The organism is Pseudomonas pseudonitroreducens (assembly GCF_021603645.1).
Classification (GTDB): domain Bacteria; phylum Pseudomonadota; class Gammaproteobacteria; order Pseudomonadales; family Pseudomonadaceae; genus Pseudomonas; species Pseudomonas pseudonitroreducens.
The window spans coordinates 114,255-169,929 of record NZ_BQHJ01000006.1 but is presented as its reverse complement, the minus strand read 5'-3'; the positions used below and the strand labels follow the sequence as shown (position 1 = coordinate 169,929).

The window sequence follows — 55,675 nt, the reverse complement described above, 5'->3', positions numbered from 1 at the left end:
GGTATCGTGCGCAACGCAGTGTGGGATGCCCTGCATGGCTACGGCGAGCCCTCGCCACTCAGTGATATCGACGTGCTGCACTTCGCGGCCGACAGCCTGGAGCCCGAGGCGGATTACGCCTGGGAGCGCTGGCTGCTGGACATCTGCCCGGACGTGCCGTGGTCCGTGCGCAATCAGGCACGGATGCACTTGCGCAATGGCGATTCAGCCTACCGTGATTGCGCTGACGCCATGCGCCACTGGCCGGAAGTCTGCACGGCAGTTGCCGTACGCCTGCGTGGTGAAGCCCTGGAGTTGCTGGCGCCATTGGGCACCGACGACCTCTGGGAACTGCGCGTCCGGCCGACCGAACATTTCCGCGGCAAGCCGCACCTCTACCGCGAACGAATCGCCGCCAAACACTGGCTGGCGCGCTGGCCGAAACTGCGCATCGAACCACTCTGAAATCCTTCTCGCCGACCCCTCGGCGTAGGATGGGTGGAGCGCAGCGATACCCATGCTGTCGTTCGCCGGACTCGATGGGTATCGCTGCGCTCCACGCCATCCTACAAACAGTTCCCACTGTGGCTTGGGCGTGGGCTATCTGGGTTCCCGCCCGGTCATGTGAAAAAACTGTAAGCCCGCAACTGTATCCATACATTTCAGGCGTGGACTGGTAATTTTTCCCTATCCCACCCCGAGCGCTCTGCCATGCCCCTCCGCCACATTCTCCTCGCCCTGCTGGTCACGCTGATCTGGGGCGTCAACTTCGTCGTGATCAAGGTCGGTCTGCACGACTTTCCGCCGCTGCTGTTCTGCGCCTTGCGCTTCGCCCTGGCGGCGCTGCCACTGATCTTCCTGCGCGGCCCGCTGCCGGCGCCGTTCTGGCGTATCGTACAGATCGGCGTGCTGCTGGGGGTGGTCAAGTTCGGCCTGCTGTTTGTCGGCATGCACATCGGCATGCCTGCCGGCCTGTCGTCTCTGGTGCTGCAGAGCCAGGTGTTCTTCACCGTGCTGATCGCCGCTGCCTTCCTCGGCGAGCGTCCCAGCGCTCGCGCCCTGCTGGGGCTGGCGCTGGCTGCCGGCGGGCTGCTGCTGATCGGCCTGGAGCGTCCCATGGGCGACAGCCTGGTGGCCTTCCTGCTGGTGATCGCCGCAGCACTGGCCTGGGCCTTCTCCAACATCGCCACCAAGCGCTCCGGTGCCAGCGACATGCTGCGCCTGATCAGTTGGGTCAGCCTGATCCCGCCATTGCCGCTGCTGGTGCTGTCGTGGATCTTCGAAGGTCCGGAAGCCATCGAGCACGCCGTGCTCAATATCAACTGGACCGGCGCTGGCGCGCTGCTCTACATCGCCTTCCTCGCCACCACCGTGGGCTTCGGTCTGTGGAGCTTCCTGCTGCGCCGTTACCCGGCCAGCCAGGTAACGCCCTTCGCGCTGGCCGTGCCGGTGTCCGGGTTGCTGTCGGGCTGGTTGTTCCTGGGTGAAGACCTCACCACCCAGGACTGGATGGCCTGCGTGCTGGTCTTCGTCGGGCTCGCCGTGACCGTACTGCCGGCGTCGATCTGGCGCCGCCGTGCGGTGTCGACCGCCTAGGGATCATGCCTTACCTGTAGGAGCGAGCTTGCTCGCGAACACTGGTCGACATCGGGAACCGACCTGTTCGCGAGCAAGCTCGCTCCTACGAAAAGCCAGTGCGTAGGGTGGATAATGCGGAACGCGTACGGTTGGGTTGTCAGACTGCCTCGCCGAGACGGTCGACTACCCACTGATTGATGCTCTGGTTGCTCAATTCAGCCTTGATCGCCACCTGCGCGTGCAGTTGTGGGTCCAGGCGCAGGCTGAGCTTGCCGGAGAACGGCCGCTGCGGTTCGCGGCCGAGTTTGTCGCAGGTCGCCAGATAGTCATCTATCGCTTCTTCGAACGCTTCGCGCAATTCGCTGACCGATTCACCATGGAATCCGATCACGTCGCGGATCCCGGCAACATGACCAATGAACAGCCCGTCATCGTCGCTGTATTCGATGCGCGCCGCGTAGCCTTGGTACTTCATGGGAGTCATGGATGGATTCCTGCCTGTTCGAGCAAGGTGCGTGTATCACGGACCTGATAGGGCTTGGCTTCCTTGGCTGGATGCGGGCGATGGAAGGTGGCGACTATGCCGTTCAGTTCGAAACGCACCCGTGCGCCATTGCCCTCGATCATCTGGGCGCCGAGCGCGATCAGCAGCGACTCGATGCGCAGCCATTCCAGTGATGCCGGGACGGGGAGGGAGTAGATCAGCTCCAGTGTCCTGCGTTGCCGGGCATTCATCCCGTGCTCCGTCAATTGGTATCAGATTATGCTACCAATTAACGTCGTGAGCCAGATGTCGGACAGATCGCCGAGCGCCGCCTGAATTGTCCTCAGTGACAGCACGTCCCCGACTCCAGATCCTTGAGGATCGGGCAGTCCGGGCGGTGGTCGCCCTGGCAGTGGTCGCTCAACTCCTGCAGGGTGTCGCGCAGGCTGCTGAGCTCGGCGATCTTGCGGTTCAGTTCGTCGATGTGCCGGGCGGCCAGGGCCTTGACGTCGGCGCTGGCGCGCTGGCGGTCCTGCCAGAGGGCGAGCAGTTGGCCGACTTCTTCCAGTGAGAAGCCGAAATCCCGCGAGCGGCGGATGAAGGCCAGGGTGTGCAGGTCCTGCTCGCTGTAGTGGCGGTAGCCGCTGGCGCTGCGGCCGGCGGGGGCGAGCAGGCCGGTGGATTCGTAGTAGCGGATCATCTTCGCGGTCAGGCCGCTCTTCTTCGCCGCTTCGCCGATGTTCATGCCGATTTCTCCTGAGCGAACGCCCCTGCCTTGAGCGCGAGGGCGCGTGTCTTATTGGTGATCCTGCGGCTTCCAGCGCTTGAGCAGCAGGGCGTTGCTCACCACGCTGACGCTGGAGGCGGCCATTGCCGCGCCAGCGACCATGGGATTGAGCAGGCCGAAGGCAGCCAGCGGGATGCCCACCAGGTTGTAGATGAAGGCCCAGAACAGGTTCTGGCGAATTTTCGCGTAGGTGCGCCGCGAGATATCCAGCGCTGCGGGGACCAGGCGCGGGTCGCCGCGCATCAGGGTGATGCCGGCGGCATGCATGGCCACGTCGGTGCCGCCGCCCATGGCGATGCCGACGTCCGCCGCGGCCAGCGCCGGGGCATCGTTGATGCCGTCGCCGACCATTGCCACGACTTTGCCTTCCTGGCGCAGCGCGCCGACCACGGCGGCCTTGTCGCCGGGCAGTACCTCGGCGTGGACGTCGTCCAGACCCAGCGCGTCGGCCACGACCTTGGCGCTGCCGCGGTTGTCGCCGGTGATCAGGTGGCTGCCGATACCGCGCTCGCGCAGGGCGTCGATGGCGGTCTTCGCGCCTTCCTTGAGGCTGTCGCCGAAGGCGAACAGGGCGATCACGCGGGCCTGCGGCTCGCGTTCGATGAGCCAGGACAAGGTGCGGCCCTCTGCTTCCCATTGCGCGGCGGAGTCGGCCAGCGCGCCGGGTGGCAACTGCGCTTCGTCGAGCATCCGCCGGTTGCCCAGGGCAAACAGGCGGTCACCGACGCGGCCTTGGATACCTCGTCCGGTAAGTGCTTGGGTAGCCTCGGCGGCGGTCGGGTTGAACCCGCGTTCGGCGCATTCATCCAGCACGGCTTTAGCCAATGGATGCTCGCTGCCGCGTTGCAGTGCTCCGGCCAGTGCCAGTGCCTGCGCTTCGTCTTCGGTGGCCGCGAGGTTGGTGATGCGCGGCTGACCGGAGGTGAGAGTGCCGGTCTTGTCGAAGGCCACTGCAGTCACAGCGTGGGCGATTTCCAGGGCCTCGGCATCCTTGATCAGGATGCCGTGCTTGGCCGCCACGCCGGTGCCGGCCATGATTGCGGTCGGTGTGGCAAGGCCGAGGGCGCAGGGGCAGGCGATGACCAGCACGGCCACTGCGTTGATCAGCGCCTGTTCCCAGCCGGCGCCAGCGATCAGCCAGCCGACCAGGGTGACCAGCGCAATGCCGATCACCACCGGGACGAAGACATTGCTGACCTTGTCCACCAGCTTCTGGATCGGCGCCTTGGCGGCCTGGGCGTCTTCCACCAGGCGGATGATCCGTGCCAGCACGGTTTCGCCGCCGAGCGCGGTGGTTTTCACGCGCAGCACGCCTTCGCCGTTGATGGCGCCGCCGGTGACCGGGTCGCCAATGTCCTTGGGCACCGGCAGGCTCTCGCCAGTGATCAGTGCCTCGTCGGCGTGGCTCTGCCCGGAAAGGACTTCGCCGTCCACCGGGAAGCGCTCGCCGGGGCGCACCAGCACTTCGTCGCCCAGGCGCAGTTCGGCGATGGCGACGTTTTCTTCCACGCCATCGCGCACGCGGGTGGCGCGCTCGGGGCGCAGGGCTTCCAGCGCCCGGATGGCGGCGGCGGTCTGGCGCTTGGCGCGGCTTTCCAGGTACTTGCCGAGCAGGATCAGGGTGATGACCACGGCGCTGGCTTCGAAGTACAGGTGCGGCATCTGCCCCGGCAGGGCGGCGTACCAGAGGTACAGGCTCAGGCCGTAGCCGGCGCTGGTGCCGAGGGCGACCAGCAGGTCCATATTGCCACTGCGGGCGCGCACGGCCTTGTAGGCCGACACGTAGAAGCGCGCGCCGATGATGAACTGCACGGGCGTGGCGAGGAGGAATTGCGCCCAGGCCGGCAGCATCCAGTGCTGACCGAACCAGTCACCGACCATCGGCAGCACCAGCGGCAGCGACAGCAGGATGGCAGCGGCCAGCCACCAGCGCTCGCGCGCCAGGCGCGCCACCGCCGGGTCCACGGCGGGCTGGTCGGGTTCGATCGGGCGGGCCTTGTAGCCGGCCTTGTCGATTGCGGCGATCAGCGTGGCGGCATCCACCGCGCCGAGCAGTTCGACGTGGGCGCGCTCGCTGGCCAGGTTGACGCTGGCCGAGCGCACGCCGGGAACCTTGTGCAAGGCGCGCTCGACGCGGCCGACGCAGCTGGCACAGGTCATGCCCTCGATGGCCAGTTCCAGACTGTGGGCCGGCACCTGGTAACCGGCCTGCTCGACGGCGGCGACCAGTGCCGGCAGGGTCTCGCCGGTAGAGGGTGCGGCGAGCTGTACGCGAGCCTGTTCGCTGGCGAGGTTGACGCTGGCATCCTGCACACCGGGCACTTTGCGCAGGGCGCGCTCGACCCGGCCGGCGCAGCTGGCGCAGGTCATCCCGGAGACGGGCAGGTCGAGTTCAATGGGGTTGGCGCTGCTCATGGGGCTTTCTCCCTGAAGTTCCCCGATAGCATCAACCTTGACACGAGGGTAAGGTCAACCCTCGTCTGTTGCCATCTTGTCGCAGGTCAAACCGCTGGGCAGAGGGACCGTCAGCTGCCGCTCGAAACAGGCATCAGGTAGAGGCCGCTTTCGCTGTTGGCGATGCGGAACTTGCGTACTTCACCCGCGTGCAACTGCACGGACTGGGCGCGCAGCGGCTGCATGCCGCTGCGGCAGAGGCCGGAATTGGCGGCCTGCAGGCGCAGGGAGACTTCGCCCGGTGGCAGGTTGAGGGCGATTTCACCTTCGGGTTGCAGGCGCGAGACCTTCTGGTCCTGCACGTAGAGGTCGATGTCGCAGGCGGTGCCGGTATCCACGCGTTCGCGGCTGACGATCAGCACGGCGTAGGTCACCGGCTGCGCGTCGGGCACCGGCCAGGAACCGGGCGTGCTCGGGGGCGGAGCCGCTGGCATGCTGGGCGCCGGCGGCGCCGAGGGTTCTTCGGGCATGCCGTCGGCCCAGGCATGGAAGGGCAGGGCGGCGGCGAGGCTGGCGGCGAGCAGAAGGGAACGGCGCATGGGCCTTCTCCGATGAGTCAGCTGTTTCCGCAGCTTGGCTGAGAGGCTGACGTAGGACAAGTGCAAGGCGATGGCAACGCGAGAAGCTTGACCTTGCCATGGTGGCAAGGTCGAGACTGCACCCAGTGTTTCAACCCATCAGAGGAGACATTCCATGCATACCTTCACTGTCAAAGGCATGAGCTGCGGCCACTGCGTGCGGGCCATCACCCAGGCGGTACAGGCGCTGGACGCCGCGGCGGACGTGCAGGTCGACCTGGGCGCCGGCGAAGTCCGCGTCGCCAGCCGGTTGGACGATTCAGCGATCCTCGCGGCGATTCGCGAGGAAGGCTACGAGGCCGAGGCGGCCTGACGCTTCATCCCTTGCGGGCCGGCGCCCTGCCGGCCCTCATGCCTGCGCGGGGTGCCAGTCGCGCACCAGGCCGCGGAACACCGCATCGAACAGCTCGCGGGTTTCCTGCAGCGGATCGAACAGGGCCGGGTCGCGCAGCCAGTCGCTGAGCAGGCCGAAAATCATTGCATGCACGGCGCGCGAGGCCACCTTGGGCGTCACGCCTGGCATGAGCCGCGTGAGGCAATCCGCGCGGTTGAACAGCTGCTCGCAAAGTTCGATGAACTGCCGGACGAACTGGTTGTGGCGCTCCTCGGCGTCGCGCAGTTCATCGGTGAATTCGCAGCGTTGCAGGAGGATGGTGAGGATGCGCCGCCGCTGCTCGTCGCGGGCGAGGTTCTCGACCACTTCCACGCTGAGCTGGAACAGCGATTCGATCGGATCGTGGCCGTCGCAGCCAGACAAGCGCTGCGCCAGTTGCTCGGGTGGCAGGCGAACCTGGTTGAGCATGTCGTTGAACAGATGGGCCTTGTTCTGGAAGTGCCAGTAGACCGCTCCACGGGTGACGCCGGCCGCGCGGGCGATCTCTTCCAGGCTGGTATTGGAGACGCCTTTGGCAAAAAAAAGGCCTTCAGCCGAGTCAAGAATCGTCTGACGTGTACGTTCCGAATCTTCTTTAGTTCTTCGCATGGCGCTTGTTGGTATACAGGCTAGGATCACTGAGTGACAGGCAGTTTACTGATTTTATTGCGCTAACAGTGCTTTACAGACACTGGCGTAGGTAAAAGTCGCACTGTCTTCGTCCCTCGGGTTTCGCCGTCAGTCATTTCCATGGAGAGGTTACATGCCGTTTGCCCGTCGTTTGCCCGTCGCGCTTGCTGTCGTTGGGTTGCCAGCCCTGTTCGTTGCCTGGGCCCAGGCCGAGGACAAAGCAGCGGCGCCAGCGCCTCCGCCCCCGGCGGTGACGGTCGAAGTGGCCAGGAGCGCCCCGGTGCCGCTGACCTTCGAGTACGCCGCGCGTACTGCCGGCTACCGCGAAGTGGAAGTGCGCGCCCAGGTCAGCGGTATCCTCCAGCGTCGCACCTATGAGGAAGGCCGGCCGGTGAAGGAGGGCCAGGTGCTGTTCCGTATCGACCCGCGCCCGTACCAGGCTGCACTGGGCCAGGCCAAGGGTTCGCTGGCGCAGACCCAGGCGCGCTATCGCCAGACCGAGCGTGACCTCAAGCGGATTCGTGAACTCCAGGCCAAGGGCTTCGCCAGCGAAAGCGAACTGGACCGCTACACCTCCGATTTCGAACAGGCCAAGGCCGACGTCGAGGCCGCCCGCGCCAACGTCCAGGCCAAGCAGATCGACCTCAACTACACCACGGTGACCGCGCCGATCTCCGGCATGGCGAGCAAGGAAGTGCGCTCCGAGGGTAGCCTGGTAGTGGCCAGCGACCCCAACTCCAGCCTGTTGACCAAGCTCACCCAGCTCGACCCGGTGTACGTCAACTTCGCCTACCCGGATACCCAGGCCGCGCAGATGAACGACGGGGTGAAGAGTGGTCGCTATATCCTGCCCAAGGACGGCAAGCTGACCGCCGAGTTGCGCTTCGGCGACGGCAGCAAGTACCCGATCGAAGGCGTCGTCGACTTCACTGACAGCTTCGTCAATACCGGCACCGGCACCGTGAATGCCCGTGCGGTGGTGCCCAATCCGCACAACCAGCTGATCCCCGGCCAGTTCGTGCGCATCCTGATCACCGGCATTACCCAGAACAATGCGGTCACCCTGCCCGAGCGTGCGCTGGCCCAGGGGCCGCGTGGCACCTTCGTCTATGTGGTGGACAAGGATGGCTTCGCCCGCGTGCGCCAGGTCACCACGTCCAAGACCGTGGACGGTCGCTGGATCATCGATGCCGGCGTAGACGATGGCGACCACGTCATCGTCGAGGGCATTCCCAAGGTAAGGCCGGACCAGCCGGTCAAGGCCAGCGAGGCACCACCGCAGACCCCCGCGACGCAACCCGCCCAGGCCAAGTCCTAAGGAGCGCCCATCGTGATCTCGCGCTTCTTCATCGAACGTCCCGTGTTCGCGATGGTGATATCCATCGTGATTCTGCTCGCCGGCCTCGTCGCCATGCGCGCACTGCCCATCGCCCAGTACCCCGAGATCGTGCCGCCGCAGGTGTCGGTGTCGGCCTCCTATCCCGGCGCCAGCTCGCAGGTGATCGCCGAAACCGTGGCGGCGCCTCTTGAACAGGAAATCAACGGCGTAGAGGGCATGATCTACCAGCTGTCGAACTCCGACAGCAGCGGTGCCATGAGCCTGACCGTGTACTTCGAGGTAGGCACCGACCCGGACCAGGCCACCATCGACGTCAACAACAAGGTGCAGGCTGCGCTCGCCAAGCTGCCTGAAGAAGTTCGTCGGCAGGGGGTGCAGGTGGAGAAGAAATCCTCCGACATCCTGCAGGTGGTGACCCTGTTCTCGCCGGACAACTCCCGCGACCCGATCTTCATCAGCAACTACGCGCTGATCAACGTGATCGACGACCTCAAGCGGATTCCCGGGGTGGGTGACGTCAGCCAGTTCGGCTCCAAGGATTACTCCATGCGCATCTGGCTGCGGCCGGACAAGCTGGCGCAATACAACATGACTCCCTCGGACGTCGCCAGCGCGATCCGCGAGCAGAACTCGCAGTTCGCCGCCGGCAGCTTCGGTCAGCAGCCCATGAAGGAGCCGCAGGACTTCACCTACATGGCGACCGCCCAGGGGCGGTTCACCGATCCCAAGGAGTTCGAGAGCATCATCCTGCGCAGCGATCCAACAGGTGCCAGCCTGTTGCTCAAGGATGTGGCGCGAGTCGAACTGGGGGCCCAGGACTACTCCCTGGTGACCTCGCTCAACGGTCAGCAGAACGCCGCCTTCGGTATCTACCTGCAGCCGGGCGCCAACGCACTGGATACCGCCCAGGCCGTGCGCGACCACATGGACGCCATGGCGAAGCGCTTCCCCGAGGGCATCACCTACAAGATTCCCTACGACACTACCATCTTCGTGCAGGTCTCCATCGAGGAGGTGATCCATACCTTCATCGAGGCGCTGATCCTGGTGATGATCGTGGTCTTCGTGTTCCTGCAGAGCATCCGTGCCACGCTGATCCCGGTCCTGGCGATTCCCGTCTCGCTGGTCGGCACCTTCGCCGGCATGTACCTGATGGGGTTCTCCATCAACCTGCTGTCGTTGTTCGGCATGGTGCTGGCAATCGGCATCGTGGTGGACGACGCCATCGTGGTGCTGGAAAACGTCGAGCGGGTGATGCGCACCGAGAAGCTCGGGCCCAAGGAAGCGGCGATCAAGGCCATGGAGGAGGTGACCGGGCCGATCGTTGCCATCGTGCTGGTGCTGTGCGCGGTGTTCATCCCTGTCGGTTTCCTCGGTGGCCTGGCCGGGCAGATGTACAAGCAGTTCGCGATCACCATCGCGGTGTCGGTGGTGATCTCCGGCATCGTCGCGCTGACATTGTCACCGGCACTCTGCGCACTGATTCTCAAGCCCGAACACAAGGAGCCGGCGGCACCGTTCCGCTGGTTCAACCGCATGTTCGAGAAGGCCACCAATGGCTACGGCGCCGGCGTGCAGTTCTTCCTCAAGCGCGCTGCGCTCGGCCTGCTGCTGTTCGGCGGGATGATCGCCTTGCTGGTCATCCTCTTCGGCCGGGTACCGGGCTCGCTGGTGCCGGACGAGGACCAGGGCTACGTACTCAACGCCTACTTCCTGCCGCCGGCGGCGTCGCTGACGCGGACCGAGAAGCTCACCAGCGACGTCACCCATCAGTTGATGAAGCACCCCGCGGTGCAGGACGTGGTGACCTTCGCCGGCTTCGACATTCTCACCTTCGGCACCCGCAGCAACGCCGGGGTGTCCTTCGTGCCGCTGAAGGACTGGAAGGAGCGCACCACGCCCGAACTGGACGCGCGCAACCTGACCCATGAATTCATGAAGATGGGCGCGGGCCAGGAAGATGGCGTGGTGATGTCCTTCAACCCCCCACCGATCACCGGCATGAGTACCACCGGCGGCTTCGAGGCGTATATCCAGGACCGTAGCGGCGGCACCTCCGAGCAGTTGGAAGAGGTGACCATGAAGTTTCTCGCCGCCGCGGCCAAGCGCCCGGAACTGGCGGGGGTCAACACCACCTTCAACGCCAACGTGCCGCAGTACTACATCGACCTGGACCGTACCAAGGCGCGCTCGCTGGGAGTGGCGATCAACGACGTGTTCACCGCCATGCAGTCGACCTTTGGCAGCTACTACGTCAACGACTTCACCCTCTATGGCCGGACCTGGCAGGTCACCCTGGAATCGGAGCCGGAGTTCCGCCGCAAACCGGATGACCTGAGCCAGGTCTTCGTGCGCTCATCCACCGGTGATCTGGTGCCGCTTTCCACGCTGATCTCGGTCAAGCGCATCCTTGGCCCCGACTCCTATGCACGCTTCAACGTCTTCCCGGCGGCCAAGCTGCTCGGTGGCCCGGCGCCGGGCTACAGCTCCGGGCAGTCGCTGGCGGCGATGCAGGAAGTGGCCAACCAGGTGCTGGGGGAGAACTACACCCTGGCCTGGATCGGCTCGGCGTACCAGGAACTGGCGACCCAGGGTTCGGGCAGCACCGCATTCATCTTCGGCCTGATCCTGGTGTTCCTCATCCTCGCTGCGCAGTACGAGCGCTGGACCTTGCCGCTGGCGGTGGTTACCGCCGTGCCGTTCGCGGTTTTCGGCGCGATCCTGGCGATCTGGCTGCGCGGGCTGGATAACGACGTGTACTTCCAGGTCGGCCTGGTAACCCTGATCGGCCTGGCGGCAAAGAACGCCATCCTGATCATCGAATTCGCCGTGCTGTGCCGCGAAGAGCAGGGCATGGGGCCGGTGGAAGCGGCACTCGAGGCGGCCAAGCTGCGTTTCCGCCCCATCGTGATGACCTCGCTGGCCTTCATCCTGGGTTGCGTGCCCTTGGCCATCAGCACCGGCGCCGGCTCCGCCAGCCGGCACTCGATCGGTACCGGCGTGATCGGCGGCATGCTCGCCGCGACCCTGCTGGCAACCTTCCTCATCCCGATGTTCTACATGCTGGTGGAGTCGGCGGCCGACAAGCTCAGCGGGCGCAAGAACAAGGCCAAGCCCGCTGCAGAAGGGACGCACGAGGTCTGATATTGCGACAGGTCCGGCCTGCGCGGCCGGACCTGACTCTCCCACTATTTTGGGAGTTGCCTCGGGAAGTGCTTAGGGAGCTTGCTAATTTTTCGGGCCAAGCCACAATGCATGGCTTCGCCGCGCCACCCGTGCGGGCCAACAAGATATCCACATCTGCCTGCCCGCGGTCCCCACCGCTTTTTGGCGGTCGCGTGTGACCAGGTGATCCATGAACCTCCGCATCCTGCTGATCCTCGGCGCCCTCAGCGCCTTCGGGCCCATGGCCATCGATTTCTACCTGCCCAGCTTCCCGGCGCTGGCGCTGGCGTTCGGCACCGATGTCGAACATGTGCAGTTGAGTCTCTCGGCCTACTTCGCCGGCCTCGCCATTGGCCAGTTGCTCTATGGCCCGCTGGCCGATCGAATCGGGCGGCGTATTCCGTTGCTGCTGGGTGTGAGTATCTTCACCGCGGCATCCCTGGCCTGTGCCTCTGCGCCGAGCCTGGAATGGCTGATCGGTGCGCGTTTCGTGCAGGCGCTCGGGGGCTGTGCGGGGATGGTGATTTCGCGGGCAGTGGTGCGTGACCTGTGCGATCCCATCGCAGCCGCCAAGGCTTTCTCGCAACTGATGCTGGTGATGGGGCTGGCGCCGATCCTCGCTCCGCTGGGGGGCGGGTTGCTGCTCAGCCTGTCCGGCTGGCAATCGATCTTCTATTGCCTGACGCTGTTCAGCGCACTGGCGGGCGGGGCCATCGCGCTGTGGTTGCCGGAGACCATTCCGGCTGGGCCGCGCGCGCCACTGCGAGGGGCGCTGAAGCAGTACCGTGCGCTGTTCCGCGACCGCTCCTTCATCACCTATGCACTCACCGGTGGGGTCGCCATTGCCGGGATGTTCTCCTACATCGCCGGCTCGCCCTTCGTGTTCATCGAACTCTACGGCGTGCCGGCGGAGCACTACGGCTGGATCTTCGGCAGCAACGCGGCAGGCTTCATCCTGATGGCGCAGGTCAACGCGCGGCTGCTGCGCTATCGCGGGCCCGGGTTCTGGCTGCGCCGGGCGGTATGGGTGTACTTCGGCTGCGGCGTGGCGCTGCTGGTCATCACCCTGGCCAAGCCCGAGCACCTGTGGCCGCTGCTGGTACCGCTGTTCGGAGCCATCGCCAGCCTTGGCTTCCTGATGCCCAACTCATCGGCTTGCGCGATGGCCAGCCAAGGCCGGCACGCCGGGAGCGCGTCGGCGCTGATGGGCAGCCTGCAGTTCACCGTCGCGGCCGGTGCTTCTGCGCTGGTCGGTGCCTTGCACGACGGCTCGGCGCTGCCGATGGCCGTGGTCATTACTGTCTGCGGCCTGGTGGCCGCGGTGCTCGGCTGGCTGAGCGGGCAGATCAGCGAGCGCGCGGCCTGATCAACTGGCGGCGCGTTGCACCAGCTCTGGCAGTCGGTGCGGCGCTTTCAGGCGGGCTTCGAGGGTAGCGACGAAACTGCGCGCCTCCCGCTCGCTGCGGAAGCGCACGGCCTGCTGATCGAGGCAGACTTCCCACGGCTGGTCTTTGCGGAGGCTGGACGGACGGACGAGGATGTTCACGGTGCGCACCCCTGTGCTGTCAGGTGAAAAGGGACTCTCAGTGTAGTCCCGCCAGATGGCGGTTGCGGGTGCGACCCGTGGTCGCCGACATGCGGTGGCGGCTCCGCTGGAAAGCCCTCCAACCTCCGTTCCAGAGCGCTGCGTCGATTGTCGCGCCGCTTCGCTGAAAAATCCTGCAAAGCAATAGTGCCCGGCCGCCTGCGCATCGTGCGGGAGGACTACGACCAAAGGTTGATGGTGGGGTGGCGATCCCCGTCCATACTCGTTGTTCGACCTCGATAACAACAATAAGAGGCAGTGACGATGAGTTACCGGCAGTCCCATGAGCGCTCCATCGCCGAGCCTTCCGCCTTCTGGGCCGAGCAGGCCGGCCGCGTGGCCTGGTACCGCGCCCCGCAGGACACCTTGCAAGCCTTGCCTGATGGCAGTCATCGCTGGTTCGCCGATGGCCGCCTGAACACTTGCTACCTTGCCCTCGACCGGCAGATCGAGCTCGGCCGTGGCAACCAGGCCGCACTGATCTACGACTCCCCCGTGACCAACACCCAGCAGCGCTTCAGCTACCTGGAACTGCGCGATGAAGTGGCGCGCCTGGCTGGCGCCCTGCGCGCGCTGGGTGTGGAGAAGGGCGACGGGGTGATCATCTACATGCCGATGGTGCCCCAGGCGGCCATGGCCATGCTGGCCTGCGCGCGCCTTGGCGCCGTGCACTCGGTGGTCTTCGGCGGCTTCGCGCCCCACGAGCTGGCGCTGCGCATCGACGATGCCAAGCCCAAGCTGGTGCTCACCGCCTCCTGCGGCCTGGAGTTCGAGCGGGTGATCGAATACAAGCCGCTGGTGGACAAGGCCCTGGAGCTGGCCAGCCACCAGCCGGCCCACGTACTGCTGCTGCAACGCCCGCAGGCGATGGCTGAGCTGTGTGCCGGCCGCGACCTGGACTGGCGTGAAACCCTGGCCCACGCGCAACCGGTCGACCCGGTGGAAGTCGCCAGCGGCGACCCGCTGTACATCATGTATACCTCCGGCACGACCGGGAAACCCAAGGGCATCGTGCGTGACAACGGTGGCCATGCGGTGGCGCTGAGTTACGCGTTGCCGAGCATCTTCGGTCTGCAGCCGGGAGACGTCTGGTGGGGAGTTTCCGACGTTGGCTGGGTGGTCGGTCACTCGCTGATCGTCTACGGCCCGTTGATGCACGGCTGCACCACGGTGTTCTACGAGGGCAAGCCGGTGCGTACACCGGATGCCGGCAGCTACTGGCGGGTGATCGAGGAGCACCGGGTCAACAGCCTGTTCTGTGCGCCCACGGCGATCCGCGCTATTCGCAAGGAAGATCCCCAGGGTGATCTGCTCAAACGTTACGACCTGAGTTCGCTGCGGCACCTGTTCCTGGCCGGCGAGAAGCTCGACAGCAGCACGCAGCACTGGCTCGAGGAACTCACCGGCAAGCCTGTGCACGATCACTGGTGGCAGACCGAGACCGGCTGGCCGGTGACCGCGCCTTGCACCGGCCTGGGCGGCCATGACCTGCGCGCCGGCTCCACCAACCGCGCGGTACCCGGTTATGACGTGAGGGTAGTGGATGACGAAGGCCGGCTGCTGGGGCCGAACGAACAGGGCTCCATCGTCATCGCCCTGCCGTTGCCCCCCGGTTGTGCGCAGACGCTTTGGAACGATCATCCGCGCTACCTACAGGCCTACCTGAAGACCTATCCCGGCTACTACCACACCGGTGACGGCGGCTACCTGGACGAGGAGGGCTTCGTCTACATCATGGGGCGTACCGATGACGTGATAAACGTCTCCGGCCACCGCCTTTCCACTGGCGAGATGGAGGAGCTGCTGGCGCTGCACGAAGCCGTCGCCGAATGCGCGGTGATCGCCGTTCAGGACGACCTCAAGGGACATGTGCCGCTGGGGCTGGTGGTGCTCAAGGATGGTACGCAGGTGACCGAAGGCAACCTGCAGCGCGAACTGGTGGCGCTGGTGCGCGAGCGTATCGGCGCACTGGCCTGCTTCCAGCGGGCGCTGGTGGTGAAGCGCCTGCCCAAGACACGCTCCGGCAAGATCCTCCGCGCCGTGCTGCGCAAGATTGCCGATGGCGAGGCTTACGCGCCGCCGTCCACCATCGACGATCCGGCTATTCTCGGCGAGATCGCCGAGCGCCTTGGCCAGGCAGGTCTGGCCAAGGCTGGCTGATATCCCACGACGCCGGCCTGGCCGGCGTATTTCCAGGACCGCACTCGTTGCGGCCCTTTTTTATTCCGTCTATCGCCAAACCTTGGTCCGGCAGGAATGCCAGACGTTTGCCATCTAGAATGATGTCATCTGGCCTCTATCGGTAGTATTGCGCCCATGTCCAAGCGCGTTGTCCTCGATGACGAGGAGCTCCAGGCTCTGCGCGAGATCACTGCGCGCGCACCCAGGCGGCCCGTGGTGCTGCTGGTGGACGATGACCGCGTCGTGCTGGCCCGCATACGCCGGTTGATCGAAGGGGCCAACCTGCGGTGTCTCACCGCCAGCAGCGCAGCATTGGCGTTGCGGCGTATCCATCGGGAAGAAGCGACCATCGACCTGCTGGTCAGCGGCCTGGCGCTGGAGAGCGACGGGCCGGGGCTGGCGTTCATCCGCGAGCTGAACAGGGCCGGCACCTTCCTGCCGATCATCGTGCTGTCCGCGCGCAGCGATCTTGGGGACTCTCTCTGCGATACACCGCTGAACGTGCTGAGTTTCCTGTCGAAACCCGTTGATCCAGCCAGTTTCCTGCATGCGCTCAGCCATAGCCTGTAGGAGCGCGCCATGCCCGCGGTGCGTGCATGGCGTGCTACTGCAAGAGGTTGATCCAGCGGCGATGGCGCCGGAGCGGTGCGCTACAGTGTCTGTGCCTTGAAGGTGTCGCACTTGCCCGGCGAGCCGCTTTCGAAGCCGAGCTTGAACCAGCGCACACGCTGTGCGGACGAGCCATGGGTGAAGGAGTCCGGCATCACCGTACCGCGCGCCTGGCGTTGCAGGTGGTCATCGCCAATGGCGTTGGCGGCGTTCAGCGCCTCTTCCACGTCGCCCGGCTCCAGCCAGTTCAGGCGCTGCTGGGCGTGGTTGGCCCAGACGCCGGCGAAGCAGTCGGCCTGCAATTCCTGGCGTACCGAAAGCCCGTTGGCGCCTTCCATGCGCGCGCCGCGCTGGCGTGCGGCGTTGATCTTGGCGGAGATGCCCAGCAGGTTCTGTACGTGGTGGCCGACTTCGTGGGCGATCACGTAGGCCTGGGCGAAGTCGCCAGCGGCGGAGAACTTCTGTTCCATCTCGCGGAAGAAGCCCAGGTCGAGGTATACGCGGTGGTCGCCGGGGCAGTAGAACGGGCCCACGGCCGAGGAGGCGAAGCCGCACGCCGAGTTCACCCCACCGTTGAAGAGGATCAGCTTGGGCTGTTCGTACTGCTGGTTGCTGCGGGCGAAGATCTCGCCCCAGGTGTCCTCGGTGTCGCCGAGGATCGACTGGACGAACTCGACCTGCGGGTCGCTGCCAGTGGCTGGCTTGCCCTGGGTCGGACGGCTCGGTGCCTGCTGCTGGGAAACGTCCATCTGCCCCAGCAGAGAGCCGAGTATGGTCATCGGGTCTTGCCCGGAAAGCAGGCCGATCACCACCACGATGGCCACGCCACCCAGGCTCAGGCCGCGGCCGCCGATGCGCATGCCTCCGCCGCCGCCCATGCCGCCACCGGTTTCATCGCGGGCATCCACTACGTTGTCGCTGCGTCGTCCTTTGCGCCATTGCATGGCGGCATCTCCATCGAACAGGTGGGTTCAGTGTTGTCTCGGGTGGGGCAGGCCGCCAGCCCGGTCGTCAGGCGAAACGGTGCAGCAGCTCTGCGCGGGCCAGTAGCTGGACGTCGCCGCCGACGCGGACGTCATCGTCCTGGCCGACCTGTACGTCGAGTCGGCTCGGGCGGCCGACAAAGCGCCCCTGGGTGAGGTGGAACAGCTCGCCGCGGCGTGCCTTGCCCAGCTCCACCAGGTAGGCGGCGACGGGGCCGGCGGCACTGCCGGTGGCGATGTCCTCGATGATCCCGGCGCCGTCCCAGGTACGGCCTTCGCGATTATCCACATCCAGGACGAAAACGAAGGCGGCATTGAGCCTGGCCAGTTCGGCCGTCAGATCTGTGCACTGGCGCACGCGTCCCAGGGCTTCCGCGCGGACCGGCAGCAGCAGATAGGGCAGGCCGGTACTGACCACCGCGGCGGGGTAGTCGGCTAGGTCGGCGGCAGACAGCGAGAAGGCCTCGGCGAACCAGCGGCGCGCGTCATCGTCCAGCACAGTGCCGAAGTCGGCAGGGCCCTGATTCATCTCGGCGTGGAAGCCCGTTCCGCGGCGGCGCGTGACCACCTTCACCGCCTTTGCCGGCAGCTCCAGTGTCCAGTGTTCCTCTTCGCCGCGCTGGTGCAGGTGGTGCAGCAGCGCCGCGGCGCCCAGTACCGGATGGCCGGCGAAGGGCAGTTCCTCGTCGACGGTGAAGATGCGCGCCGAATAGGTGTCCAGCGTGGCCGAGGGGAACAGGAAGATCGACTCGAACTGGCGCAGCTCCTGGGTCAGCGCCAGCAGGGTCTGGGCGGGGATGCCGCGGGCGTCGGGGAACACCGCCAGGCCATTGCCGGTGAGCGGCTGGTCGGCGAAGACGTCGAGTTGCCAGTACTGTTGCGCGGACATGGGCCTCCAGATGCCGCCCTTGAGCGGCGCAAAGAAAAACTCGACAGCCAGCCTAGCGAGCTATATGTTCGCCGACAAGAAAGCGCAGGTCACAGCGCCGCGCTTTCCAGGCCACCGCAGTGGCCGGCGTCGCTCGGACGGTTCCGGGCGCCTACGTTAATCAGAGGACACCATGACTGAACCCCGTTCAGCTCGTCGCTTTGCGCGCATCGATCGCCTGCCCCCCTACGTTTTCAACATCACCGCCGAGCTGAAGATGGCCGCCCGCCGCCGTGGCGAGGACATCATCGACCTGTCCATGGGCAACCCGGACGGGGCCACGCCGCCGCACATCGTCGAGAAACTCTGCCAGGTCGCCCAGCGCGAAGACACCCACGGCTACTCCACCTCCCGTGGCATTCCGCGCCTGCGTCGCGCCATCTCGCACTGGTACCGCGACCGCTACGAGGTCGAGATCGACCCGGAGTCCGAAGCCATCGTGACCATTGGCTCCAAGGAGGGCCTGGCGCACCTGATGCTGGCGACCCTGGACCACGGCGACACCATTCTTGTGCCCAACCCCAGCTACCCGATCCACATCTACGGCGCGGTGATCGCCGGCGCCCAGGTGCGCTCGGTGCCGCTGGTGCCGGGAATCGACTTCTTCAACGAGCTGGAGCGGGCGATCCGCGAGTCGATTCCCAAGCCGAAGATGATGATCCTCGGCTTCCCCTCCAACCCCACCGCGCAGTGCGTGGAGCTGGACTTCTTCGAGCGCGTGGTCGATCTCGCCAAGCGCTACGACGTGCTGGTGGTGCACGACCTGGCCTACGCGGACATCACCTTCGACGGCTGGAAAGCCCCGTCGATCATGCAGGTGCCCGGCGCCAAGGACATCGCGGTGGAGTTCTTCACCCTGTCCAAGAGCTACAACATGGCGGGCTGGCGCATCGGCTTCATGGTCGGCAACCCGGAACTGGTCTCGGCCCTGGCGCGGATCAAGAGCTACCACGACTACGGCACCTTCACCCCGCTGCAGGTAGCTGCCATTGCCGCGCTGGAAGGCGACCAGCAGTGCGTGCGCGACATCGCCGAGCAGTACCAGAAGCGCCGCGATGTGCTGGTCAAAGGGCTGCACGAGGCTGGCTGGATGGTGGAGAACCCCAAGGCCTCGATGTATATCTGGGCAAAGATCCCCGAGCCCTACGCCCACCTGGGCTCGCTGGAGTTCGCCAAGAAGCTGCTCAAGGATGCCAAGGTCTCGGTGTCGCCCGGCATCGGCTTTGGTGACTACGGCGACGACCACGTGCGCTTTGCCCTGATCGAGAACCGCGACCGCCTGCGTCAGGCCGTGCGTGGGATCAAGGCGATGTTCCGCGCCGACGGCCTGTTGCCGGCCAAGGCCGAGTGAAAGCCGCATGAATGAAAAGGGCGACCCGACGGTCGCCCTTTTCATTTGGAGTCCCTCACCCCTTCGTGCTCGCGGAGCATTGCCGCGCGGGAACCTGGAGAGTGCCCCGTGCGCCGGAAGCCCCATCCCACCTCCGCCAGCGCTCAGGGGTGAGGGATAGCCCTGGCGTCAGTGTGCCGGGTAGTCGGCGATCACTTCGCGCTGACCGGCCTTGTTCAGGCCCACGACCTGGTAGGCGTCATGCCGGTCGCCCATTTCCATGCCCGGCGAGCCCATCGGCATGCCCGGTACGGCGGCGCCGATCAGGTCGGCTCGCTCGCGCAGCTTGAGGACGTCGGCCGCCGGCACGTGGCCTTCGACGAATTTGCCGTCGATCACGCCGGTGTGGCACGAGCCCATGCTGTAAGGCACGCCGAGTTTGGTCTTCACTGCACTCATATCCGCCTCGACATGGTCGTTGACGGTGAAACCATTGCTTTCCAGATGCTTGATCCAGTCCTTGCAGCAACTGCAATTGGCATCGCGGTGCACGTCGATGGTCAGCGGCTCGGCGGCCTGGGCGGCGCCGGCAACAAGGGCAGTGAGCAGAAGCAGGGTGCGCATGGTTGGAACCTCGAAATTCGAACGCGACCGAGCATACTCCCGCGGGTGTCGCGGCCCCACCCGCGGTTTGTTTCCCCATATGACGCGGGCGTCGAACTTGCCGTGCCGTGCGGGGTCTCTAGCTGATCGGTGGTGCGTCCGCGACTCCCGGTCGCAGGTACGGACGCTCGGCAATGGCTGCATGGCCAAGGAGAAATCGGATGCTCTTCGCCCGTCTCGTCCTGCTGGTCCAGGCTCTGGTCTGGGGTGGCCTGGGACTGCTCTACTGGATTCGCCCCTACGAAATGGCCAACCTCAGCGGCATGCTACTGATGGAGCCGTCCTCGGTAAGCGATGCCCGCGTCTTCTACGGCGGCCACCAGTTCGCCCTCGCGCTGTTCCTGGTCTTCGCCCTGCGTCGGCGCCTGCTGGTGAGGCCGGCGCTGATCCTGGTGATCCTGGTGCAACTCACCCTGACCCTGTCGCGCCTGCTCATCGCCTGGACCGAAGGCGGCATGGAATGGGACGCGCAACTGGCCGGCGTAGTCTACCGCGGGGTGATCTCGGCGCTGGCGATATTCGCCCTCTATTGGCTCGAGCGGCAGTCGCGCAATCGCCAGGTGGTGGTGCGTGAGGAGCAGGAGCCGGAGGAACGCAAGGCGGACTTCGAAGGGCTCTGAGCTTCGGATGAGTGGCGACGCCCAGATGCAGCGCCGCTGCCGGGCCGCCCCCGCTCCGTGCTATCGTATTGATTTTGCGGTAGTAGCAGCGGAGTCAGCATGAAGTTCGTCCATCAGCGTGAACACCTCAACGAAGGCGACCTGGTCGTCATCGAGTGCTCCATGACCTGCAACATCCGCCTGATGACCGACGCGAACTTCCGCAGCTTCAAGAATGGCGGCCGTCACTCCTACCACGGCGGCGCGTTCGACCGGTTCCCGGCCAAGATCAAGGTGCCCACTACCGGCAACTGGAACATCACCATCGACACCGTCACCCGCCGTGCCATCAGTGTCACGCGCAAGGCCGACTTCAAGTACAGCATCAAGTTCGTGCGCAAGTCGCCGTCGAACTTCAGCTGATCCTCAGTTCCCCGGCCCATTCATTGGTGCGCGGGGAAATCCTTCAGCAGGCGGGCGATGCCTTCGTCCACGGCCTGCTGGGTGATCTTCGGGTCGTGCAGCTGACGCGCCACTTGCGCCTGGTACAGCACCTGGCCGGTAGCCTCGTCGAGAATCCTCAGCGCCAGGCGCGCCTGTTCCTGATCGGTGAACTGGGTCTGGGTCATCACGCCTGCACTGGTCGCCACCGGCCGCTGGACGATGCCGGTCTGGCTGTCCAGGCCGACGGCATAGATCACCCGCAGCTCTGCCGAGTTTTCCTGGTAGTGGTAGCCCTTGGCTTCCAGCGCGCGGCGCACGGCGAGATCGAAGCGATCTTCGAGGTCTTCGCGGTGGCCCTGCGCGCGCACGGCCTGGATGAAGAAGGTGCTTTGCCGGCCATTGGCGGCGGGGGAGACGCTGATATCGGCAGGGTCGCTACCGGCGCAGGCACTCAGCAGCAGGAACAGCAGGGGAAGGATCAGGCGGGACATGGGCGTGCCTCTTGTCGTTGTTCCGCAAGCCTAGCTGCAGAAAACCGAGGCGCCGCCCAACCCTAGGTTGGGCGGCCCGTGCTCGAGGTCGGTGCTCAGCGGCGGGTCAGCAGCACGCCGGCTTCCATGTGGTGGGTGTAGGGGAACTGGTCGAACAGGGCGCAGCGGCTCACCTGGTGGGTGTCGTGCAACTGGGCGATGTTCTGCGCCAGGGTCTCCGGGTTGCAGGAGATATAGAGGATGTTGTCGAAGCGCCGGGTCAGCTCGCAGGTGTCCGGGTCCATGCCGGCGCGCGGCGGATCGACGAACACGCTGCCGAACGCGTAGGACTTCAGATCGACATCGGCCAGGCGGCGGAACGGGCGTACGTCGTTGAGCGCCTGGGTCAGCTCCTCGGCGGAGAGCCGCACCAGGGTCACGTTATCCACAGTGTTGTCGGCCAGATTGGCCAGGGCGGCGTTCACCGAGGTCTTGCTGATCTCGGTGGCCAGCACCTTGCGCACGCGGGTGGCCAGCGGCAGGGTGAAGTTGCCATTGCCGCAGTACAGCTCCAGCAGGTCGTCATCGCGCTGGCCCAGGGCTTGGTAAGCCCAGTTGAGCATCTTCTGGCAGACCTCGCCGTTGGGCTGGGTGAAGGCGCCCTCCGGTTGGCGGTAGCGGAAGGTGCGGCCGGCAACGGTCAGTTCTTCACTCACATAGTCACGGCCCACCACCAGGCGCTTGCCACGGGAGCGGCCAACGATGCTCACACCCAGTTCGGCCGCCAGCTTCTCGGCGGCGACTTGCCAGGCTGCATCCACCGGGCGGTGGTAGCACAGGGTGATCAGCGCATCGCCCGCCAGGGTGGTAAGGAATTCCACCTGGAACAGCTTGTGGCCCAGCGTCGGCTCGGCCCAGGCGGCCTTCAGGCGCGGCATCAGCTCGTTGATGCGCTGGCTAGCGATGGGGAATTCCTCGATCAGGATCGGCGTGTGCTTGTCGCCCTGCTCGAACATCGCGTAGTGACGCGCCTCGCCCTCGCGCCACAGGCGGAACTCGGCGCGCAGGCGGTAATGCTCGCGGGGCGAATCGAACACCTCCGGTTCCGGCGCGGCGAAAGGCGCCAGCAGCTCGCGCAGGCGCGCGGCCTTGTCGGCCAATTGACTGTCGTATTGGGAGGGATCGAAACGCGGACTGCTCATGGGACGGGTAACTCGTGTAGTCGGCGGCATTTGATGGGTATCGCTGCGCTCCACGCCATCCTACGTTGTTCCCATTTGTAGGATGGGTGGAGCGCAGCGATACCCATGCCGCGAAAGTAAAATCAGGCGTTGAACCAGCCCAGCTTGATCACGAACAGAATCGACAGGATCACCAGCGCCGGGTTCAGCTCGCGGAAGCGGCCGGACAGCAGCTTGCAGGCAGTCCAGGTGATGAAGCCGAAGGCGATGCCGTTGGCGATGGAGAAGGTCAGCGGCATGGCCAGGGCGGTCACTACCACCGGGGCGGCGACGGTCAGGTCGTCCCAGTCGATCTCGGCCAGGCCCGAGGCCATCAGCACGGCGACGAAGAACAGGGCCGGCGCGGTGGCGAAGGCCGGGACGTTGCCCGCCAGCGGCGCGAAGAACAGCGCCAGCAGGAACAGCAGGGCGACCACGATGGCGGTCAGGCCGGTGCGGCCGCCAGCGGAAACGCCCGCCGCCGACTCGATGTAGCTGGTGGTGGTAGAGGTGCCCAGCAGCGAGCCGACCATGGCGGCGGAGCTGTCGGCGATCAGCGCGCGGCCCATCTTCGGCATGTGCCCGTCCTTGCCCATCAGGCCGGCGCGCTTGGCCACGCCGATCAGGGTGCCGGAGTTGTCGAACAGGTCGACGAAGAGAAAGGCGAAGATCACGCTGAACAGGCCGATGTCCAGCGCGCCCTTGATATCCAGCTGCAGGAAGGTCGGCGCCAGCGACGGCGGCATCGATACCACGCCGCCGAACTGGGAGACGCCGATGGCGATGGAGATGAAGGTGACGACCAGAATGCCGATCATCACCGCGCCGGTCACGCGGCGGGCTTCCAGGGCGACGATCAGGATGAAGCCGAGGATCGCCAGCAGCGGCGCGGGCTTGGCCAGGTCACCCATGCCCACCAGGGTGGCCTGGTTGGCGACGACGATGCCCGATTCCTTCAGCGCGATCAGCGCGAGGAACAGGCCGATGCCGGCGGCGATCGCCGAGCGCAGGGCCAGCGGGATGCTGTTGATGATCCACTCGCGGATGCGGAAGATCGAAATGATGAAGAACATGCACGCGGAGAGGAACACCGCGCCGAGCGCCACCTGCCAGGTATGGCCCATGTGCAGGACCACGGTGTAGGTGAAGAAGGCGTTCAGGCCCATGCCGGGAGCCAGGGCGATCGGGTAGTTGGCGATCAGGCCCATGATGGCCGAACCGATGGCTGCGGCCAGGCAGGTAGCGACGAAGATCGCGCCCTTGTCCATGCCCGTCTCGCCGAGGATGCTCGGGTTGACGAAGAGGATGTAGGCCATGGTCAGGAAGGTAGTGATACCCGCCAGGATCTCGGTGCGCACATTGGTATTGTGCGCCTTGAGTTGGAACAGCTTTTCCAGCATGTTTGGCTCCCCGTGACGCTCTTGCGCCGTTATCGTTCTGGCCGGGAAAAGCAAGGTGCGTGCCCAGGTGGGCCGTGCGCCTTTTCTTGTGACCGGCAAAAGGCGCGCATGATACCAGCTTGCCCTGAGCCGGAGAATTTCTGACCGGACCGCCAGCATCCGTTCGTCTGCAAGCTTAGTCGCGGGTGCCGACCAAGGGAGTGCAACTTGTGCAACTGCTGTGGTCTGACTCTCCATAACCCTGGCCCGACCGGGTCGTCCTGTCCGATTCGTACTCGATGAAACGCTCTATTCCGATCCTTCTCGCCTCATTGTTGGGCGCCTGCGCCGGTGCGCCGCCGTCGGCCCCGCAACACACCTTCGACGTCCATGCGGTGGCCGAGAAGCCCACGGCCAGCACCCGCACCCTGGCTGACCCGCAGGGCAAGGCCGTGCTACTGGAAACCCACCCGGTGCTGACCCAGCACGACGTGCAGCGAGCCGAGCTGGCCAGCGTCGCCGACGGCAAGCCGGCAGTGCGAGTGCGCTTCACGCCCGAAGCCAGCCAGCGCCTGGCGAAGCTGGCCGAGGAAGAGCAAGGCAAGGCCCTGGCGGTGGTGATCGATGGGCAACTGCGCCTGCTACCCAAGGTGACGCGTGTGGTGACGGATGGGCAGGTGATGCTCAAGGGCTTTGCCAGCCAGGTCGAGGCGGAGACGCTGGTGCGCCGGCTCAATGAACTGCGCGATGTGCCGGTGCAGCCGGAGCAGAAGTCAGGCGGGCAGCCATAGCCCGTCCTTTATGGGGCGTATCCCAGTGCAGGGCGAATAACCTGGGAGCCGGCGGCTCGGCGGCGGATAGCGCTGGCGCGTCATGCGCCCTACGAATCCTTATTTCTGTTACCGGTGCGCAGAGGATTTTCCGTAGGAGCGAGCTTGCTCGCGAACCGCACAACACGGGTGCCAGGCCGGAGCCTGTTCGCGAGCAAGCTCGCTCCTACAGGACTCAGCCACTTTCTCAGTGTGGCGGCCATGAAAAAGCCCGGTATCTGCCGGGCTTTTTTTATCGCGGTTCGCGGTTTGGGCTTAGGCGCCGTAGACCGGGAACTTGGCGCAGATGGCCTTGACCTTCTCGCGCACGCCGTCCACCACGGACTCATCGCCCATGTTGGTGAGGATGTCGCAGATCCAGCCGGCCAGTTCGCGGCACTCGGCTTCCTTGAAGCCGCGGGTGGTGACGGCCGGGGTGCCGATACGCAGGCCGGAGGTAACGAACGGGGAGCGCGGGTCGTTCGGCACGCTGTTCTTGTTCACGGTAATGAAGGCGCGACCCAGGGCGGCGTCGGCGTCCTTACCGGTGATGTCCTGCTTGATCAGGGACAGCAGGAACAGGTGGTTCTGGGTGCCGCCGGAAACCACGTCGAAGCCGCGCTCGATGAACACGCTGGCCATGGTCTGGGCGTTCTTCAGAACCTGCTGCTGGTAGGCCTTGAACTCGGGCTGCAGGGCTTCCTTGAAGCACACGGCCTTGGCGGCGATCACGTGCTCCAGCGGGCCACCCTGGGCGCCCGGGAAGACGGCGGAGTTCAGCTTCTTCTCGATCTCTTCGTTCTTGCGAGCGAGGATCAGGCCGCCGCGCGGGCCGCGCAGGGTCTTGTGGGTGGTGGTGGTGACCACGTCGGCGAACGGTACCGGGTTCGGGTAGACGCCAGCGGCGACCAGACCGGCCACGTGAGCCATGTCGACGAACAGGTAGGCACCGACCTTGTCGGCGATGGCGCGGAAGCGGGCGAAGTCCAGTACCTGGGAGTAGGCGGAGAAGCCGGCGACGATCATCTTCGGCTTGTGCTCGACGGCCAGGCGCTCGACTTCGTCGTAGTCGATCAGGCCGGCGTCGGTGATGCCGTACTGCACGGCGTTGTACAGCTTGCCGGAGGAGGAAACGCTGGCGCCGTGGGTCAGGTGACCGCCGTGGGCCAGGCTCATGCCCAGGATGGTGTCACCGGCCGACAGCAGGGCCAGGTAGACAGCGGCGTTGGCCTGGGAACCGGCGTGCGGCTGGACGTTGGCGTAGTCGGCACCGAACAGCTCCTTGGCACGGTCGATGGCCAACTGCTCGACGACGTCGACGTACTCGCAACCACCGTAGTAGCGCTTGCCCGGGTAGCCTTCGGCGTACTTGTTGGTCAGCACCGAACCCTGGGCTTCCATCACCGCCGGGCTGGTGTAGTTCTCGGAGGCGATGAGCTCGATGTGCTCTTCCTGGCGCTGGGCTTCCTGCTCCATCGCGGCGAAGAGTTCTGCATCGTAGCGGGCGAGGGTCAAATCACGGCTGAACATGGCGGTCCTCTTAAGGATCGGGTGCTGGGGGAAAGGCGCGCATTCTAACCCAAGGCGCTGGTGCTGGCACATGAAAGGCGGTCATGTGGCTGACAAGCGGGGTTCAAGGCCAGCTGGCGTGCGGAAATGGGTGTAACGCCGATGGTGGGTTGGATGTAGGAGCGGACTTCGTCCGCGATCGCTTCCCGGCAGCTCCGAACCGGCCGGTGGCACATCGCGGACGGAGTCCGCTCCTACGCAAAGCCGAACATCGAGTCGATGGGTCAGCCCAACAGGAACAACGCGTTGCTGGCGAACAGCGCGGCGAACTGGTCGGCTGGCACCGGGCGGCCGAAGAGGAAGCCCTGCACCTCGTCGCAGCCGTGCTCGCGCAGGAACTCCAGCTGTTCGTGGCTCTCCACGCCCTCGGCGATCACCATCAGGTTCAGGCTGTGGGCCATGGCGATGATGGCGCGGGCGATCTGCGCGTCCTGCTCGCCGTGGGGCAGGCCGTCGACGAAGCTGCGGTCGATCTTCAGCACATCGATGGGGAACTGCTTGAGGTAGTTGAGCGAGGAGTAGCCGGTGCCGAAGTCGTCCACCGCAATCGCCAGGCCCAAGCGTTTCAGCCCGGAAAGTATCTGCATCGCCTGGGAAACGTCGCTCATCAGGATGCTTTCGGTCAGTTCCAGTTCCAGGCACGCCGGGGCGATCCCGGTGTCTTCGAGGATGCCGGCGATGCGCTCGCCCAACTGGCCGTCGGCGAACTGCCGGGCCGAGAGGTTCACGGAAATCTTCGGCACCCGCACCTTGTCGCGGTGCCAGGCGCGCAGTTGCAGGCAGGCCTGCTCCAGCAGCCAGTCGCCGACCTGGGCAACCAGGCCGAGCTCTTCCAGCACCGGAATGAATTCCGCCGGCGGGATCAGCCCGCGCTTGGGATGCTGCCAGCGCAGCAGCGCCTCGGCGCCGGTCAGGCGGCGGCCGTCGCCGGTGAACTGCGGCTGGTAGTGCAGGACGAATTCGTGCAGTTCGATGGCGCGGCGCAGGTCGCTTTCCAGTTCCAGGCGTTCCAGGGCGCGGGCGTTCATCTCGGCCTGGTAGAACTGGAAGTTGTTCTTGCCCATTTCCTTGGCGTGGTACATCGCCGTGTCGGCGTTCTTCATCAGTTGGCTGAGCTCGGCGCCGTCCTGCGGCGAGAGCGCCACGCCGATGCTGGCGGTGACGAAGAACTCGCGGCCTTCCAGGGTGAAGGGGCGGGCGAGGCTGGAGAGAATCTGCTCGGCCACCTGGATCGCCTGGCGGAGCGCCTTCTCGCGGTCCTTCTGGCCTGGCAGCAGCAGGGTAAACTCGTCGCCGCCCATGCGCGCCACGGTGTCGTCATCGCTGACGCAATGGCTCAGGCGCTCGGCCACTTCCTTGAGCATGCGGTCCCCCGCGGCGTGGCCGAGGGAGTCGTTGATCGGCTTGAAGCGGTCGAGGTCGAGGAACATCAGCACGACCCACTGCTGGTGCCGTTCGGCCTGCAGCAGGGCGGTGTGCAGGCGGTCCTGGAACAGCGTGCGGTTGGGCAGGTGGGTCAGGGCGTCGTAGTAGGCCAGGCGGTGGATGCGTCGCTCGCTGGCCTTGCGTTCGCTGATGTCGCTGAAGAAGCAGACGAAGCTGACCAGGTCGCCTTCCTCGTCGTGCACCGCGGTGATGCCGACCCAGCTCGGGTACAGCTCGCCGCTCTTGCGCTTCTGCAGGATCTCGCCTTCCCAGCTGCCGCTCTTGCGCAGGCTTTCCAGCACGTGCTTGAGCTGATTGGCTTCCTGGCGGTCGGCGGTGAGCAGGCGCGGCAGCTGGTCGAGCACTTCCTCGGCGGAATAACCGGTGAGGCGGCTGAAGGAGTCATTGATCTGCACGATGTAGCCGGCGGGGTCGGTGACCATGATCGCCGCCGTGGAGTGCTCGAACACCGTTGCGGCCATGCGCATTTCGCGCTCGGCGCGGCGTTGCTGGCTGACGTCGCGGGCGACGCCGAGCAGGCCTTCGAAGCGGCCGTGGTCGTCCCACATCAGGGCAATGCGCAGCTCCACGGGAATCTTGTGGCCGTCGGCGTGCAGGCAGTCGAGGCTGAACAGCTGCGGCTCGGCGCTCTCGCGCAGTTCGGCCAGGCGCTTGGGCTCGCCGATGGCGCCCTGCACACGGTTCAGCAGTTCTTCCAGGCGCTCCAGCTGCGCCGGGTTGGCGGCTATCGGCTGGAAGCCGTTGGCCAGCACCCACTCGGGACTGTAGCCGAACACCTGCTGGATCGACGGGCTGATGTAATTGAGCTTGACCTGGGCGTCGGTGGAGAGGATCACGTCGCTGATGCTCTCGGCGAGCATGCGGTAGCGGCGGCCGCTCTCGCGCAGGGAGTTGTGCGCCTCGACCGTGTCGGTGATGTCCTTGGCCACGCCGATGAGCCGCGCCACACGGCCGGAAACGTCGCGGGTGAAAGCCTGCTCGCGGATATCGAACCAGTGCCAGTTGCCGTCGCGGTGGCGCCAGCGCAACTGGCTGTCCAGCAACAGGCCGTCGCCCACCACCTGCTGCAGGTTGCGCACGCGCCAGTAGTACTCGACGTCGTCCGGGTGCAGCACCTTCTCCCAGAAGCGCTCGCCCATCTCGCGCAGTTCGTCGCCGCTGTAGCCGAGCTGGTGGCCAAGGTTGTGGTTGCTGAAAGTCACCCGGCGCGCGGCGATGTCGTGGATATAGAGTGTATCGGGTACCGCGCGCACCGCGTCGGACCAGAACTTCTCGCGTTCGATCAGCGACAGCTCGACCTGTTTGCGGCTGGTGATGTCCGACAGGCTCAGGGTCACGGCGTGGAAGTCCTGGATCATCTCCGGCACGCGCAACTGCAGCCACAGGTGGCGCTGCTCGCCCTGGCGGGTGTGGATGCAGGCTTCCAGCTCGACCATGCCCTGGCCGTGCAGCACGGCTTCGAGCACCTTGCTGCGCACGCCGTCGGGGCGCATGCCGGCACTGCCGACGAGGATCTGCCAGGCCTGCTCGGTAGTGCTCACGCCCATCAGGCGCTTGGCAACGTTGTTGATCTCGGTGATGCGCACCTGGCGCAGCAGCCAGGGCAGGCGCTCGGGCTGCGAGGCGATCCACTCGCGCAGGTCGCTCTGCCGGCGCAGGTTGAGGTCCACCAGGCTCTGGCGCAGGGCGGAGAGGTCGAGCACACAGAGTGCGACGCCAACGCCATCGAAGATGTCCTGGTAGCGCCGGCGGGTCTCCTCGAGGATGTGCAGCGCCTGCTGCTCCTCGGTGACGTCGCGCAGTACCCAGACCTGTCCGCCCTGGGGCAGGTTGCCGCGCAGCACCCAGGTCTGCTCCGGCGCCAGCGGGCTGTCGTCCAGCGAATGGTGGCTGACGGCGAACAAGCGAGCCTGACCGGTATCGTTGACGCGGACCAGTTCGGAGCTGCTGTCCGCCGAGGTATCGCTGCCATGCAGCAGACCGCCCAGGCCGGGCAGCAGCTCCAGCAGGTGATGCTCGCCGGCCTTGTCGGCGCTGATGCCGAACAGTTGCTCGGCCTGCGGATTGAGGTAGGCGAGGCGGCCGTCGGCGCGGGTCACCAGCACGCGCTCGTCGATGGCGCCGAGGGCTTGCGCGGCCTGGCGCAGGCTCTGCTGCGACTCCACGGTCAGCGCCCGCAGGTTCTGCTGCTCGCGTTGCAGGCGCAGCAGGGCGGCGCCGGCAATGCCCGCCAGCACCAGCAATAGCGCCAGCTCGCCGCCCAGGCGCGGGAGCAGGGTGGCGCGGATCTGCCGGTCGTCGAATTGCGGGAGCAATCGCCAGTCGGTGTTCTGGATCTCCAGGCCATCCAGGCTCTGCGCCTGCTCCAGCGGCGAAGCCGCGGACAGCGGGCCGGGGCGCAGGCCACTGGAGCGGCCGAGGACCTTCTGCTGGACATCGTCCAGCAGAATCCAGTCCGGCGACTCGGGGCGGATCTGTTCCGCCCAGCCGCGCCGGGCGACCTTCTCGTCGAGACGGATGATGCTGTCGCCTTCGCCCGGTTCGGTGGCCTTCAGCCAGACATAGAAGTGGCCGCCGTTTTCCTCGCTGAACGCATAGTGATAGGCCTGCCGTGCGCTGCGCTGGCGCAGGGCCTCGATGAACGCGCCGTCCTTGAGACCGCTGGCGGAGTCCTGCACGGATACGCCGTTGGCGTCCAGCCGCACCAGGCTGTGGAAGGACGGGTAGATGTGCTTGAGGCCGGCGATCAGCGGTGCGTGGCGATCACCGTGTTCGCGGTCCTGTTCCTGCTGCAGCAGGGCCTGGGCCGCCACCGCCTTGAGCTCCAGGGTCAGGGAAATCCGCTGGGCCATCTGTTCGCCGTGCAGCACCACCCGCTCACGCTCGAAGCGTTCCTGGCTGCGGAACTCCTGATGCAGTTGCCAGCCCAGCAGGCCGAGCATGAACAGCACCAGCAGCACCAGCGCGGTCCGGGTCGCCACGCGGCCAGGCCTGGCCAGGGCGTCCGGAGGAAGACGGGGGAAAATAGACAAGGACTTAAGGACCCGGGGCGATACGGCTGAATTCGGCGCAGGCTAGGATGCCCGGAAAGGCGGCGAAGTGCCAGTATGGCCGACGAGCGTCGTTTGCCCTTCCCGATTCATTCCGGTAGCTTTGCCGCACGCGCGCGTGATGTACGGCCAAAGTTCGGGGCATAAAGTACATCCCCGCAGAGTCTCGCGCGAAGGGCCGTCCATCGGCCGTTCGCGCCCTTCGGTGGCCCGCAGTGCCGCCGTTCCGGCCCCAAGTGCCGGCGGTGCCGTCGTCAGTTCCGGCCATCCCGATCACAATTCATCCCAGAAGTCAGGTATCCATGGCTCAATACGTCTACACCATGCACCGGGTCGGCAAGGTCGTGCCGCCCAAGCGTGAAATCCTCAAGAACATTTCCCTGTCGTTCTTCCCCGGCGCCAAGATCGGCGTGCTCGGCCTGAACGGCGCGGGTAAATCCACCCTGCTGCGCATCATGGCCGGCGTCGACACCGAGATCGAAGGTGAAGCCCGTCCGATGCCCGGTATCAACGTCGGTTACCTGCCGCAGGAGCCCAAGCTCGACCCGCAGGCTACCGTGCGCGAGATCGTCGAAGAGGCCGTTGGCCAGATCAAGCAGGCCCAGGCCCGCCTGGACGAGGTCTACGCCGCCTACGCCGAGCCGGACGCCGACTTCGACGCCCTGGCCGCCGAGCAGGCCAAGCTGGAGGCCATCCTCCAGGCTTCCGACGGCCACAACCTCGAGCGCCAGCTGGAAGTCGCCGCCGACGCCCTGCGTCTGCCGCCGTGGGACGCCAAGATCGAACACCTCTCCGGTGGTGAGAAGCGCCGTGTGGCCCTGTGCCGCCTGCTGCTGTCCGCGCCGGACATGCTGCTGCTGGACGAACCGACCAACCACCTGGACGCCGACTCGGTCGCCTGGCTGGAACACTTCCTCCACGACTTCCCGGGCACTGTGGTAGCGATCACCCACGACCGTTACTTCCTCGACAACGTCGCTGGCTGGATCCTCGAGCTGGACCGTGGCCAGGGCATTCCGTTCGAAGGCAACTACTCCGGCTGGCTGGAATCCAAGGCCAACCGCCTGGCTCAGGAAGCCAAGCAGGAGGCTTCCCACGCCAAGGCCATGAAGGCCGAACTGGAGTGGGTGCGCCAGGGCGCCAAGGCTCGCCAGTCGAAGTCCAAGGCCCGTCTGCAGCGCTTCGAGGAAATGCAATCGCAGGAATTCCAGAAGCGCAGCGAGACCAACGAGATCTATATCCCGGCCGGTCCGCGCCTGGGCGACAAGGTCATCGAGCTGCACAACGTCAGCAAGGGCTACGGTGATCGCCAGCTGATCGATGATCTGTCGCTGAGCATTCCCAAGGGCGCCATCGTCGGCGTGATCGGCGGCAACGGCGCGGGTAAATCGACCCTGTTCCGCATGCTGACCGGCAAGGAGCAACCAGACTCGGGCACCATCGAGATCGGTGAAACCGTGCAGATCGCCAGCGTTGACCAGAGCCGCGAAATCCTCGACGGCAACAAGACCGTATGGGAACAGGTGTCCGACGGCTTCGAGCAGATCAAGATCGGCAACTATGAAGTCCCGTCGCGCAGCTACGTCGGTCGCTTCAACTTCAAGGGCGGCGACCAGCAGAAGTTCGTCAAGGACCTCTCCGGTGGTGAGCGTGGCCGTCTGCACCTGGCCCTGACCCTGAAGCAGGGCGGCAACGTGCTGCTGCTCGACGAACCGTCCAACGACCTCGACGTGGAAACCCTGCGTGCGCTGGAAGAAGCGCTGCTGGACTTCCCCGGCGCCGCCATCGTGATTTCCCACGATCGCTGGTTCCTGGACCGCATCGCGACCCACATCCTCTCCTACGAGGACGACGGCAAGGTGGTCTTCTTCGAAGGCAACTACACCGAGTTCGAAGCCGATCGCAAGAAGCGCCTGGGCGACGCGGCCTCGCAGCCGCACCGCGTGCGCTACAAGAAGCTGGCGTAAGCCACTTCGCCATGAAAACGGGGCCTTCGGGCCCCGTTTTTTTTGCGTCTTTTCCGGAGCGGGTCAGCGACTGCGCTTGAGATCGTCCAGGGTGCGCCGCTGCTCCTCCAGCTGGCGCTGCAGTGTGTCGATTTGCCGCGCCTGGTCCTGCAGCGTGCGCTGCTGCTCTTCCAGCTGCCGCGACATGCGTTGCAGGTCGTCGGTGCTGAAGTTCGACTTGTGGATCACTTCGCTGTCGAATGTATCCGCTACCACCAGGGCGCCGGACTCGGTGAAGTTGCCCAGTTTCATGGCCGCCTGGGCGGGCAGGGCGAAGGCACAGGTGAGAGCGACGAGAAGCGCGAGCGGGCGTGCGGGCATCGGAAGCATCCTGATGGGAGGTTGTTTGAGTGCAACTGTCTATTGATTTTGTATACAAGAATCTGTTTTTCTGCGGGTCCGGCAGAAGTGGGATTTATATTTTTGCACCATAAAGATTCATAAAAGCGTCACGCTGCACTATCTCGGGGCGGCGTGGATTGCTAGAGTCTGCCGGCAAAAAGCATCACATAACCAGAAAAGTACCGGTGTAGACATGACGCAATCCGTTGACTCGTTCCTCGAGCGCCTCAAGCGGCGCGACCCCGATCAGCCCGAGTTCCACCAGGCGGTGGAAGAGGTGCTGCGCTCCCTCTGGCCCTTCCTCGAAGCCAATCCGCACTACCTGCAAGCCGGCATCGTCGAACGCATTGTCGAGCCCGAACGGGCGATCCTGTTCCGCGTACCGTGGGTGGATGACGCCGGGCGAGTGCGGGTCAACCGTGGTTTCCGCATCCAGATGAGCAGCGCCATCGGCCCGTACAAGGGCGGCCTGCGCTTCCATCCCTCGGTGAACCTGGGGGTGCTGAAGTTCCTGGCCTTCGAGCAGGTGTTCAAGAACTCCCTGACCTCCCTGCCCATGGGCGGCGGCAAGGGCGGCTCGGACTTCGATCCGAAGGGCAAGAGTGACGCCGAAGTCATGCGCTTCTGCCAGTCGTTCATGAGCGAGCTGTTCCGCCACGTCGGCGCGGACCTCGACGTGCCGGCCGGCGACATTGGTGTGGGCGCCCGCGAGATCGGCTATCTATTCGGCCAGTACAAGCGCCTGTCCAACGAGTTCACCTCGGTGCTGACCGGCAAGGGCATGTCCTACGGCGGCAGCCTGATCCGTCCGGAAGCCACCGGCTACGGCTGCGTGTACTTCGCCCAGGAGATGCTCAAGGCCCGCGAGAGCGGCTTCGACGGCCAGCGCGTGGCAATCTCCGGTTCCGGCAACGTGGCCCAGTACGCTGCGCAGAAGGTCATGGAACTGGGCGGCAAGGTGATTTCCCTGTCCGACTCCGAAGGCACGCTGTTCTTTGAAGCTGGCCTGACCCTGGAGCAGTGGGAGGAAGTCATGGAGCTGAAGAACGTCCGTCGTGGCCGCCTCAGCGAGATGGCCGGCCCCGGCCTGCGTTTCATTGCCGGCGAACGCCCCTGGTCGCTGGCCTGCGATATCGCACTGCCCTGCGCCACCCAGAACGAGCTGGACGCCGCCGACGCGCGCACCTTGCTGGCCAACGGCTGCATCTGTGTGGCTGAAGGCGCGAACATGCCGTCGACCCTGGAGGCTGTGGATATCTTCCTCGAGGCCGGCATCCTCTACGCGCCGGGCAAGGCTTCCAACGCCGGCGGCGTCGCCACCAGCGGCCTGGAGATGAGTCAGAACGCCATGCGCCTGCTGTGGACCGCCGGTGAAGTGGACCAGCGCCTGCATGGCATCATGCAGAACATCCACCATGCCTGCGTCGCCTACGGCGAGGAGAATGGCCGGATCAACTACGTGAAGGGTGCCAACATCGCCGGCTTCGTCAAGGTTGCCGACGCGATGCTGGCACAGGGCGTGGTCTGACCGTTCCCCGGCTATGAAAAACGGGCCCGAAGGGCTCGTTTTTTTTGCGGTCTATCTGAGAGCTGGGGTGAAGGCCGACCAGAGCGCAGAGCGTACTTGTAGGAGCGAGCTTGCTCGCGGACAGTCCCCGGCGCGATCCGGGAAATCTGTGCCGATACTTCCCCTCACCCCAGCCCTCTCCCATAGGGAGAGGGAGCTGTCCGTGCCGGCTGACGCATGGTTACCTCCCGCACCGAATAATCCCCTCTCCCTTTGGGAGAGGGCCGACCAGAGCGCAGAACGTACTTGTAGGAGCGAGCTTGCTCGCGAACCTCTCGACGCCGGCGTGGGGCTGTTCGCGAGCAAGCTCGCTCCTACAGGTTCGGCGTCGAACCGATCAATCCACCGGCTTCGGCGTAGTTGCCGTGCTTGGCGGCAGCAGTGGGTACTCCACCTTCGGCTGCTTGCCGGTGGCGGTCTTGAGGAAGGCGACGATGTCGCCGACTTCTTCCGCGTTGAGCTGCTTGCCCAGTTGCGCGGTGCCCATGATCGCTACCGCTTCTTCCAGATCCCACACCTGTCCGCTATGGAAATACGGTGCGGTCAGGGCGATGTTGCGCAGCGGCGCGGAACACGTACTGGTCATTCTGCGTCTTGGTCACTTCGAAACGCCCCTTGTCGCCGGTGGGGAGGATCTTGCCATCGGGCTTCTTCACCAGCCCGAACGGGAAGTAGGCCTGGCCGCCCAGGTTCACGCCGTTGTGGCAACTGATGCAGCCGGCGCTCATGAAGGTCTGCAGGCCTTTCTTCTCCTTGGCGTCGAGGGCGTTGTCATCGCCCTTGAGATAGAGGTCGAAACGCGAGTCCGGAGTGATCAGGGTCGACTCGAAAGCCTGCAGTGCGCGGGCCATGTTGTCGAAGCTGACCGCTTGCTTGTCGCCGGGGAAGGCCTTTTCGAAGGAGGCGACATATTCCGGCATGCTGCGCAGGGTGGCCTCGACGTTCTTCGGTGTGTTGTGCATCTCCACCGGGTTCTGCACCGGGCCCTTGGCCTGTTCCTCCAGGTCCTTGGCGCGGCCGTCCCAGAACTGCGCGACGTTGAATACCGCGTTGAACACGGTAGGCGAGTTGCGTGCACCTTTCTGCCAGGCGTGGCCGCTGGAGGCGGGCACGTTGTCGGCGCCACCGGTGCCGATGTTGTGGCAGGTGTTGCAGCTGATCACATGGCTGGAGGACAGGCGTGGCTCGAAGAACAGTTGCCGCCCCAGTTCGATCTGGTTGGGATCGAGCTTGTCGCTGGCCTGCTCCGGGATGGGGTTGAAGATGCTGTTGGCGCTGTCGCGCAGGGTGTCGGCATGTGCTTGTGCCGCTGCCGTGCTCACGGCCAGCAGCAAGCTGCCCAGGGCCAGTTTGAGGGGCTGCATGTGGAGTCTCCTTGTCTCAGGCTTTTGATTTCTTCTGAGTTCAAGGAGAGGCCAGGCGGGCAAGGCCCGGCTTGACCGAAGTCAAGCGGGCGTCCCTGAGCGGGTGCGGACGGTTGCCGCAGCGGTCAGTTGCCGCGCAGGGCCCGTCCCAGCGCGCGGTCCTTCTGTTCCTCCCAGTCGCGGTCCCGGTCGCTGTTGCGCTGTTCCTCGTACTGCTGGCGCTCCTGGCTCACGCGCATGGCCTGGCATTGTTGGAAGCCGTCATTCCAGCCCAGCGCGTACTTCGGTTCGTCCAGGTAGCGCGGCACGTCCTTGCGGAACTCGCCGGTGATGGCACCGGCTGCCTGGCGCCCGCTGCCGCAGCCGTCGTCATAGCCGTCGGCGTAGGCGGGTGGGTAGCCTTGGGCGATGAGGGTTTCATGGGTCGTTGCGCAGCCGCCGAGCAGCGCGGCGCAAAGCAGGATGAGGGTGGCGCGCGGCGCCATGGAGACTCCCGTGTGCCGGGTAGGCGGGCACACGCGCCGGATAGGGTGACTGGACGGCACTCTATCCAGCGTTTGGTGAGGAAAGCGTCAAGCGGGCGTGATACGGATGTGCTGGCCGCCTGCCACGCGTGCCTGGCACTCGATGCGCACCGGCAGGAAGGCTTCGACTACTGCGCGGCTGCTCAGCAGATGATCGCTCAATGCTGGCGTGGTGAAGCTGCCGCCGCCGGCCAGTGCCATCGGTAGCAGCAACTGGTCGGCGAGGTGTTCCTCTACGCTGGTGCCGCTGCTGCGCCAGTCTTCGGCCTGGCGCAACGCCTGGCTGGCGACGCGCTCGGCGCTGACGCCGGCTTGGCCGAAGGCGCAGAACACCAGGCTCAGTTGCTCGCACTCGATTTCCAGCAGCAATGCATTGCCCGGGCCCTGGTCCTCCGGCAGGCGGACGACCTGAACGGAAGCGGCGTGCCAATCCTTATGTCGCTTCACTTTCTCCAGTTCGCGATCCGCCACATGACCGGGGATGGCGGCCAGCAGGGCACGGGCCGAGCGTGAGCGTTCGGCACCGGCTTCCGGCAGGTGCAGCGGCTGCAACTCGGCTGGCTCCATTCGTACTCGCAGCTCACCGCCTCCAGCGGGCATGAAGCCATGGCGCAGCAGCTCGAAGTCGACCTTCGCGCCCATGCGCCGCAGCAGCGGCAGCCAGCTGCGCTCGATGAAGTCCGCCGGCGGCGCCAGCGGGTTGTGCGTACCGCCGCTGATCGCCAGGCTGCTCGGCACATCGGCGAACAGCAGGGCCGGCAGCAGCGTCTGTAGCACCAGCACGGCGCTACCCGCGCTGCCGATGGCGAAGCGGTAGTCACCGCCGCGAATCGCGCCGGGGCGGAAGGTCAGGCTGCGCGAGCCCAGCTCGTCGCCTTGCACCGCCGCGCCACAGACTTCCGCCGCCGCGCGCACCGCCGTCAGGTGCTGGCGCAGCAACCCCGGCCGCGAGCGCCGGCCACGGATGTTGACGATACGCAGCGGCTTGCCGGTGATCATCGACAGGCTCAGCGCGCTGCGCAGTATTTGCCCGCCGCCGTCGGCGCCGTCGAGTTCGATCAGGTCCGTTTTCATCTTGCGTGTTCCCTAACTTGTTCGCGCAGGAAGCGATCCAGGCGCTCCGTGTCGTGGCAACCGCCTCGGGGCGCGCCAAGATTTTCCGCGCGTTGCAGCTCGTTCTCGATCAGCCGATGCAGGGCCGCGCGCGCCGGGCCGTATTCGGCCTCGACCGCCTGGCGCTTGAGCGCCAGCAGTTCCTCGACTTCGGCGCGCTGCGCGACATCGTCGAGAGTTGCCTCCATCAGTGTCTCGAAGACCATGGGCGGCATGCCCAGGCCCTGGTCGATCCAGCGCACCGCCAGCAAGGGTCGCAGCACGTAGAGGTACTTCTTGTAGCGAACCTCCTCGCCCTGCAGATAGCCACGGAAATTCTTCTTCGCCATCGACAGGTAGTGCGCTCGTGCAGCGGCGGGCGAGTAGAAGTCCTGCGCCAGTTGGCGCAGGCCCTCGGTCGCCGCCGATTCGCTGCGATATACCAGCGGTGAGTCCAGCCACTCCAGCAGCGTCGGGTTGGATTTGCGCAGCAGGCGCAGCGCCTTGCGCAATTCCCAACCGCTGAGGTCCAGCTCGTCGGTCAGCGGGCGCTCCAGCACGTCGCGTGGCTCGTCCACGCACAGGTACCAGTCCGGTTGCTGCACATAGACGAAGCGTACGTCGTAGTCGCTGTCCGGAGAGGCGAAGCCCCAGGCGCGGCTGCCCGATTCGCAGGCGTAGAGCACGGTGACGTTGTGCTCCTGTTCCAGTCTTTCCAGTTCCTCCAGGACGCGCTCACGCATGGCGGCGGGTAGTGGATGGCGGTCTTCCCTGTTCATGTCCTTGTTCCTTGTCTTGCAGTGGAGGCGGGCGGTTTGCGCCCGACTCGCTTTATCCCTTCACACACACCACCTGACGCAGGGTATGCAGCACTTCCACCAGCTCGCGCTGGGCGTCCATCACGGCATCGATGTCCTTGTAAGCCATCGGGATCTCATCGATCACGTCTTTGTCCTTGCGGCATTCGACGTGGGCGGTGGCGCGCACCTGGTCCTCGACGCTGAACAGCTTCTTGGCCTTGGTGCGGCTCATGGTCCGCCCGGCGCCGTGGCTGCACGAGCAGAAGGCTTCCTCGTTACCCAGGCCGCGGACGATGAAGCTCTTGGCGCCCATCGACCCCGGAATTATGCCGAGCTGGCCCTTCTGCGCGGACACCGCGCCTTTACGCGTTACCAATACCTCTTCACCGAAGTGGCGTTCCTTCTGCACATAGTTGTGGTGGCAGTTCACCGCTTCCAGGCTGGCCTCGAACGGCTTGCGAATGACTTGCCGCGCCGCTGCGATCACTGCGCGCATCATCAGCTCGCGGTTCTGCCGGGCGAAGTCCTGGGCCCAGCCCACGGCTTCCACGTAGTCGTCGAAGTGCTGGCTGCCTTCCTCGAAGTAGGCCAGGTCGCGGTCCGGCAGGTTGGCGATGTGCTGGCGCATATCGGCCTGGGCCAGTTCGATGAACAGGTTGCCGATGGCGTTACCTACGCCGCGCGATCCGCTGTGCAGCATGAACCAGACACGGTTGGCCTCGTCGAGGCAGACTTCGATGAAGTGGTTGCCGGTGCCGAGGGTTCCCAGGTGCTTGCGGTTGTTGGTTTTCTCCAGCTTCGGGTGCTTGTCGGTGATCACCTTGAAGCGCCCGGCCAGCGCCTTCCAGGCACCATCGGCGTGCTCGGGCACGTCCTCCCAGGCGCCCTGGTCGCGGCGGCCGAAGGTCTTGCCGTGGGGCACGGCCTTCTCGATGGCAGTGCGCAGGCCGTGCAGGTTGTCCGGCAGGTCCGAGGCCACCAGCGAGGTGCGCGCCGCGATCATCCCGCAGCCGATGTCCACGCCAACGGCGGCCGGGATGATGGCGCCTTTAGTGGGGATCACGCTGCCGATGGTCGAGCCCTTGCCCAGGTGTACGTCCGGCATCACGGCCAGGTGCTTGAAGATGAAAGGCATCCTTGCGGTGTTCATCAGTTGCTGCTTGGCGTCTTCTTCCACCGGTACGCCCTGGGTCCAGAGCTTGATCGGTTTGCCGTTGGCGACTTCCAGCAGTTGGAAGGTCTTGTTGCTCATGCTTCGATTCTCTGTTTGTTGAGGCCGGAAGCGGGTTGTGCCCGGCCATCGCGAATTCGTTTGTTCAGTCGGCAGGCGCGGCAGCGTATCGCCGTGGCAAACACCTGTCCCTGACAGTCTTCGTACCACCACTTCTGCTGGGCGGCGGTCCAGGTCTGTTCGGCGCCGCAGTCGTGGCAGATGAAGTGTTGGTCCTCGTACCAGCCGCGGCGCACGAATAACGGGTCGCCGTAGCTGTTATAGGGCGCCAGGTTCGAACGCGTGACCGGCAGGCTGCCGGGCGGTGCCAGGCGGCTTTCGGGGTGCCTGGCGTGCTCGGCCTTCCAGGCCTTGCGTCGCTCGCGCTTCTGGCGGATTTCCTGGCGGCGCTGCTTGTTGCTTTTCACGGTGCCGACTCCTGCGCCTGGCAGGCCCTCGTCAGGCCTGCTTCAGCGTAACCAGTCCATTCAATACCTGATCCAGGCCGCCGAATACCGAGATGCGGTCGATTCGTTCGGCCACCCGTTCCAGGGTTTCCAGTTCCTTCAGGCGCAGGGCGGTGGGGTTGTCTTCCATCACCTTGGCCGTGTTCAGCAGCGAGCGGGTCGCCGAGGTTTCTTCACGACGACGGATCACGTTCGCCTGCGCGGCCTTCTCCGCCTCCACCACCTGGGCCAGCAGGGTCTTCATCTCGCCCGGCAGGATGATGTCGCGAACGCCCAGGCCGCTGACCTCGATGCCGGTGCCCGGCAGCCGCTCCTTCAGGTAGGCGCTGACCGAGTCGTCGATGAACTGCTTGTTCTCCAGCAGCTCATCCAGCGAGCGGGTGCCCACCGCTGCGCGCAGGCCGAACTGCAGTTCGCGGTAGAGGTGCTCCAGTGGCTTGGACAGGCTGGAAAACGCCGTCAGCACGTCGCTGTAACGCCAGTTGGCGGCCAGATTCAGGCGCAGGCTCACCTTGTCGCGGGTGAGGATTTCCTGGCCGCTGACCTCCAGCGCCTGGATCCGCGTATCGATCAGTTCCACGCTGACCTGGCGGTTATAGCGCCAGAAGCCGTACTGGCCCGCCGGCAGCAGCTCGACCACCGCGCCATCGACCTTCAGCACACCGACCTGGTAGGCCGGCACCAGGGTTACCAGCAGTGCCTCGACACCGATCACGCTGCGGCCGCGCAGGTTGCCTTGCAGCTGCTGCAACAGCGACGCAGCGACGCGGTACTCCTGGCTCAGGTCGATGCGCTCCAGGCGCTGCTCGGTCTGGCCTTTCCAGTACAGCCGGCGGCTGCCCGGCGCGAGGATTTCCGCCAGTACACCGTCCTCGAAGCGCAGGCCGACCTCGTTCTCGGCCAGGTCCATGCGGCTGAAGTAGCGTTCGACCAGCGCAGGCTCCGACTGGCGCAGGTAGCCGGCCAGGCGGTGTTCGAACAGCGGGGTGTTCAGGCTGAAGGTTTCCACGCTCAGGCGGTTGTACAGGTCCAGGTAGCGGTGGATGCCCGGCTCGAGGATCGCCAGGAAATCGCCCTCGGAGTACAGCAGGCCGCGTTCGTTCTTCTTCACGGTAAAGCGCTTCAGCAGTTTCATCTCGTTGTCTTCCTTCTTCTCTTTGTCCTTGGGTGCCGGTGTTCGCCGGCCCGTCGGGTGGCGAGGCGGGGGCCTGCGAGAGCCAGGTACTGCGGACGTCCTGTCCATTGCGCCGAATCCATCGGCCAGCACCTGCCTTGTCGCGGGCCCGGTCCTCGTACCGGGCGGGCCGGCGGTGGCTTCGGGTCCCTGGCGTATCTGGCCTTCCTGGCCTCTTTGCGCCTATCCCGTCGCCCAACGGCGGGGTGTTGCTTTCATGAATAGCTGCCTTGACAGGGCAGTGTTCGAGCGGGAGTCGAACCCGCGACAGGCCATCCGAAAATGGCTGCTCTACCGGACTGAGCTATCGAACGGCGCGGGCAGGATTCGAACCTGCGACGGCTCCCTCGAAGGGGAGTGCTCTACCGGGCTGAGCTACCGCGCCATCGACCGTGACTGCTGCAGCGGCATGCACGAAGCCGACACCAGGGGTGGGCTCGGGCACCGGCGGGAGTTGAAGTCCCTGCCCGTGGGCTGCATCAGTGATGCGGTCGAGGGAGATATAGCGAGGGGCGTGCCAGGTTTGTTTTCGATGGCTGCGAAATATTTATAACTATTTGATAAATAAGCATTTAATTGTTTTTATCGGGCGACTTTTCGATTTCGTCGATTGGCTGAAGTGGCTATTTATGGATACTCTGGAATCGTTGTTTATCTTGATGGATAAAAGATGAAAGCCAAGAAAACCGTCGCCATCGGCTTCCTCGGTTCGACCCTGGATCGCGTCGGCAAGGGTGCCGCGCGCTGGCAGAAGTGGCGGCCGACGGTCGGGTTGTGCCAGCAGCAGGACTTGCTGATCGACCGCCTGGAGCTGATCCACGGCGTGGATGCACGGGATGCCAGCCTGGCCGAACGCATCGCCGCTGACGTGCGGCACATCTCCCCGGAAACCGAGGTGCGCCTGCAGCCCATGGCGCTGCGCAATCCGTGGGATTTCGAGGAGGTATACGGCGCGTTGCACGATTTCGTCGCTGGCTACAGCTTCGACACCGAACGCGAGGATTACCTGGTGCACATCACCACCGGGACTCACGTCGCGCAAATCTGCTGGTTCCTCCTGACTGAAGCGCGTTACCTGCCGGCGCGGCTGGTGCAGGCCTCGCCGTCGCGGCGCAAGGACGAGGCGCGGCAGCCGGAAGGGACAGTCGCGATCATTGATCTCGACCTGTCGCGCTATGACCGCATCGCCACGCGCTTCCGTCGTGAGCAGGAGGAGAGCCTGGCTTTCCTGAAGTCCGGCATTGCCACGCGCAACGCCGAATTCAACCGTTCCATCGAACAGATCGAGCGGGTTGCCGGGCGCTCCCGCGCGCCGATGCTGCTGATCGGTCCGACCGGTGCGGGCAAGTCGTTCCTTGCCCGCCGGGTGTACGAACTCAAGCGCGCACGTCACCAGTTCCAGGGACGCTTCGTCGAAGTGAACTGCGCGACATTGCGCGGCGACGGTGCCATGTCGGCGTTGTTCGGCCATATCAAGGGGGCCTTCACCGGCGCGCAGAACGCCCGTGAAGGCCTGCTGCGCGCGGCGGATGGCGGCATGCTGTTCCTTGACGAAATCGGCGAGCTGGGTCTCGACGAGCAGGCCATGCTGCTCAAGGCGATTGAAGAGAAGCGCTTCTTCCCGCTGGGTTCGGATCGCGAGGTGGGCAGCGACTTCCAACTGATCGCCGGGACCCACCGGGATCTGCGCGAGAGGGTGGCGCAGGGGCTTTTCCGCGAGGACCTGTTCGCCCGTATCAACCTCTGGACCTTCGATCTGCCGGGGCTGGCCGGACGTCGTGAGGACATCGAGCCGAACATCGACTTCGAACTGGAGCGCCACGCCCGCGAGCAGGGTCGCCTGGTGCGTTTCAACCGCGAGGCACGCACGCGTTACCTGGCCTTCGCCAACTCGGCGCAGGCCTTGTGGAGCGGCAACTTCCGCGAGCTGTCGGCGTCCGTCACACGCATGGCGACCCTGGCCGACAGCGGGCGCATCGACGAGACGCTGGTGGAAGAAGAGATCGGTCGACTACGCCGCTCCTGGGGTGCTGCCCAGGCGCAGAGCCCGCTGGACGGCCTGCTGGGAGAGCGCGGCGCAGCGCTGGACCTGTTCGACCGCCTGCAACTGGAAGCGGTGATCGATGTCTGCCGGCAGGCGCGCAGCCTGTCCGACGCCGGTCGCCAGCTGTTCGCCGTCTCGCGCCAGGAAAAGCAGAATCCCAACGACGCCGACCGCCTGCGCAAGTACCTGGCACGCTTCGGCCTGGATTGGCCCGGAATCACCGGCGGGGTGCGCTAGAATCGGCGTTTTGCGCTGACGGCAAGGAGCCGATCATGGATGAGCCGATGAATGTCGAGCAGCTGTGCCGACGCATCGAGGCGGGCGAAGCGTTCAAGTACCTGTGCTTCTGGGGGCATCGTCCCAAGCGCTCCGTGGAAGTCGACAAGAGCTGCTTCAGCCAGTGGTTCGAGGCGGACTTCGAGATCGACGGCGTGACCTACAGCAGCGCCGAGCACTACATGATGGCCGGCAAGGCCCGGCTGTTCGGCGACGAGGCCGCGCTGGCGCGGATTCTCGCGGCACGCACGCCGGCCGAGGCGAAGTCCATCGGCCGCGAGATCCTCGGCTTCGACGACGTAGCCTGGAACGCTGGGCGCCTGGATATCGTGACCCGCGCCAACGTCGCGAAGTTCGGGCAGAACCCTGCCTTGCGCGAGTTCCTGCTGGGCACGGGCGATCGCGTGCTGGTCGAGGCCAGCCCGGTGGATGCGATCTGGGGCATTGGCCTGGCGGCCGATCATCCAGATGCGGGCAATCCGACACGCTGGCGTGGGCTGAACCTGCTTGGCTTCGCCTTGATGGGCGCGCGCGCCACACTGCGTGAGGAAGGGCGAGATGCCTGAGTTCACACCGGCGCAGCAGCAACTGCTGCGCGAGCATCGCCTGGCCTGGTTCGCCGGGCGCATCATCCACGACGCGCAGCCGCCGATCAGTGCTGCCCAGTTGGCCGAAATCGAACGACGCCTGGGCAGCTCGCTGCCGCCCGAGCTGGTCGCCCTGTGGCGCTGCGCCTTCGGTGGTCGCCTGGACTACGAGCTGTGCGTGGACTACGGCGGTCATCTGCATCCCTATTCCTTCAACGAGTTGTTCTATCCGGACAGCGACGGCTACCACGACCTGTGGGGCTGGCTGGAGCATGAACAGGAATGCGCGGCGGAAGTCGCCGACGAGAATGGCCAGCAATGGGATGGGCGCGTGGGCTTCCTGCCCATCGGCGGTTTCGAGTACCTGGAGCGGGTCTACGTTTGCGTCGAGGCGGAAGAGTTCGGTGCTGTCTACGCCTGGAGCCGCGCATTGCCGCCAGCCTGGCCGCTGCGCCTGCACGAGGATGCGCTGACCCGGGTGGCCGACGATCTAACCGGTCTGTTTGCGCTGCTGGGCTTCGATGAGGACCCGTTCGTCGAGGGCGCGGACTGCGGGCAGGAACTGCTCGAGGCACTGGATGAGCTGGCCGCCTCGGGCGCCGAGGGCGAGGCGCTGGCGCAACGGCTGCAGGATTCGCTGCGGCTGCTGCTGCGCGACTGGCGCGCGGCGCTTGAGCGGGGGCACATCGCCGGGGAAGCGGAGCTGCAGCGCCTGGCCCTGATGCACGCGGTGCGCAGCAACGATATCGCGTTGCTGGAACAGCTGCGCGACCAGGGTTGCGACCTTGGCCGGCTGTTGACCGGCGGTGGAAATGCGCCGGTGCACGCGCGGGTGATGCAGCGCGAAGCCCTGGTGCGGTGGTTTGCCGAGCAGGGCATCGCGGAGCGCCAACTGGATCAGTAGTGGTACCAGCGCAGCTCCAGCATCACTTCGCTGCGGGGGCTGGCCTCACGGCTGAACTCACGCTGGGCCGACAGGCGCAGGCCGAGGTTGCGGCCCAGCTCCACCTGCTGGCCGAAGCTCAGGGTGCGGCGTACTTCGCCGTTGTGGAAGTAGTCGCCCTTGCCTTCGAGGCTGAGATTGCCCAGCGGGTTGCTCCATAGCACGCCGGTGTCGAAGCCCATGGCCGGGGCGATGGTGGCGGCGAAGTCCTGGTTGTTCTCGATGCGCGCGGTACCCAGGGCGTAGGCCTGCAGGTCGTCGGTCAGCTTCCAGCTGCCGCCGGCGCCGCCATTGAGGTGGCCGACCAGGGTGTCGTGGTCGTTGTCGCTGTGTTTGCCGATTACCCGCTCCCAGCCGCCGGCGACCTGCCAGGACAATGGCTTGAGCAGCTCGTTGCGCGGTGTCATGGAGCGGATGGTGACCAGGTCCAGTTGTTGCAGTTGCCAGCGGTTGCCTTCGTACTGGCGCAGCTTGAGCTGGCCGATCTCGATCTGTGCGCCCAGCGGGAAGCCGTAGGCGTTGTCGTCGAGGTCGTGGTAGGCCATGCGCAGCCCGTACTGGGCAAAGGCTTCGCCGTCGCGGCTGCCGGCGCCGACCTGCCAGGTACGCGATTCATGGCCGTTCTCCGGTTGGCCGGGGCGCTCCACGTCCAGTGCCGGCGGCGGGTTCTGGTTGATCGCCTTGAGCAGGTTGTAGCTGCGCGAGGCGGTGGATTGGTCGCGCTCCTGGCCGGTGGCACGGTAGCGCACCAGGCGGAATGCGGTGTCCTGCACCAGGGCCTGGCGGTCGGCAGGCAGGGCGGCGAATTCGGGGCTCTGCAACTGGCCGTCGTCATCGGCGATGCGCCGTGCCAGCACTTTCTCGTCGTGGCTCAGCGGCTCGCCACGGGCCAGCAGCTCACGCTCGCGGGACGGCCGGTAGTCCACCCGGTCGATCAGCCCGGCGTCCTTCACCGCGCGCACCGTGTCGGTGGGGATGGCGGTGAGCGGGAAGTGGTCGGTGAGTTCGGTGCCGGGGCGGGCGATCTCCAGCAGCTCCAGCAGGCGGAAGGAGCAGTTCTCGTCGAAGAAGTAGTACTTGAAGCGGATCTGCTTCAGCTCCCAGACGTGCTCGACCATGCGCGCGGTTTCTTCCGGCGTCAGGTTCAGGCGGTATTCCCAGAGGTCGCGGTTCTCCAGGCGGCTGTATTCGGCGAGCTTCTCGCGGTAGGGCACCAGGGCGAACAGGCCGGGGTAGCCGCCCATCAGGCCCTTCCAGGCGTAGAGGATGCTGTTGTCCATGCCCTCGATGTAGGCGCCGAAGTTGAGCGCGTAGCTGAGCAGGGCGGTGTTGTCGGAGTCGACGTCGGCCTGGTCGATGCGCAGCAGGGTGTGGCCGAACATCGAGGACGGGCTGTTCAGGTAGGCGGCCGGGAACACCAGCACGGCGCTGTGCGGGTTGATGTCCTGGTACCAGGTGGTGAATTCCTTGCACTCGACCGCCGGCAGGTCGTCGAGCTGCAACTGCTGGCGCAGCCAGCGGGTGCGCGCCGGGTAGACGCACTGGGCATGTTTGTCGCCAAGGCTCGCGGGGGCGTACAGGGCTTTCACGGTGGCGGCCAGTTCGGATTGCGGATGGCGCTCTCCGTCCTTGGCGAGGAAGAACTTCGGGTCGTCGACGAAGCTGCGCCAGCCGCCGAGCTTGGCGTGTTCATAGTGACCCAGGGCCAGCCAGTAGGGTTCGTCGGCCAGTGTCTGCAGACGTTGTGGATCGATCGCCGGCGAAGCCAGCAGTGGGGTGCAGGCGCACAGCGCCATCCAGGGCAACAGGCGTTTGGGCATCGAGTGGGCTACTGGAAGGGAAAGGTGAGCCCGCCCGGAGCGGGCGGGCTCGCGTTGGCCGTCAGGCCTGTTCGGCGTACTTGGCCAGGGTGCTGTCCTGTTTCAGGACGGCCTGGGTGTTGGCGTAGACGTCCTCGGCAGTCACGTCGGACTTGTTGAAGATCTGTGCGAAGTGCTCGTGGGTGACCTGGGCGAAGTGCGCGCGATCCTCGGGCTTGACGCCCAGCACCACGGCGTAGGTGGTCAGCGCTTCGCCGTCACCCTTGGCCATGTCTTCGGACAGCTCGTCCATCATGCTGCTGAGCACGATCATCGGCTTGCCGCCGTAGGTCAGCGCGCCATTGGTGTGGCAGCCGTTGGTGCCGGTGGTCATGCCGAAGGTGTTGTTGCCGCTGGTGCCGTTGGTGGTGGCGGCCAGGACGTGGGTAGCGGTGCCGCGCTGGCCCTTGAACAGCATGTTGCCCCAGCCGCAGCCGTCGCTGCCTGGAGCATCGGCGAGGGCACTGAGGGACGCGGTGGCGAGGAGGGTACCGAGCAGAATCCTTTTCATCTTTTTTCTCTCTTTTTGAGGTCGGGGACCGTTGATCAGTCGCTGACAGCGAAACAGCGCCTGGCCAGAGCTTTTCTCCAATGCCTTGCAGGTGTCAAGGCAGCCGCTGCCGCAGCGAGTATGGCCGGACTCGACTGGAAAGGCTCGGATGACCCGCAGTTGATCGGTATCAGCGGCGGAAGGCTTGGAACCGACCACACTTGAATCAGTTCCCTTGCGAGGAAGTAGTCATGGTCGATTTCGATCCACGGCCAGCGCTGGACCAGTTGGCAGCCGAATATTCCAAACGCGCCGAGGCCATCCGCCGCGATCTGGGCCGCAGCCATTCGCCGGACTTCGCCGAACAGGCCCAGCAGCGGCAGAACGACGATGTGTTGCGCGCCCTGCTGGCCGAAGCCGAGGCTGGCATGCGCCTGGTGGGGCTGGCGCGGCTGCGTTTGGCCGACGGCACCTATGGTGAATGCGCACGCTGTGGCGAAGCCATCGAGGAGCGCCGGTTGCATGCCTTGCCGGCCGCCGAGCACTGTCTGCGCTGCGCCGATGCAGTGGACTGAAACTGTCACCAATACTGCCTTGCCAGTGGCGCGCGGGCGGCGCGAGAATGCGGACGAATCTCCGCGGCCTCGCGCCGCCCGAAGCAAGGACCTCCAATGCCCGATTCCGTTGCTGCCGGCCTGCGCCTGGCGCCCGATGAACTGACCCGCCCCTTCACCCCCGAACAGTTTCCCTTCAAGACCACCGAAGAACTGGAGCCTTTCCTGGGCGTGCTCGGACAGGAGCGTGCGGTCGAGGCGCTGCAGTTCGGCGTGGCGATGCCGCGTCCGGGGTACAACGTGTTCGTCATGGGCGAGCCGGGCACCGGCCGTTTTTCCTTCGTGCAGCGTTACCTGAAGGCCGAGGGCAAGCGCCTGCCGACGCCGGCCGACTGGGTCTACGTCAACAATTTCGATGACTCGCGCGAGCCGCGGGTGATCGAGCTGCCGCCGGGCAGCGCCGCCGAGTTCGGCACCGACATCGACCATCTGATCGACAACCTGCTCTCCACCTTCCCCTCGGTGTTCGAGAATCCGGCGTACCAGCAGAAGAAGAGCGCCATCGACCGCGCCTTCAACCAGCGCTATGACAAGGCCCTGGATACCGTCGAGCGCCTGGCGCTGGAGAAGGAAGTCGCCCTCTACCGCGACAGCGCCAACATCGCCTTCACCCCGATGAAGGACGGCAAGGCGCTGGATGAAGCCGAGTTCGCCCAACTGCCGGAAGAGGAGCGCGAGCGCTTCCACGCCGACATCGCCGACCTCGAGGAGCATCTCAACGAGGAGCTCTCCAGCCTGCCGCAATGGAAGCGCGAGTCCAGCAACCAGCTGCGTCAGCTCAATGAGGAAACCATCACCCTGGCGCTGCAGCCGCTGCTGGCGCCGCTGGTGGAGAAGTACAACAACAACTCCGGGGTCAGCGCCTACCTGCAGGCCATGCAGCTCAACCTGCTGAAGACCGTGGTCGATCAGCTGGTCGACGCCGAGCGCACCGATCCACAACGCAAGCAGAGCCTGGAGGAGCAGTACGCGCCGAACCAGGCGATTGCCCACCACGCCACCAGCGGCGCGCCGGTGGTGTTCGAATCGCACCCGACCTATGACAACCTGTTCGGCCGCATCGAGTACGCCTCCGATCAGGGCGCGCTGTACACCAGCTACCGCCAGCTGCGCCCCGGTGCGCTGCACCGTGCCAACGGCGGCTTCCTGGTACTGGAAGCGGAGAAGCTGCTCAGCGAGCCGTTCGTCTGGGACGCCCTCAAGCGTGCGCTGCAGTCGCGTCAATTGAAGATGGAATCGCCACTGGCCGAACTCGGCCGCCTGACCGCGATGAGCCTGACGCCCCAGGTGATCCCGCTGAACATCAAGGTGATCATCATCGGCTCGCGGCAGATCTACTACACGCTGCAGGACCTGGACCCGGACTTCCAGGAGATGTTCCGCGTGCTGGTGGACTTCGACGAGGACATCCCGCTCGCCGAAGACAGCCTCGAACAGTTCGCCCAGTTGCTCAAGACCCGCACCTCGGAAGAGGGACTGGCGCCGCTGACCCGCGAGGCCGTCGCGCGCCTGGCCACCTACAGCGCGCGCCTGGCCGAGCATCAGGGGCGGCTCTCGGCGCGCATCGGCGACCTGTTCCAACTGGTCAGCGAAGCGGACTTCATCCGCCAGCTTGCCGGCCAGGAAGTGACCGACCTGGGTCACATCGAGCGCGCCCTGAAGGCCAAGGAAACCCGCACCGGCCGCGTGTCGGCGCGAATCCTCGACGACATTCTCGCCGGCATCATCCTGATCGACAGCGAGGGCGCCGCCGTGGGCAAGTGCAACGGGCTGACCGTGCTGGAAGTCGGCGACTCGGCCTTCGGCATGCCGGCGCGCATTTCCGCGACGGTCTATCCCGGTGGCAGCGGCATCGTCGACATCGAGCGCGAAGTCAACCTCGGCCAGCCGATCCACTCCAAGGGTGTGATGATCCTCACCGGCTACCTCGGCAGCCGCTATGCCCAGGAATTCCCCCTGGAAATTTCCGCGAGCATCGCCCTGGAGCAGTCCTACGGATACGTGGACGGCGACAGTGCTTCGCTGGGCGAGGTCTGCACGCTGATCTCCGCCCTGTCGCGCACGCCACTGCGGCAATGCTTCGCCATCACCGGCTCGATCAACCAGTTCGGCGAGGTGCAGGCAGTCGGCGGGGTCAACGAGAAGATCGAGGGCTTCTTCCGTCTCTGCGAGGCGCGTGGCCTGACCGGCGAGCAGGGTGTGATCATCCCGCGCGCCAACGTCGCCACCCTGATGCTCGACGAGCGCGTGCTGCAGGCGGTGCGCAACGGCGAGTTCCATATCTACGCCGTGCGCCAGGCCGACGAGGCGCTGAGCCTGCTGGTCGGCGAACCGGCCGGTGCGCCGGATGCCAAGGGTCATTTCCCCAAGGGCAGCGTCAATGCCCGTGTCGTCGAGCGCCTGAAGGAAATCTCCGAACTGGGCATGGACGAGGAAGAAAAGGAAAAGCCGGCCAAGGAGCCAGCCGCAGCCAAGCCCGCCAGCAAGCCGAAGGCGCCGGTGGAAAAGGCCCCTGTGGACAAGGCTCCTGTCGACCAGGCGCCAGTGAAAAAGGAACGTGCCCGCAAGAAGAAAGACGCCGACTGAGTGCGGCCAGGGCAGGGCGCCGGTGGGGACATTCCACCGGCGCCATTTTCATGCCGTTGCCCGCAAGATGGCCGGATAAATCCGCACTTTCGCGTGTCAGAACCTGGGTGTAGTCTCAATCCCAGGACAACCGCGAGGGTGCCGCCATGCCGCGTAACCTCTGCCTTATCCGCCCCTGTCTGGGGCTGACCACGCGCATCGAGTGCGAGATCAGGCCGCTGGCCGGAGAGAATGGACTCTGGACCTTGTTGTGCGCCGCCGGCATGTCCGGTGCGCAGCCCACCGCCATCAAGGCGCAGGGCCCGTTCTGCGGGCCTTTCGTGGCCGAAGGCGTGCTCGAGGCGATCTCCGACTGCCTGGCCCAGCAGGGCTACATCGTGGCAGACGATCCCCCCATCTGGCAGTTGCACCTGCAAGGCGAACTGCGCCGCCTGAACGGCGAACGCTCGCGCCATGTCGGCAACTTCCAATTTCGCCCTGAAGGTTGAGGCTCTCAAGGCTCAGAGAGCGATTGGGCAGTCCCTGCACGATCCGCTGAAGGCCGCGGGGCGCTTGGCTGCTACGGTTTCATACCGTGGCCGCCCACCTATTTATCCACAGACATATTTATCTATAGAAAGCCGGGATAACTCGCAAAGGTCATCCGCTATACTGCGGCCGCCCTTTTCCCACGACCTCCCTGCGAGCACCATGGAACGATTCGTCGAAAACTCCCTGTACGCCGCGCGCTGGCTGCTGGCGCCGATCTACATCGGCCTGTCGCTGGCCCTGCTGGCGCTGACCATCAAATTCTTCCAGGAAATCTTCCACATCCTGCCCAGCATCTTCAGCATCGCCGAGGCGGACCTGATCCTGGTGCTGCTGTCGCTGATCGACATGGCCCTGGTCGGCGGGCTGCTGGTGATGGTGATGTTCTCCGGCTACGAAAACTTCGTGTCGCAGCTGGATATCGACGAAGGCAAGGAAAAGCTCAGCTGGCTCGGCAAGATGGACGCCAGTTCGCTGAAGAACAAGGTGGCCGCCTCCATCGTGGCGATCTCTTCGATCCATCTGCTGCGCATCTTCATGGACGCCAAGAACATCGAAGACAACAAGCTGATGTGGTACGTGATCATGCACCTGACCTTCGTCCTCTCGGCCTTTGCCATGGGCTATCTGGACAAGGCCACGCGCCACGATCACTGACGGTATTCCGCGCTATCCGCACCGCCCGGCCGTTGCAAAACGGACGGGCGGTTGCGTTTTCGGCTTGCGGTGAGCGCCTGCTGGTCAAGACTTTCCGCGGGGATCAATCCGCAGGAGGTGCAGCACATGAATCTGCAGGAACTGACCAGCCGCTCCGTCGCCGGCGACATCGACGAGATCAACCTGGTGTCGCTGGAGGGTGATATCTACGTGCTGGAGGCACGCATGGGCGCGCGCTTCTATCCAGTCCAGGACGAGGCCGGGCATGTCATCAGCGTGCGCTCCGTTGCCCATGCGCGAGAAGTGCTCCGCGCGTTGCCCAATGTTCCCTTCCATCTGGTACATGCCGTGGTGCACGACGAGATGTGCGGCATGGACGATGAGCGCGACATCGGCGCGGGCGTGACCATCCCGTTGCATTAGGTTCCGGGCGTTGGGCCCGTCCCGCTGCGCGAGGCTCGCGCGGTGGGGGCGGCGGTGCATCTGTGCTAGGCTGGCGGCCCTTTTTTGAACCCCCAGCGGAGCGCCGCCATGAGCGAACTCAACCTTTCCACCGACGAAGCCCGCGTCAGCTACGGCATTGGCCGTCAGCTGGGCGACCAGCTGCGCGAGAACCCGGTTCCGGGCATGACCCTCGACGCCATCCTGGCTGGCCTGTCCGACGCCTACGCCGGCGCCGAAAGCCGCGTTCCGGGCGAGGCTCTGTCCGCCAGCTTCCAGGTGATCCGCGAGCGCATGCAGGCTGAAGCCCAGGCCAAAGCCGAAGCTGCCGCCGCCGTTGGCCGCGAGTACCTGGTGGACAACGCCAAGCGCGAAGGCGTGACTGTCCTGCCGTCCGGCCTGCAGTACGAAGTACTGGTCAGCGGCGAAGGTGCCAAGCCGTCCCGCGAAGACACCGTGCGTACCCACTACCACGGCACCCTGGTCGACGGCACCGTCTTCGACAGCTCCTACGAGCGCGGCCAGCCGGCAGAATTCCCGGTGGGTGGTGTAATCGCCGGTTGGGTCGAGGCCCTGCAACTGATGAACGCTGGCAGCAAATGGCGTCTGCACGTGCCGAGCGAGCTGGCCTACGGCGGCCAGGCCGTCGGCAGCATCCCGCCGCACAGTGTGCTGGTGTTCGATGTCGAGCTGCTGGAAATCCTCTGATTCCCGAGGGTTCACTGCGGAGCGCCATCCCTGGCCGCTCCGCAGGAAAAGGGGCGCTTCGGCGCCCCTTTATGCATCCGCCTCCCGGGCGGCGGAGCACCGGCGGCGCGTCCTGCGCCGCCGCAATCTTCACGCTGCCCCCGCTTTTTGTAGGACCGAGGGGGCGCCCAGCCATTGCTCGCGAACCTCTCGGCACCGCTGCAAGGGTTGTTTGCAGCCGTGGTTGTGGTCGACTAGCGCAGTGCGCGGGCGTAACAGAACAGGAACAGGTTGCGCACCAACTCCTTGAGTACCAGTGGCTCGCTGGTGCTCAGTTCGGACAGCTCCAGGCCACCCTGTTCACGCAGTTCATCCAGGGCTTCTTCTTCGAGTACCGCGCAGACTTCCCCGGTGTCCCGATGCAGGATGCGCAGGTAGGGATGTGGGCGATCCAGCCAGGCGTCGATCATGTAGGTCATGGCGTGTTCCTCCGTGCAGACCGTTTAATGAGAATAATTCTTATTATCTCAATAGCAAGCCTGAATTGGAAAAATTTTCACGCAGGCGACGACCTGTTGTTCCCGGTCAACGGCGAGGCAATAAAAAGCCCGCCGCGGCGAACCGGGGCGGGCTCTGGCGAAGCGGCGGATCAGTGCGTGCGGGCGACCGAGAACTCGGCCAGTTCGATCAGCGCGGCGCGGTATTCGTTGTCCGGCAGTGCCTTGAGGTGCTCGATGGCGCGGGCGGCATAGTCACGAGCCAGGTTGGCGGTGTAGTCCAGGGCGCCGGCAGCCTCGACGGCGGCGCGGATGCCTTCCAGGTCCTGGCTGCCGCCCTGCTGGATGGCCTTGCGCACCAGCGCGGCCTGTTCCGGGGTGCCGTCGCGCATGGTGGCGATCAGCGGCAGGGTAGGCTTGCCTTCGGCGAGGTCATCGCCGACGTTCTTGCCCAGGCTGGCGGCGTCGCCGCGGTAGTCGAGCAGGTCGTCCACCAGCTGGAAGGCGATGCCCAGGGCGTCGCCGAACAGGCGCAGCGCCTCGGCCTGCTCGGCTGGCGCTTCGGCCAGCGCAGCGGCACTGTGGGTGGACGCTTCGAAGAGCATCGCAGTCTTGCCGCGGATGACTTCCATGTAGGTTTCTTCGGTAGTGCTGGCGTCGCGAACCTTGGACAGCTGCAGTACTTCGCCCTCGGCGATCACGCGGGTGGCCTGGGAAATGATGCGCATGACCGGCATGGAGCCCAGCTCGACCATCATTTCGAAGGAGCGCGCATAAAGGAAGTCGCCCACCAGCACGCTCGGTGCGTTGCCCCATTGGGCATTGGCAGTGGCGCGGCCGCGGCGCAGGCCGGAAGCGTCGACCACGTCGTCGTGCAGCAGGGTGGAGGTGTGCAGGAATTCGATGGTGGCGGCCAGCAACTTCAGGTCATCGCCCGAATAGCCCAGGGCCTTGCCCGAGAGGAGCACCAGCAGCGGGCGAAGGCGCTTGCCGCCGGCGGAGATGATGTAGTCGCCGATCTTTTCCACCAGGGGAACGCGGGAAGTGAGTTGGCGACGGATGATGCCGTCGACGGCGGTGAAGTCGTCCGCCACCACGCGATAGAAAGCCTGGGGTTGCATTAAAGACAGCGCTCCTCGTAGATTGCGCGGCATGCTAGGTGGCGGGGGGAAGGCCTGTCAAGGCAAGGCCCCATGGGGCTTGATCCGCACCGAGTGTTTGCGTAGAATCGCGGCCCCGAACTTCCCTGGCATATCCTGCCTTACGCAATTGCACGGGCGTCCTTTCCGGCCCCATGCAGCCATGCCGACCGATTCCTCTTTCTATAAAGCGTCGGGTGAGCAGGTCTAACGGAGACATCCAGATGTACGCAGTAATTGTTACTGGTGGCAAGCAATACAAAGTCACCGAAGGCGAATTCCTCAAGGTCGAGAAACTCGACGTCGCCACCGGCGAAGCGATCAACCTGGATCGCATCCTGCTGGTCGCCAACGGCGATGACGTCAAGATCGGCCTGCCGGTGGTAGAAGGCGCGAAAGTGACCGCAGAAGTGGTTTCCCACGGTCGTCACGACAAAGTGCGCATCATCAAGTTCCGCCGCCGCAAGCACCACATGAAGCGTCAGGGCCACCGCCAGTGGTTCACTGAAATCAAGATCACCGGCATCCAGGCCTAATTCCTCTTCAGGAGAATTGACTCATGGCACACAAAAAAGCTGGCGGTAGTACCCGCAACGGCCGCGACTCAGAAAGCAAACGCCTTGGCGTGAAGCTGTTCGGTAGCCAGGCTGTGAAAGCAGGCAACATCATCGTGCGTCAGCGCGGTACCCAGTTCCACGCTGGCTACGGCGTTGGCATGGGCAAGGATCACACCCTGTTCGCTAAAGTCGACGGCGTGATCAAGTTCGAAGTGAAAGGCGCCTTTGGCCGTCGCTATGTAAGCGTCGTCGCTGCCTAAGCGAGCTCTCACTGAAAAAGCCCTGTCTCGCGACGGGGCTTTTTTGTTTCTGGCGTTTCCAGGCGAGGTGCTGTCGGTTCGGGCGTTTGCGCGGACTTGGCTGTATCCTATGCTCCTTTTCTTATTTTCAACCCGCCGGCTCGGCGGGAGGCGTTCGCAATGAAATTCGTCGACGAAGTATCCATCCACGTGAAAGCCGGTGACGGCGGCAACGGCCTCATGAGCTTCCGCCGCGAGAAGTTCATCGAGAAAGGCGGTCCCAACGGCGGTGACGGTGGCGACGGCGGCTCGGTGTATCTCGAGGCCGACGAGAACCTGAATACCCTGGTGGA

General features: G+C 65.3%; 51 protein-coding genes, 1 tRNA gene and 2 pseudogenes (2 of these 54 only partly in view). 26 read left to right on the top strand and 28 right to left on the bottom strand.

From position 1 onward, the window contains the following. Both L6D89_RS16165 and L6D89_RS16160 read left to right on the top strand, forming a co-directional pair. Positions 1–444 carry the 3' portion of a nucleotidyltransferase family protein gene (locus L6D89_RS16165; RefSeq protein WP_236200632.1) on the top strand. It extends 57 nt beyond the left edge of the window, so only the last 444 of its 501 coding nucleotides appear in the window; its start codon lies beyond the left edge, outside the window; it ends in the stop codon at positions 442–444. 246 nt (positions 445–690) lie between these two features. Continuing rightward, positions 691–1,575 carry an EamA family transporter gene (locus L6D89_RS16160; RefSeq protein ID WP_236200468.1) on the top strand — a complete coding sequence of 295 codons (885 nt, stop codon included), beginning with the start codon at positions 691–693 and terminating at the stop codon, positions 1,573–1,575. Positions 1,576–1,714: 139 nt separating this feature from the next. Here the strand turns inward: L6D89_RS16160 and L6D89_RS16155 are convergent, their stop codons facing one another. The 5 genes from L6D89_RS16155 to L6D89_RS16135 form a co-directional block, all read right to left on the bottom strand. Continuing rightward, positions 1,715–2,041, bottom strand: coding sequence for a type II toxin-antitoxin system HicB family antitoxin (locus L6D89_RS16155; protein ID WP_236200467.1), 327 nt, complete (start codon positions 2,039–2,041; stop codon positions 1,715–1,717). After that, on the bottom strand, positions 2,038–2,292 hold the full coding sequence (locus L6D89_RS16150; RefSeq protein ID WP_236200466.1) for a type II toxin-antitoxin system HicA family toxin: 255 nt from the start codon (positions 2,290–2,292) through the stop codon (positions 2,038–2,040). Before L6D89_RS16150 ends, L6D89_RS16155 begins: the two co-directional genes overlap by 4 nt. A gap of 92 nt (positions 2,293–2,384) precedes the next feature. Continuing rightward, on the bottom strand, positions 2,385–2,786 hold the full coding sequence (gene cueR, locus L6D89_RS16145; protein WP_236200465.1) for a Cu(I)-responsive transcriptional regulator: 402 nt from the start codon (positions 2,784–2,786) through the stop codon (positions 2,385–2,387). Between the two features lie 51 nt (positions 2,787–2,837). Next, positions 2,838–5,243, bottom strand: a complete 2,406-nt coding sequence (locus L6D89_RS16140; protein WP_236200464.1) for a heavy metal translocating P-type ATPase — start codon at positions 5,241–5,243, stop codon at positions 2,838–2,840. A gap of 110 nt (positions 5,244–5,353) precedes the next feature. Beyond that, complete coding sequence (locus L6D89_RS16135) at positions 5,354–5,821, bottom strand: hypothetical protein (protein ID WP_236200463.1); 468 nt, start codon at positions 5,819–5,821, stop codon at positions 5,354–5,356. A 154-nt stretch (positions 5,822–5,975) separates the two neighbouring features. Here L6D89_RS16135 and L6D89_RS16130 point away from each other — a divergent pair, with 154 nt between their 5' ends. Continuing rightward, complete coding sequence (locus tag L6D89_RS16130) at positions 5,976–6,173, top strand: heavy-metal-associated domain-containing protein (RefSeq protein ID WP_024763044.1); 198 nt, start codon at positions 5,976–5,978, stop codon at positions 6,171–6,173. Positions 6,174–6,209: 36 nt separating this feature from the next. Here L6D89_RS16130 and L6D89_RS16125 read toward each other — a convergent pair whose 3' ends face one another. Continuing rightward, the gene (locus L6D89_RS16125; RefSeq protein ID WP_236200462.1) at positions 6,210–6,842 is read right to left on the bottom strand and encodes a TetR family transcriptional regulator; all 633 of its coding nucleotides are present in this window, start codon (positions 6,840–6,842) and stop codon (positions 6,210–6,212) included. Between the two features lie 154 nt (positions 6,843–6,996). Here L6D89_RS16125 and L6D89_RS16120 point away from each other — a divergent pair, with 154 nt between their 5' ends. From L6D89_RS16120 to L6D89_RS16110, 3 genes are all read left to right on the top strand, one after another. Next, positions 6,997–8,181 carry an efflux RND transporter periplasmic adaptor subunit gene (locus L6D89_RS16120; RefSeq protein WP_236200461.1) on the top strand — a complete coding sequence of 395 codons (1,185 nt, stop codon included), beginning with the start codon at positions 6,997–6,999 and terminating at the stop codon, positions 8,179–8,181. Positions 8,182–8,193: 12 nt separating this feature from the next. Then, positions 8,194–11,346, top strand: coding sequence for an efflux RND transporter permease subunit (locus tag L6D89_RS16115; RefSeq protein ID WP_236200460.1), 3,153 nt, complete (start codon positions 8,194–8,196; stop codon positions 11,344–11,346). Between the two features lie 211 nt (positions 11,347–11,557). Then, a complete protein-coding gene (locus L6D89_RS16110; protein WP_236200459.1) occupies positions 11,558–12,733 on the top strand; it encodes a multidrug effflux MFS transporter in 1,176 nt (391 codons plus the stop codon). Here the strand turns inward: L6D89_RS16110 and L6D89_RS16105 are convergent, their stop codons facing one another. Continuing rightward, entirely contained in the window at positions 12,734–12,913 is a 180-nt protein-coding gene (locus tag L6D89_RS16105; protein WP_236200458.1) for a hypothetical protein, read from the bottom strand. It lies immediately after the preceding gene. 303 nt (positions 12,914–13,216) lie between these two features. Here L6D89_RS16105 and L6D89_RS16100 point away from each other — a divergent pair, with 303 nt between their 5' ends. Beyond that, positions 13,217–15,112: a propionyl-CoA synthetase gene (locus tag L6D89_RS16100; protein ID WP_236200457.1), complete on the top strand. Its 1,896-nt coding sequence runs from the start codon at positions 13,217–13,219 to the stop codon at positions 15,110–15,112. 156 nt (positions 15,113–15,268) lie between these two features. Continuing rightward, complete coding sequence (locus tag L6D89_RS16095) at positions 15,269–15,703, top strand: response regulator (protein ID WP_236200456.1); 435 nt, start codon at positions 15,269–15,271, stop codon at positions 15,701–15,703. Between the two features lie 80 nt (positions 15,704–15,783). Here L6D89_RS16095 and ypfJ read toward each other — a convergent pair whose 3' ends face one another. Then, the gene (gene ypfJ, locus L6D89_RS16090) at positions 15,784–16,686 is read right to left on the bottom strand and encodes a KPN_02809 family neutral zinc metallopeptidase (protein WP_236200455.1); all 903 of its coding nucleotides are present in this window, start codon (positions 16,684–16,686) and stop codon (positions 15,784–15,786) included. 67 nt (positions 16,687–16,753) lie between these two features. Further along, the gene (locus tag L6D89_RS16085) at positions 16,754–17,614 is read right to left on the bottom strand and encodes a PhzF family phenazine biosynthesis protein (RefSeq protein ID WP_236200454.1); all 861 of its coding nucleotides are present in this window, start codon (positions 17,612–17,614) and stop codon (positions 16,754–16,756) included. Positions 17,615–17,786: 172 nt separating this feature from the next. On the opposite strand from L6D89_RS16085, the gene alaC reads away from it, so the two are divergent. Beyond that, positions 17,787–19,004, top strand: a complete 1,218-nt coding sequence (alaC, locus tag L6D89_RS16080) for an alanine transaminase (RefSeq protein ID WP_236200453.1) — start codon at positions 17,787–17,789, stop codon at positions 19,002–19,004. 168 nt (positions 19,005–19,172) lie between these two features. Here alaC and L6D89_RS16075 read toward each other — a convergent pair. Beyond that, positions 19,173–19,624, bottom strand: a pseudogene (locus L6D89_RS16075) (DUF411 domain-containing protein). Between the two features lie 183 nt (positions 19,625–19,807). On the opposite strand from L6D89_RS16075, the gene L6D89_RS16070 reads away from it, so the two are divergent. Further along, a complete protein-coding gene (locus L6D89_RS16070; protein ID WP_236200451.1) occupies positions 19,808–20,266 on the top strand; it encodes a DUF4345 family protein in 459 nt (152 codons plus the stop codon). Between the two features lie 99 nt (positions 20,267–20,365). Next, positions 20,366–20,668: a DUF1883 domain-containing protein gene (locus L6D89_RS16065; RefSeq protein WP_236200450.1), complete on the top strand. Its 303-nt coding sequence runs from the start codon at positions 20,366–20,368 to the stop codon at positions 20,666–20,668. 20 nt (positions 20,669–20,688) lie between these two features. On the opposite strand, the gene L6D89_RS16060 is transcribed toward L6D89_RS16065, so the two are convergent. The 3 genes from L6D89_RS16060 to L6D89_RS16050 form a co-directional block, all read right to left on the bottom strand. After that, a complete protein-coding gene (locus L6D89_RS16060) occupies positions 20,689–21,180 on the bottom strand; it encodes a DUF4136 domain-containing protein (RefSeq protein ID WP_236200449.1) in 492 nt (163 codons plus the stop codon). Between the two features lie 95 nt (positions 21,181–21,275). After that, the gene (gene trmA, locus L6D89_RS16055; RefSeq protein WP_236200448.1) at positions 21,276–22,361 is read right to left on the bottom strand and encodes a tRNA (uridine(54)-C5)-methyltransferase TrmA; all 1,086 of its coding nucleotides are present in this window, start codon (positions 22,359–22,361) and stop codon (positions 21,276–21,278) included. 122 nt (positions 22,362–22,483) lie between these two features. Continuing rightward, the gene (locus L6D89_RS16050; RefSeq protein ID WP_236200447.1) at positions 22,484–23,779 is read right to left on the bottom strand and encodes an NCS2 family permease; all 1,296 of its coding nucleotides are present in this window, start codon (positions 23,777–23,779) and stop codon (positions 22,484–22,486) included. Between the two features lie 278 nt (positions 23,780–24,057). Between L6D89_RS16050 and L6D89_RS16045 the strand changes: the two genes are divergently transcribed. Continuing rightward, entirely contained in the window at positions 24,058–24,549 is a 492-nt protein-coding gene (locus tag L6D89_RS16045) for a SecDF P1 head subdomain-containing protein (protein WP_236200446.1), read from the top strand. A 294-nt stretch (positions 24,550–24,843) separates the two neighbouring features. Here L6D89_RS16045 and glyA read toward each other — a convergent pair whose 3' ends face one another. Both glyA and L6D89_RS16035 read right to left on the bottom strand, forming a co-directional pair. After that, positions 24,844–26,097: a serine hydroxymethyltransferase gene (gene glyA / locus L6D89_RS16040; RefSeq protein ID WP_024763060.1), complete on the bottom strand. Its 1,254-nt coding sequence runs from the start codon at positions 26,095–26,097 to the stop codon at positions 24,844–24,846. A gap of 263 nt (positions 26,098–26,360) precedes the next feature. After that, positions 26,361–30,563, bottom strand: a complete 4,203-nt coding sequence (locus tag L6D89_RS16035) for an EAL domain-containing protein (RefSeq protein ID WP_373874959.1) — start codon at positions 30,561–30,563, stop codon at positions 26,361–26,363. A 371-nt stretch (positions 30,564–30,934) separates the two neighbouring features. Between L6D89_RS16035 and ettA the strand changes: the two genes are divergently transcribed. Then, a complete protein-coding gene (gene ettA / locus L6D89_RS16030) occupies positions 30,935–32,599 on the top strand; it encodes an energy-dependent translational throttle protein EttA (protein WP_236200445.1) in 1,665 nt (554 codons plus the stop codon). 63 nt (positions 32,600–32,662) lie between these two features. Here ettA and L6D89_RS16025 read toward each other — a convergent pair whose 3' ends face one another. Continuing rightward, on the bottom strand, positions 32,663–32,959 hold the full coding sequence (locus tag L6D89_RS16025) for a hypothetical protein (protein WP_236200444.1): 297 nt from the start codon (positions 32,957–32,959) through the stop codon (positions 32,663–32,665). Between the two features lie 214 nt (positions 32,960–33,173). On the opposite strand from L6D89_RS16025, the gene gdhA reads away from it, so the two are divergent. Continuing rightward, positions 33,174–34,508 (top strand): NADP-specific glutamate dehydrogenase, encoded by a 1,335-nt coding sequence (gdhA, locus tag L6D89_RS16020; RefSeq protein WP_236200443.1) that lies wholly within the window; start codon positions 33,174–33,176, stop codon positions 34,506–34,508. Between the two features lie 376 nt (positions 34,509–34,884). Here the strand turns inward: gdhA and L6D89_RS16015 are convergent. From L6D89_RS16015 to L6D89_RS15980, 8 genes and pseudogenes are all read right to left on the bottom strand, one after another. Beyond that, positions 34,885–35,911: pseudogene (locus L6D89_RS16015) on the bottom strand (cytochrome-c peroxidase). A gap of 125 nt (positions 35,912–36,036) precedes the next feature. Continuing rightward, positions 36,037–36,396 (bottom strand): hypothetical protein, encoded by a 360-nt coding sequence (locus L6D89_RS16010; protein WP_236200442.1) that lies wholly within the window; start codon positions 36,394–36,396, stop codon positions 36,037–36,039. An 87-nt stretch (positions 36,397–36,483) separates the two neighbouring features. After that, positions 36,484–37,509 (bottom strand): RNA 3'-terminal phosphate cyclase, encoded by a 1,026-nt coding sequence (gene rtcA / locus L6D89_RS16005; protein WP_236200441.1) that lies wholly within the window; start codon positions 37,507–37,509, stop codon positions 36,484–36,486. Beyond that, the gene (locus L6D89_RS16000; protein WP_236200440.1) at positions 37,506–38,306 is read right to left on the bottom strand and encodes a nucleotidyltransferase domain-containing protein; all 801 of its coding nucleotides are present in this window, start codon (positions 38,304–38,306) and stop codon (positions 37,506–37,508) included. The genes rtcA and L6D89_RS16000 overlap by 4 nt, the downstream gene beginning before the upstream one ends. 52 nt (positions 38,307–38,358) lie before the next feature. Further along, entirely contained in the window at positions 38,359–39,579 is a 1,221-nt protein-coding gene (locus tag L6D89_RS15995; protein ID WP_236200439.1) for an RtcB family protein, read from the bottom strand. Next, the gene (locus tag L6D89_RS15990; RefSeq protein ID WP_236200438.1) at positions 39,576–39,965 is read right to left on the bottom strand and encodes a zinc-ribbon domain-containing protein; all 390 of its coding nucleotides are present in this window, start codon (positions 39,963–39,965) and stop codon (positions 39,576–39,578) included. Before L6D89_RS15990 ends, L6D89_RS15995 begins: the two co-directional genes overlap by 4 nt. Before the next feature lie 31 nt (positions 39,966–39,996). Next, positions 39,997–41,139: a slipin family protein gene (locus L6D89_RS15985; protein ID WP_236200437.1), complete on the bottom strand. Its 1,143-nt coding sequence runs from the start codon at positions 41,137–41,139 to the stop codon at positions 39,997–39,999. 351 nt (positions 41,140–41,490) lie between these two features. Further along, positions 41,491–41,563 (bottom strand) — tRNA-OTHER (locus L6D89_RS15980). Positions 41,564–41,848: 285 nt separating this feature from the next. Between L6D89_RS15980 and rtcR the strand changes: the two genes are divergently transcribed. The 3 genes from rtcR to L6D89_RS15965 are packed head-to-tail and all read left to right on the top strand — an operon-like array spanning position 41,849 to position 44,989. After that, positions 41,849–43,459, top strand: coding sequence for an RNA repair transcriptional activator RtcR (rtcR, locus tag L6D89_RS15975; protein ID WP_236200436.1), 1,611 nt, complete (start codon positions 41,849–41,851; stop codon positions 43,457–43,459). 35 nt (positions 43,460–43,494) lie between these two features. Further along, positions 43,495–44,064, top strand: coding sequence for an NADAR family protein (locus L6D89_RS15970; protein WP_236200435.1), 570 nt, complete (start codon positions 43,495–43,497; stop codon positions 44,062–44,064). Continuing rightward, entirely contained in the window at positions 44,057–44,989 is a 933-nt protein-coding gene (locus tag L6D89_RS15965) for an SMI1/KNR4 family protein (RefSeq protein ID WP_236200434.1), read from the top strand. Before L6D89_RS15970 ends, L6D89_RS15965 begins: the two co-directional genes overlap by 8 nt. Here L6D89_RS15965 and L6D89_RS15960 read toward each other — a convergent pair. Next, entirely contained in the window at positions 44,983–46,848 is a 1,866-nt protein-coding gene (locus L6D89_RS15960; protein WP_236200433.1) for an Lnb N-terminal periplasmic domain-containing protein, read from the bottom strand. The genes L6D89_RS15965 and L6D89_RS15960 overlap by 7 nt on opposite strands. A gap of 61 nt (positions 46,849–46,909) precedes the next feature. After that, on the bottom strand, positions 46,910–47,398 hold the full coding sequence (locus L6D89_RS15955; protein WP_038803701.1) for a DUF3015 domain-containing protein: 489 nt from the start codon (positions 47,396–47,398) through the stop codon (positions 46,910–46,912). Positions 47,399–47,628: 230 nt separating this feature from the next. On the opposite strand from L6D89_RS15955, the gene L6D89_RS15950 reads away from it, so the two are divergent. The 6 genes from L6D89_RS15950 (at position 47,629) to L6D89_RS15925 (ending at position 52,911) form a co-directional block, all read left to right on the top strand. Beyond that, complete coding sequence (locus tag L6D89_RS15950; RefSeq protein ID WP_236200432.1) at positions 47,629–47,952, top strand: TraR/DksA family transcriptional regulator; 324 nt, start codon at positions 47,629–47,631, stop codon at positions 47,950–47,952. Between the two features lie 96 nt (positions 47,953–48,048). Then, the gene (locus tag L6D89_RS15945) at positions 48,049–50,577 is read left to right on the top strand and encodes a Lon protease family protein (protein ID WP_236200431.1); all 2,529 of its coding nucleotides are present in this window, start codon (positions 48,049–48,051) and stop codon (positions 50,575–50,577) included. A 146-nt stretch (positions 50,578–50,723) separates the two neighbouring features. Then, positions 50,724–51,065, top strand: coding sequence for a PA4575 family protein (locus L6D89_RS15940; protein WP_024763074.1), 342 nt, complete (start codon positions 50,724–50,726; stop codon positions 51,063–51,065). 202 nt (positions 51,066–51,267) lie between these two features. Further along, positions 51,268–51,762 (top strand): TIGR00645 family protein, encoded by a 495-nt coding sequence (locus L6D89_RS15935; RefSeq protein ID WP_017521628.1) that lies wholly within the window; start codon positions 51,268–51,270, stop codon positions 51,760–51,762. Between the two features lie 126 nt (positions 51,763–51,888). Continuing rightward, positions 51,889–52,185, top strand: a complete 297-nt coding sequence (locus tag L6D89_RS15930; protein WP_037014909.1) for a DUF6482 family protein — start codon at positions 51,889–51,891, stop codon at positions 52,183–52,185. Positions 52,186–52,293: 108 nt separating this feature from the next. Beyond that, positions 52,294–52,911, top strand: coding sequence for a BamJ family beta-barrel-assembly machinery protein (locus L6D89_RS15925; protein WP_236200430.1), 618 nt, complete (start codon positions 52,294–52,296; stop codon positions 52,909–52,911). A 233-nt stretch (positions 52,912–53,144) separates the two neighbouring features. Here the strand turns inward: L6D89_RS15925 and L6D89_RS15920 are convergent, their stop codons facing one another. Then, positions 53,145–53,369 carry a PA4570 family protein gene (locus tag L6D89_RS15920; RefSeq protein WP_024763077.1) on the bottom strand — a complete coding sequence of 75 codons (225 nt, stop codon included), beginning with the start codon at positions 53,367–53,369 and terminating at the stop codon, positions 53,145–53,147. 170 nt (positions 53,370–53,539) lie between these two features. Beyond that, positions 53,540–54,508 carry a polyprenyl synthetase family protein gene (locus L6D89_RS15915; RefSeq protein ID WP_236200429.1) on the bottom strand — a complete coding sequence of 323 codons (969 nt, stop codon included), beginning with the start codon at positions 54,506–54,508 and terminating at the stop codon, positions 53,540–53,542. Positions 54,509–54,750: 242 nt separating this feature from the next. On the opposite strand from L6D89_RS15915, the gene rplU reads away from it, so the two are divergent. The 3 genes from rplU to cgtA form a co-directional block, all read left to right on the top strand. Continuing rightward, complete coding sequence (rplU, locus tag L6D89_RS15910; protein WP_015475683.1) at positions 54,751–55,062, top strand: 50S ribosomal protein L21; 312 nt, start codon at positions 54,751–54,753, stop codon at positions 55,060–55,062. A gap of 23 nt (positions 55,063–55,085) precedes the next feature. Continuing rightward, entirely contained in the window at positions 55,086–55,343 is a 258-nt protein-coding gene (gene rpmA / locus L6D89_RS15905; RefSeq protein ID WP_017521622.1) for a 50S ribosomal protein L27, read from the top strand. A 159-nt stretch (positions 55,344–55,502) separates the two neighbouring features. Beyond that, positions 55,503–55,675, top strand: the 5' portion of a protein-coding gene (gene cgtA, locus L6D89_RS15900; protein ID WP_024763079.1) for an Obg family GTPase CgtA. It continues 1,048 nt past the right edge of the window; the window shows 173 of its 1,221 coding nt (coding positions 1–173); it begins with the start codon at positions 55,503–55,505; its stop codon lies off the right edge, out of view.

Excerpts from the sequence above, each read along its gene's own strand:
- L6D89_RS16130 (WP_024763044.1), top strand. The coding sequence starts at position 5,976 with ATGCATACCTTCACTGTCAAAGGCATGAGCTGCGGCCACTGCGTGCGG.
- trmA (WP_236200448.1), bottom strand. The coding sequence starts at position 22,361 with ATGAGCAGTCCGCGTTTCGATCCCTCCCAATACGACAGTCAATTGGCC.
- L6D89_RS15970 (WP_236200435.1), top strand. The coding sequence starts at position 43,495 with ATGGATGAGCCGATGAATGTCGAGCAGCTGTGCCGACGCATCGAGGCG.
- L6D89_RS15995 (WP_236200439.1), bottom strand. The coding sequence starts at position 39,579 with ATGAGCAACAAGACCTTCCAACTGCTGGAAGTCGCCAACGGCAAACCG.
- L6D89_RS16065 (WP_236200450.1), top strand. The coding sequence starts at position 20,366 with ATGAAGTTCGTCCATCAGCGTGAACACCTCAACGAAGGCGACCTGGTC.
- rtcA (WP_236200441.1), bottom strand. The coding sequence starts at position 37,509 with ATGAAAACGGACCTGATCGAACTCGACGGCGCCGACGGCGGCGGGCAA.
- L6D89_RS15930 (WP_037014909.1), top strand. The coding sequence starts at position 51,889 with ATGAATCTGCAGGAACTGACCAGCCGCTCCGTCGCCGGCGACATCGAC.
- L6D89_RS15965 (WP_236200434.1), top strand. The coding sequence starts at position 44,057 with ATGCCTGAGTTCACACCGGCGCAGCAGCAACTGCTGCGCGAGCATCGC.
- alaC (WP_236200453.1), top strand. The coding sequence starts at position 17,787 with ATGACTGAACCCCGTTCAGCTCGTCGCTTTGCGCGCATCGATCGCCTG.
- gdhA (WP_236200443.1), top strand. The coding sequence starts at position 33,174 with ATGACGCAATCCGTTGACTCGTTCCTCGAGCGCCTCAAGCGGCGCGAC.
- L6D89_RS15950 (WP_236200432.1), top strand. The coding sequence starts at position 47,629 with ATGGTCGATTTCGATCCACGGCCAGCGCTGGACCAGTTGGCAGCCGAA.
- L6D89_RS16025 (WP_236200444.1), bottom strand. The coding sequence starts at position 32,959 with ATGCCCGCACGCCCGCTCGCGCTTCTCGTCGCTCTCACCTGTGCCTTC.
- ypfJ (WP_236200455.1), bottom strand. The coding sequence starts at position 16,686 with ATGCAATGGCGCAAAGGACGACGCAGCGACAACGTAGTGGATGCCCGC.
- L6D89_RS15925 (WP_236200430.1), top strand. The coding sequence starts at position 52,294 with ATGAGCGAACTCAACCTTTCCACCGACGAAGCCCGCGTCAGCTACGGC.
- L6D89_RS15940 (WP_024763074.1), top strand. The coding sequence starts at position 50,724 with ATGCCGCGTAACCTCTGCCTTATCCGCCCCTGTCTGGGGCTGACCACG.
- L6D89_RS16100 (WP_236200457.1), top strand. The coding sequence starts at position 13,217 with ATGAGTTACCGGCAGTCCCATGAGCGCTCCATCGCCGAGCCTTCCGCC.
- L6D89_RS16135 (WP_236200463.1), bottom strand. The coding sequence starts at position 5,821 with ATGCGCCGTTCCCTTCTGCTCGCCGCCAGCCTCGCCGCCGCCCTGCCC.
- L6D89_RS16010 (WP_236200442.1), bottom strand. The coding sequence starts at position 36,396 with ATGGCGCCGCGCGCCACCCTCATCCTGCTTTGCGCCGCGCTGCTCGGC.
- cueR (WP_236200465.1), bottom strand. The coding sequence starts at position 2,786 with ATGAACATCGGCGAAGCGGCGAAGAAGAGCGGCCTGACCGCGAAGATG.
- L6D89_RS16155 (WP_236200467.1), bottom strand. The coding sequence starts at position 2,041 with ATGACTCCCATGAAGTACCAAGGCTACGCGGCGCGCATCGAATACAGC.
- L6D89_RS16045 (WP_236200446.1), top strand. The coding sequence starts at position 24,058 with ATGAAACGCTCTATTCCGATCCTTCTCGCCTCATTGTTGGGCGCCTGC.
- L6D89_RS15985 (WP_236200437.1), bottom strand. The coding sequence starts at position 41,139 with ATGAAACTGCTGAAGCGCTTTACCGTGAAGAAGAACGAACGCGGCCTG.
- L6D89_RS15945 (WP_236200431.1), top strand. The coding sequence starts at position 48,049 with ATGCCCGATTCCGTTGCTGCCGGCCTGCGCCTGGCGCCCGATGAACTG.
- L6D89_RS15915 (WP_236200429.1), bottom strand. The coding sequence starts at position 54,508 with ATGCAACCCCAGGCTTTCTATCGCGTGGTGGCGGACGACTTCACCGCC.
- L6D89_RS16110 (WP_236200459.1), top strand. The coding sequence starts at position 11,558 with ATGAACCTCCGCATCCTGCTGATCCTCGGCGCCCTCAGCGCCTTCGGG.
- glyA (WP_024763060.1), bottom strand. The coding sequence starts at position 26,097 with ATGTTCAGCCGTGATTTGACCCTCGCCCGCTACGATGCAGAACTCTTC.
- L6D89_RS15935 (WP_017521628.1), top strand. The coding sequence starts at position 51,268 with ATGGAACGATTCGTCGAAAACTCCCTGTACGCCGCGCGCTGGCTGCTG.
- L6D89_RS16050 (WP_236200447.1), bottom strand. The coding sequence starts at position 23,779 with ATGCTGGAAAAGCTGTTCCAACTCAAGGCGCACAATACCAATGTGCGC.
- L6D89_RS15955 (WP_038803701.1), bottom strand. The coding sequence starts at position 47,398 with ATGAAAAGGATTCTGCTCGGTACCCTCCTCGCCACCGCGTCCCTCAGT.
- L6D89_RS15960 (WP_236200433.1), bottom strand. The coding sequence starts at position 46,848 with ATGCCCAAACGCCTGTTGCCCTGGATGGCGCTGTGCGCCTGCACCCCA.
- L6D89_RS16095 (WP_236200456.1), top strand. The coding sequence starts at position 15,269 with ATGTCCAAGCGCGTTGTCCTCGATGACGAGGAGCTCCAGGCTCTGCGC.
- rplU (WP_015475683.1), top strand. The coding sequence starts at position 54,751 with ATGTACGCAGTAATTGTTACTGGTGGCAAGCAATACAAAGTCACCGAA.
- rpmA (WP_017521622.1), top strand. The coding sequence starts at position 55,086 with ATGGCACACAAAAAAGCTGGCGGTAGTACCCGCAACGGCCGCGACTCA.
- L6D89_RS16060 (WP_236200449.1), bottom strand. The coding sequence starts at position 21,180 with ATGTCCCGCCTGATCCTTCCCCTGCTGTTCCTGCTGCTGAGTGCCTGC.
- L6D89_RS16160 (WP_236200468.1), top strand. The coding sequence starts at position 691 with ATGCCCCTCCGCCACATTCTCCTCGCCCTGCTGGTCACGCTGATCTGG.
- L6D89_RS16000 (WP_236200440.1), bottom strand. The coding sequence starts at position 38,306 with ATGAACAGGGAAGACCGCCATCCACTACCCGCCGCCATGCGTGAGCGC.
- L6D89_RS16120 (WP_236200461.1), top strand. The coding sequence starts at position 6,997 with ATGCCGTTTGCCCGTCGTTTGCCCGTCGCGCTTGCTGTCGTTGGGTTG.
- L6D89_RS16150 (WP_236200466.1), bottom strand. The coding sequence starts at position 2,292 with ATGAATGCCCGGCAACGCAGGACACTGGAGCTGATCTACTCCCTCCCC.
- ettA (WP_236200445.1), top strand. The coding sequence starts at position 30,935 with ATGGCTCAATACGTCTACACCATGCACCGGGTCGGCAAGGTCGTGCCG.
- L6D89_RS16140 (WP_236200464.1), bottom strand. The coding sequence starts at position 5,243 with ATGAGCAGCGCCAACCCCATTGAACTCGACCTGCCCGTCTCCGGGATG.
- L6D89_RS16085 (WP_236200454.1), bottom strand. The coding sequence starts at position 17,614 with ATGTCCGCGCAACAGTACTGGCAACTCGACGTCTTCGCCGACCAGCCG.
- L6D89_RS16125 (WP_236200462.1), bottom strand. The coding sequence starts at position 6,842 with ATGCGAAGAACTAAAGAAGATTCGGAACGTACACGTCAGACGATTCTT.
- L6D89_RS16070 (WP_236200451.1), top strand. The coding sequence starts at position 19,808 with ATGCTCTTCGCCCGTCTCGTCCTGCTGGTCCAGGCTCTGGTCTGGGGT.
- rtcR (WP_236200436.1), top strand. The coding sequence starts at position 41,849 with ATGAAAGCCAAGAAAACCGTCGCCATCGGCTTCCTCGGTTCGACCCTG.
- L6D89_RS15920 (WP_024763077.1), bottom strand. The coding sequence starts at position 53,369 with ATGACCTACATGATCGACGCCTGGCTGGATCGCCCACATCCCTACCTG.